Source organism: Pseudoalteromonas sp. CF6-2, from assembly GCF_021729425.1.
GTDB lineage: Bacteria > Pseudomonadota > Gammaproteobacteria > Enterobacterales > Alteromonadaceae > Pseudoalteromonas > Pseudoalteromonas arabiensis.
Genome location: NZ_CP091442.1, coordinates 363,185 through 420,855, shown reverse-complemented (window position 1 = coordinate 420,855; position 57,671 = coordinate 363,185). Strand labels below are relative to the sequence as shown.

Here is a 57,671-nt window from a genome sequence, read left to right as displayed (position 1 = left end):
ATAATTGTTCTTTGCAGAAAGAGGATCGGCTTCGTCGGATGTGATTGGATTGTCCGAAACATGTAAGCTGACTATGTTATCTTTAGCTATTGTTTTATAAATTTTCAAACGCTCTAAAGACACTGTCACTTTTAGACCTTCAGAAGTCATTGTGCTTGTAACATGCTTTATACCTGCTTGGTTTACGGCTACATCACGAACACCGTTATCAACGCCTACATCACTGAATAGCATCTCAATACGAGCTGGCGTGTTATACACCTGCACTTTTGGCTCAAAGGTAAGTGCTTCATCAAAGACGAGTTGTAATTGTGTCTCGCCCTTCATTAATGGGTTATAACGTATGTCATATAATAATGGAGCGGCTACAGCAGCTTGCGCCATAAAAAAAGCTAATGCAGCTAATATATATTTATGCATATCATTTAACCAAGTCGTTGCTTTATGCATTTTGTTTTTACTTTTCATACGATTAACTTGCACCATTTGTATTTGCCTCTAACATTTCTAGTTTTGTCAGACGCTCTTTCCAACAACCAGCCCCATCAGGGATTAATTCTAATAATTGTATATAATTGTCATGCACTTCTTTTATTTCGCCATGATACAAACCAAGATAATTACCAACGGTAACCCGATAAAGAGTTTCATCAGCCGCTTTGATCAGTGCCCATGTTTGACCACTTCGGCCAATTGTTCCTTTCATTGATAAATTATCCAACGGGTATTTTTCTAGTGGCTGGCGAACACGGTCAGGATCGGGATGTAAGCAGTTTTTTACCTGCACGAGATTATTTTGAATAATTTCAGGCTTAGGGGCGACAAATGGGCTGCGCATTTTACCCGCACTGTATTCAAAATACTCAAAATTCGCCATTTGTGGAATCGGCTCGACCTTCGGCGTTGTGCTTGCTTTAACCTGATCAATAAACTCTTTTTGCTCAGAGGTATCATCGTTACAGGCACTGAGCAATAAACTCATCATGATTACTAAGGGGAACTGTTTCACTTTTTAGTCCCTCCTTCATAACGGTATGTTTTAGCCACAACACTAAACGTTAACTCATCATTCCCTAAGGTTTGAATTGTGAAATCATGAAGGCTCACAATACGAGGAAGCTGTGCGACTTTACCAACAAAATCACCAAACTCATGATAAGTACCCACAACCTCTATTTTTATTGGTAACTCAGTATAAAATTCTTTTTCTATTTCAGGTAACCAACCAATTTTTAAGAATGTAAGGCCGCTGGTTGTTCCCACATAAGATAAATCATCGAGTAATCCAGGGGTTTCATTTGAGGTCGGTAAGCGCTTCAATAGCTGCGAGAACTTTTCTTCCATATCAATCATTTGTTGGCGATACAGTTCTAAATTACTGGCTATAGCGTACTTTTGCTTATAGGTGGTGCGCAGTTGGGTTTCTTTCTCAACAGCGGCTTGGTAACTCGCGATTTCATCAGACACCAATAAGCTGTAACTAAAGTAAAGTACAATAGCTGCAACAAAGCTACAACACAGAACTTTAACGGCGATAGGCCAATCGCCCATGTTTTCGAGCTCTATTTCATTCCAATCTATTTCTGTTAACGATTTGATATCAAGGTTCATTGCGCGCCTCGCCTATCTTATCAAATGGCTTAACATAAAATTCCATATTAAAGTCACTCAGTAGTCTTGATGTTTGTTCACCTGCAACAATACCTTGCATGATAGGTCGTTCAAGTAAATAAGAGCCTTGAACTTGGCGTAGCATGGTTGATAAACGGTTATTTGACTCGCTACGACCAACAACATGAATACTATTACCGCGGCGCTCTAATTTAGTTAAATACACTCCCGCAGGCACTATTTTCGCAACTTCGTCCATAATTTGCGTACCCAGGTTACGACTGCTTTGTAACTCTTCGATTAAGCGCATACGTTGTTGTAAGCTTTCTTTCTTTTTATCCAACTCGTTAATTTCACGAATACGTTGATTCAGTAATGCTATTTCTGTGTTCAAAAAATCATTTTTAATATTTTGCCCTTCGCGCAGACCGCTATAAAAAGAGCTCAGGATGTACATACTCAAGAAGCAAACCACCACAACTGCAAACAAAATAGTGACAAATTTATTTTGTGACTCTTTTCGTTGCTGTTCACGCCAAGGTAGCAGGTTTATATGTGGCATGATGAAAAGCTCCTTAATGCTAACCCTGTCGCTATTGCAAATTGCGTACGATGACGTTGTAAAACGTTACGATCTATCTTTGGGGCTATCTCAATATTAGCAAAAGGTTCTGCAACCACTGTATGGATCCCTAATTCTTCAATCAATAGACGGTCTAACCCATCTATCATGGCGGTTCCACCGGTTAAAACAATATAATCGACCTGATCTTTACCACTGGTTGTTAGGAACATTTGCACAGCACGCCTTACTTGCTGTAAAAGCGATGTTTGAAATGGTGCAAGCACCTCAAAGGTATAATTAGGGGGTAAATCACCGGTTGTTTTACCAATTTCAGCTTCATCAAAACTCTTGTTGTAATAACTGACAATACTATTAGTGTATTGGTCACCACCAAATACTTGGTCACGGGTATATATCGTTTCACCCGCTTGAACAACACTCACCAGCATCAATACAGCACCGATATCAACGACGGCTACACACTTGTTAAAAGCATCACTTGGTAGCTGCTGATAGTAGATGTCCATGGCACGGCTCAATGCGTAGCTTTCAACATCAACAACTTTCGCTTTCAGGTTGGCTGTTTCAAGTGCACTAACCCGTGCCTCTACACTTTCAGTTCGCGCAGCAGAGAGTAAAACATTCACTTTACTTGGATCAGCTTCATTGATTGAAAGTTTTTCGAAATCAATATTAACCTCATCAAGTGGATAAGGAATGAGGCTGTCGGCTTCAATGGCAATTTGCGACTCTAATTCAGCATCAGTTAATGATACATCCATAAAAATAACTTTCGTGATCACGGTTTGTCCAGACACGGCTACGGCCGCGGACTGAACTGATTTGGGTAGTTTCTTTTTTAATTTAGTAATCACATTGCCAATTGCTTCAATATCTTGGATTGATCGTTCAGATATTGCGCCTTTAGGCATAGGTTCTATCGCTAAAGCCTCAAGTCGCAAACCTGCGTCTGTTTTCTGCAACAACACCGCTTTGATACAATGCGATCCAATGTCGATCCCTACCATCATAGATGAAGGCTTTTTAAATAGTTGACTTAGCATGTTTGCAACTTGGCCTTTGTTTTAATAATAAACAAGTTATAATTTTTGTCTGAAAAAATATTATTCATTTTTTAATCAATATATACTAGCAGTCTCCGATTCTAATTGGGAGTCTATTTAGGGAAAATATAAGTGATTTTATTAAAGAGAACTTTACAATTTATTATCATCTGCTCGTTTTTAGGCCTTATTACTTTAGTCGGTCTATACTATTACGTTAAACCTGACATTCCTAGCGTTCAGGTACTAAAAGACGTTCAGTTACAGACACCTATGCAGGTTTTTTCTCGGGACGGCTTATTGATTAATCAATTTGGTGAAAAACGACGTATTCCCGTCACGATAGATCAAATACCACAGCCACTCATTGATGCAATTTTGGCAACTGAAGACAACCGCTTTTACGAACACATAGGGATTGACCCTATTGGTATTGTTCGCTCTGCCATTGTACTCATATCCACAGGTGAAAAGAAACAAGGCGCAAGCACTATAACTATGCAGTTAGCTCGTAACTTTTTCTTAACTCGAGAAAAAGCTTATATTCGTAAGGTCAAAGAAATTTTCATCGCACTGCATATTGAAAGTATTCTTAGTAAAGATGAAATTCTTGAGTTGTACTTAAATAAAATTGAGCTTGGAAATCGAGCTTTTGGTATTGGTGCCGCCGCCCAAGTTTACTACGGTAAAGAACTAAACGAACTAACCCTTGCGCAAATGGCGATGATTGCAGGCTTACCAAAAGCCCCCTCTGCTTTAAACCCTATCCGAAACCCTGTACGTGCCAAAGCACGTCGAAACGTAGTGCTTGGTCGTATGTATACAGAAAAATACATCACACAAGCGCAATATGATGAAGCAACTAGTGCCCCTATCACAGCTAAGTTTCACGGCGCTGAAATTGATGTATACGCGCCCTATATTTCAGAAATGGTACGTGCAGAAATGGTCGCCCGTTTTGGTCATGAACGCGCTTACAATACTGGCTTTAGAGTATTTACAAGTATCGATTCTGAAATACAACAAGCTGCACAAGATGCTTTAGTCAATAACCTCCATGCTTACGATATGCGTCATGGCTATCGAGGTGCAACAGCTCAGCTATGGGATAGCGAAACAGAAAATCCTCTTAACAAAGACGCGATTTTAGAAAAACTAAAAGACGTTAAAGAGTTTGGTCCATTATTAACAGGTGTCGTTACCCAAGTTGCAGAACAATCAATTCAAGTGTTGCTAAAAAATGGCGAACAGGTAACGGTTGAATGGGATGGCTTAAAGTGGGCGCGTAAATATATCACTCGCTACCGTCAAAGCTTCCCACCAAAAACAGCTGCTGAAATCCTCACAGCGGGTGCGCAAATATGGCTTCGTAAAAACACTGATGACAGCTACATTTTGAGCCAAATACCAGAGGCATCAAGTGCATTGGTATCCCTCGACCCACAAGATGGCCGTATTAAGGCTATCGTTGGGGGCTACAGCTTTGAGCAAAGCCAATACAACCGTGCTGTTCAAGCAAAACGTCAAGTAGGGTCAAATATAAAACCGTTTATCTACTCAGCGGCACTTGAAAACGGCTACACCTTGGCATCTATTTTAAATGATGCGCCAATAAATCAGTGGGATAAAAGCCAAGGTGTTGCATGGCGTCCAAAGAACAGCCCTGCAGTGTATAACGGCCCTATTCGTATCCGCCGTGCCCTTGCACAATCTAAAAACGTGATCTCTGTAAGGTTACTACGCGGTGTTGGCTTACAACGCACCGCAGACCACCTACTCAAATTCGGCTTTTTGAATAGCGATATTAACCGCAGTGAATCCCTTGCATTAGGCAGTGCTTCAATTACACCGCTTGAACTTGCCAGAGGGATGAGTAGCTTTGCTAATGGTGGACACCTCATCACCCCGTATTTTATTACTGAAATACAGGATTCTTCTGGCAATACGATATTTAAAACACAGCCAGAGCTTGCGTGTGACACGCCCGAGCCGACATCATTTACAAGTTATACAGCTGACAGTGACCAGTTAAATTCAGCACAACCGGATACTGCGCCGCGTTGTGCACCGCGTATTATTTCAAAGCAAAATGCTTTCTTAATTTCACAAGCGATGCATAGCGCAATTTGGGGTGGCGGTAGTTGGACCCACAAAACGGGCTGGAGTGGTACAGGCTGGCGAGCTCAAGCACTTGAGCGCCGTGATCTTTCTGGTAAAACCGGTACAACCAATGACTCTGTGGATACTTGGTTTAGTGGTTTTAATCGAAATGTAATGACCTCAGTGTGGGTTGGTTTCGATAACCCAGGTAACCCACTTGGCCGTTCAACCTACAATAATAATCTAGATAAATCACAAATATCTGGTGCAGAGTCTGGTGCTAAAACAGCTCAACCTGCTTGGGTTGATTTTATGCGAGTCGCACTCGATGGCATGCCTGAGGCACCTATTGAGTTACCTGAAGGACTGGTGTCTGTTCGTATTGACTTAGCCACGGGCTTGCTTAGTCATAAAAATGATTATACCAGCCGCTTTGAGTACTTTATTAAGGGCACAGCCCCTACGAAATATGTACTCGATCAGCCAACTGATGTATTTGAAGAAAATCTTTCAACAGAAGAAGAGCTATTTTAGCTAATTGAGTGTAATAAAAAGACCCCCAGTAATTGGCATGTCCAACTATTGGGGGTCACTTCATTTGGCGGTTTTTTATTACACGATAAACAAGATTTATTTTAGGTTGTTCACCAACCAGTACAAATCAGAATGAACCCCTGCCGCAGTGACTTCTTTTCCTGCACCTGGGCCTTGTATTACCAAAGCGTTCTCAGTGTACCACTGTGAGTTAATAACAAAGATATTGTCACCTGGCTTAAGGCTTGCCAGCACATCGTCTTTTGCTACATTAACTAGACCAACTTCAGCTTTCACGTTGCCATGAGTAATGGTAATCGCGCCGGTATAGCGAACAAGCTTATTTTCGACTTGTGCTTGCTCAGCTTTTATCGTCATAAATTCATCAAGTAAATGCTTATTTGCTAAGAAATCTTGCCAACTACCCGCGGCCAACTCTTCAGGCATTAATGGTGTTAAAGCAATATCATCAAGCTCTAAATCAAGACCAAGATCACGTGCTAAAATAAGCAGCTTACGTTGCATATCTCGACCCGACAAATCTTCACGAGGATCAGGCTCTGTGTAACCCATTTGCTGTGCTTTTAGTACTAAATCAGAAAACGGCACGCTGCCATCATAACTGCTGCATAACCACGACAGAGTACCGGAAAAAACCCCTTCAATACGGTTAATTTTATCGCCACTGTTTTGCAGATCAGCGAGTGCAAAGTTGATAGGCAAACCTGCACCAACACTGGTGTTATAACGCCATAATAAATTACGCTCAGCTAAATTACTGCGTAAGTTTTGATACCAACTATTAGCTGCCGTACCAGCATATTTATTAGCACTGATCAGGTGGCAGTTTAGCTCAACAAAATCAGGGTATAAAAGGCTAAACGCTTCACTAGCTGTGATATCTACGATCACTTTGTGCTCATAATCGAGTTCACTAATACGTGTTAATAGCTCTTCTTTTTCGTAGTTTTGTGCTTCATTTTGCCACTGTTCTTGCCACATCTCAGTGTTTAAACCACTAGCACTAAACAGCATTTGCTTGGAGCGAAGTAAAGCGACCACTTTCACTTCATAGTGTTCTGAAAGGCGTTTTAGCTGCGCTTGTAGTTGTGAAAGAAACACCTCCCCAACATTACCCAGCCCAGCAACAATCACAGCCAACTCTTGGCCTTTATTAATTAACTTGTCGTGTAGTAAGGTCAGCACGTCACTATCAATCGCTTGGTCTTTTAAAACTAATACGTAGTTTTCATCTTGCTGTACAAAGCGTGTGTTGATACTTTGCTCTTTTAATAACGCCGTTGTTTGCTCTGCGAGTGAGCTAATATCACTACTTGGCGCTACCACCGCGCAACCACTTAAATTAGACTCAACAATATTGGCACGCCCTGCAAGGTAACTTACAACTTGATGTGTACACGAGCCTGGCACTAACAGATAGGTATCGCCGGCTTTTACAAAGTGATGCAGGCTATGCTGAATCAACTGGCTCAATTCACCCACTTCGCCACTACTTAATTTATCAATACGAAGCAAGTCAATGTTATCAAGGGTCGTAATAAAACGTTTAGCTTTACTGTACCCCTCTTTTACAACCTCTGTTGGGCTTGCCTCACAGTCAAAGCTGCTTCTTACAACGAGTTTAATGTCGCTACCTTTTAGCGGCGACAATGTCTTAGCATGCAATACAGGGTTACCTAAACGGGCTAACAAATTCGCTTGTTCACGGCATACCTTGTTATACTTAACAGCATTTTTAACTTTGCGAGGATCTGTACTAAATACACCTTGTGTATCAGTCCAAATTGAAACTTGCTTTGCAAAGGTATAACTAGCCAGTAGTGTGGCACTATAGTCACTGCCATTGCGCCCTAGGGTTACGGTATTGCCTTGGCAATCAGCGGCAATAAACCCCGTCACAACATTGATCTGGTTATGGTTGATTAACTCACTGCAACTTTGCTGATTTTTTTGATGCAACAATTGGCCATCATGCAAAGTAAAGAGCTGTCTTGCATCAACATCTTTAGATTCTAAACCGAGTTGATTTAAATAGGCTGCAAGTAACCGAGCAGACCAAACCTCACCATGAGCAAGTAAAGGTGCTTCATGTAGTTGTTGCTGGGCAATTAACGCTGTCAGTGATGCTAATTCATCTTTTAGTTTAGCTAATGCATGTTGCTTACTCTGCGACACTAATAGCTGCTCGATTAGTGCACGCTGATTATTATCAATAAGCAATAAAATATCACTCACAGCTTGATTATCATTTTGTTGATAGCTCTGCCAGAGCTTTACAAGTGTGTCTGTCGTTTTCCCAGAGGCTGATACAACAACACAATCGCCTAGCTCAGTGTTTGCCAACACAATGTTCGCAACTGCTTGATACCGCTCGGCTGAGCTTAGGCTTGAGCCACCAAATTTATGAACAATATTAACCATTTCTTCTACCACAATGCCGTATGTGCAGGCGTTAACTTAAACGATGTATTTTGCTGATTAGTTGGCTGTACTTGAGCGGCTTTAGGTTGGCCCGCTTGTAAGCCTTCGCCTGGTTTAACTTGATTGAAAACACGTTCCAGATCAGCAATTAAGTCGTTAATATCTTCAATACCGACAGAAATACGAATGAGTGTATCGCCCACACCTGCCTCAAGGCGTGCTTTAGGATCCATGCCAGCATGAGTCATTGTCGCAGGATGGCAAATAAGGCTCTCAACCCCACCCAATGACTCTGCAAGGCTAAACTCTTTTAAGCTTGTTAAAAACGCAGCAGCGTCATTAATATCACCTTTAATATCAAAGCTAACCATACCACCAAAGCCACGTTGCTGCGCTTTAGCGAGCTCATGCTGAGGATGAGAAGCAAGACCAGGGTAATAAACCTGACTAACAAAAGGCGAATTTTCTAAATACTGAGCGATTGCAAACGCATTCTCTTGGTGTTGTTTTAGACGCACATTTAATGTTCGCAAACCACGAAGGGTTAAATAACTATCGAATGGTGCACCGGTAATACCAATGTTATTTGCCCACCAAGCTAGTTCATCACCAAGCTCTTGTGTTGCGGCAATCACTGCACCACCTACTACATCTGAGTGACCATTTATATACTTAGTCGTTGAATGTACGACGATATCTACACCAAACTGAATTGGATTTTGGAGTGCTGGTGATAAGAACGTATTATCGGCAGCAACTAAAGCTCCACATTGCTTAGCAATTGAGGTGATCGCTTTAATATCAGTTAAACGCAAAATTGGATTACTGGGTGTCTCTATCCAGATAAGCTTTGGTTTGATTGCTAAAATTTCTTGATGATTTTCACTGTTGGTTAAATCTAACACTTTTAGCTTCAATAACCCGCGCTTTTCTAATGATGTGAATAAACGGTAACTGCCACCATAGCAGTCATGCGGGATCACTAAAGTGTCGTCACTATTTAAAAGCTGTGTTGCTAAATGCACCGCAGACATACCCGTTGCTGTAATAATGCCTTTTGCACCGCCTTCAAGTTCAGCCAGTGTTTCAGCCAAAATATCACGATTCGGATTACCACTGCGTCCGTAGTCATACTGACGTTTAGTATCAAAATCAGCAAATGAATAGGTGGTTGATAAATAGATAGGTGGAACGACAGCACCATGATGTTTGTCAGCTTCGATACCATGACGAACAGCTATCGTCGCTTTATTTTTTTCACTCATTTCATCACCTACTCATTAATTGGATGTTTAGACGTCTAAAAGGTTAGATGATCAATTATGAGAAGTCAAAGCATTTGTGGCTGACATAAAGAAGTTTATACATTTACACGACTAGATGGCTAAATAACTAGTATTTGACTATCTTTTTTAAAGAGATAAAATTTCCGCATCTTTGCGCTGTGAAAAAGGCGTGAACTACTTATAACCGAGGCAACGAAATTACTTATGGCTAAATGGAACGGTGAATACATTCACCCATACGCAGAACACGGTAAAAAATCAGAACAAGTTAAAAAGATTACCGTATCAATTCCGCTAAATGTACTAAAAGTATTAACAGATGAACGCACTCGTCGTCAGATCAACAACCTACGACATGCGACAAATAGTGAGCTTCTATGCGAAGCTTTTCTACATGCTTTTACAGGTCAGCCATTACCAAATGATGACGACTTACGCAAAGACAACCCAGAAAAAGTCCCTGAAGAAGTGAAAAAGATCATGCTTGAAATGGGATTAGATATCCCTGTACTTGATTCTGAATGAGCCATCGGATAGACGCCGATTCACAGGTATAAAAAAACTCAGCTAAGGCTGAGTTTTTTATTAGCGTAAATAAATTTAACGCATGTAATCTTCTGGCATTTCGATTTGCGCAACGCCCGACTCAACCGCCGCTTCTGCAACAGCACGCGCGATACGTGGTAATAAACGCGGGTCCATTGGCTTCGGAATGATGTACTCGGCACCAAACTCAAGTGATTCAACGCCAGCCGCTGTTAATACTTCGCTTGGTACTGGCTCTTTGGCAATACCACGAATAGCATGCACAGCTGCAATTTTCATTTCATCATTAATTGCCGTTGCACGCACATCAAGCGCACCGCGGAAAATAAACGGGAAACAAAGCACGTTATTTACTTGGTTAGGAAAATCTGAACGACCCGTTGCCATAATTAAATCATTGCGCGCACTGTGTGCAACTTCTGGGGCAATCTCAGGATCTGGGTTTGAACACGCAAACACCACTGGCTTGTCTGCCATTAGCTTTAAGTCATCCGCCGTCAATAAATCTGGCCCAGATACACCTACAAATACATCCGCATCAGCAATAACGTCTTGTAATGTACGTTTATCAGTGTTGTTAGCAAACAACTGCTTATATTCGTTTAAATCATCGCGGCGAGTATGGATCACACCTTTACGGTCAAGCATATAGATATGCTCACGTAATGCACCACACTTAATTAACAGCTCCATACAAGCAACAGCTGCCGCACCAGCTCCTAAACATACGATAATGGCATCTTCGATATCCTTACCTTGTACTTCAAGGGCATTAAGCATACCGGCAGCAGTAACAATAGCTGTACCATGTTGGTCATCGTGGAAAACTGGAATATCGCAGCGCTCGATAAGCGCTTTTTCAATTTCAAAACATTCTGGTGCTTTAATATCTTCTAGGTTGATGCCGCCAAACGTATCAGCGATGTTTGCAACCGTATTGATGAAATCTTCTGTAGTGCGATGTTTTACTTCAATATCGATTGAATCAAGGCCAGCAAAACGTTTGAATAGTAATGCTTTACCTTCCATGACAGGTTTTGATGCAAGAGGGCCTAAGTTACCCAAACCTAAAATTGCGGTACCGTTTGAAATCACCGCAACCATGTTACCTTTACCAGTATATTTGTAGGCATTTGCTGGATCAGCAGCGATTTCACGAACTGGTTCAGCCACACCTGGGCTATAAGCTAAAGCGAGATCGTTAACCGTTTCGGCCGGCTTGGTTAGTTCAACACTAATTTTACCTGGAACGGGGTGAGCGTGGTAATGTAATGCTTGTTCACGGAAATCTGACATAACGCGATAGTATCCTGCAAAAAAGTTAAAAAGTGAGAGAGCTTGCATCAGTACGATACCTGTAATGTATAAAAATTCCAAGTATTATCAGGTCTATCCTGTTATATGCTATATCGCTTAATTTAAAAGGATTTACCCACAACTTCTGTGCATAGTTGCGATTAATCAGACATAAAAATTCACCTATTTATGACCTTTTAAGCACCTGTTTTTGTATTTTATATGCACGAACACTGCAAATAACCGAAATTAGTTCCAAATGACCATTTCGACGACATTGCCTGCATTTACTTACAAAGTTATTTAAATTTATTACTTTTTGTAACTTTTGGAATCATTTATACATCTCAGAATATAGCGAAGGGATTGCACTTTGTCTGCAAAATTAGCGACATAATGAGCATAACAAGCAAAAATAGTTATATGGGAAGTGAGTGAAAACAGCAGGTTCGGCATAGCGTCTAACATCATGCTTTGTTAATTTCAGGTATAAAAAAAGCACCCTAAGGTGCTTTTTTTAACTAAACAGCAGACATTACTTCTTGCTGCTAAGTGCACCGAAGCGCTTGTTGAAACGATCAACACGGCCGCCAGTGTCTAAAATCTTTTGCTTACCAGTGTAAAACGGGTGACACTCAGAACATACGTCTAAGTGGATGTCTTTACATAAAGTAGAGCTAGTTTCGAATTTGTTACCACATGAACAAGTTGCAGTGATAGCTTCGTACTTAGGGTGAATACCTTCTTTCATAGGGAACCTCTAGTTAAGGCCGCATCGCTCTCCAAACCCGTAGTCTGGCACCATACGTCGTTAATACAATTAATAGGCCGCGTATTTTATAGGCCAATACGCTCTGCGACAAGCTTTAAATGCATCTTTCGCTAAAAAAATAAACAGACGGCGCTTGACCTAGCATTTGTTGGTAGGTTTTTACGACTATTTTTAGTACATTATCTGTCTGTTCTTGTTTTCGTTGAGCCACCATGCACTTTGTAGAAGTTGCCATAAAAGTCCCTTTACCGCGTACCTTCGATTATAAAGTTGAACCGCTGTTGCATAACATTGAATTGCAGCCGGGCATGCGTGTTCTTGTGCCATTCGGCCCACAAAAAAAAGTAGCGGTCATACTTGCCACGAAAACAAGTACTGACATCCCTAAAGAGAAGATAAAAGCCATCATAGAGGTGATTGACGAAGCCCCGATTTTATCCAAACGTCATTTAGAGCTATTAAAGTTTACAGCTCGCTACTACTGCTATCCTTTAGGTGAGACCATACATACTGCACTGCCCGCTGCTTTAAGACAAGGTGAATGCCCTGACAAAACCAGCATTAATATGGTTGAGTTAACTGAAAAAGGGGCAAAGCTCCCCTCTTTACGGGCGAAAACGCAACTCAACTTATTAAAGCAACTTGCGCAGTCGGGTAAGTCATCGTTAACCGAATTAAAAGCGCTCGGTTTTAATAAAAAAACAATTGATAGCCTGCTAGAGAAAGCGCTAATCAAACAATTTATTGAGCATGACAATCAATGGCAGCAACACGCACCAACAGTGAGTAAAAAACCGGCTCTCAATAAAGAACAAGCTGTCGCTTGTACTACCATTAACCAAGCCCATGGGTTTGCAAGCTTTCTACTCGAAGGGGTGACTGGCAGCGGCAAAACGGAAGTTTACTTACAATGCCTTGAAGAAATATTAAAAAAAGGCCAACAAGCTTTGGTTTTGGTTCCTGAAATAGGTCTAACCCCACAAACCGTCAATCGTTTTCGTCGTCGCTTTCCTGATACGCCCATTATGCTATGGCATTCGGCACTCACTGATAACGAGCGCCTACAAACATGGCGCTTTTGTGAAAAAGGCAGTTGTGCGATAGTTATCGGCACACGTTCGAGTATATTTTTACCTTTTTCATCACTAGGCATGATCATTGTTGATGAAGAGCATGACAGCTCATTTAAACAGCAAGATACACTACGCTACCATGCGCGAGATCTTGCCGCTTACAGAGCCTTCCAACATAATATTCCATTGATACTCGGCAGCGCGACACCTGCATTAGAAACCTTGCATAAGGCGATTACTAATAAATATCAGCTACTTAGTTTAACACAGCGAGCACAAACCAGCACCGATAATCAGTTTCAACTATTGGACATGAAAGGACAACCTGAGCAAGCTGGCATCGCTCATGCCAGTCTTGCTTATATGCGCCAACATTTAGAGCGTGGCAAGCAAGTTATGGTATTTTTAAATCGCCGTGGTTTTTCACCTACGCTTATATGCCATGAATGCGGCTGGCTAAGTGAGTGCTCACGTTGTAGTACCAGCGCAACATTTCATAAAGCCATTGGCCAAATGATTTGTCACCACTGTGGTGAACAACATACCGTGCCTCATCAGTGCCCTGATTGTGGCAGTACGCAGATCTTTCCAAACGGTAAAGGCACTGAGCAAATCGAAGAGTTTTTAACGCAAACCTTTCCCGATATTCCTATTAGCCGTATCGACCGTGATTCAACACGCCGTAAAGGTAGCCTAGAAAAAGCCCTCGATGACATCAACCAAGGCGGCGCTCGTATTTTAGTTGGCACGCAAATGTTGGCAAAAGGCCACCATTTTGCCGATGTTAGTTTAGTACTGATTTTAGATGTCGATAGTGGCCTCTATTCATGTGATTTTCGTGCCACTGAGCATTTAGCGCAACTTGTAACACAAGTAGCAGGCCGTGCTGGACGTAGTGGTGAGCCTGGGCACGTGTTATTGCAGACGCACTTTCCTGAGCACCCGCTACTGCAAGACCTTGTTAATAATGGCTACCAAGACTTTGCGCGTTACGCCTTGACTGAGCGAGAAGATGCCCTGCTTCCCCCCATTACGAATATGGCGATTGTGCGTGCTGAAGGACATAACATAAATCAAGTTATGGATTTTTTAACTGATTTGGTTCCTGTACAGAGTGTATCTGGTATACAATTGCTCGGCCCGATCCCCGCGCCACTGGAACGTGTGGCGGGTAAGTATCGGTTCCAATTACATATTCAAGCGCAGGAGCGTTCCCACTTACACCAGTATTTAGCGCAAATGGTTGACTATATTAGTACCAGTAAACTTGCGCAAAAGGTGCGGTGGAGCTTAGACGTTGATCCTATAGATATGATTTAAAGGCCAATAGAGAATCATGGCACAACACGATTACATAAATAAAAAACCATCGAATCGAAATAATAAAAAGCAGGCACCCGCAAAAAAACCTTTTCCAGTTGCATTAGTGCTCCTTGCTATTATTCTTGTGGGCTGCTTTGGCTATGGTTTGTGGTACATAAAGCACAATGCTGATCCTGCACTTGTTGAGCAGCAAGCCAATCCGACTAAAGCGGAAGAAAAGGTGATTCCAAAACCTAAACCGCCTGAGTTTATAAAAGAAATAAAAGAGCATGAAGTTCAAGTTGAAGTAAAAGAGCTTGAACAAAAAGGCCCATACGTTATGCAATGTGGCTCGTTTAGAACACTAGAACAAGCACAAACCCTAAAAGCAAAAATAGCATTTGCAGGCCTTGTTGCAGAAGCTAAGCGCGTCGAAGGAAGTAATGGCGTATGGTACAAAGTGCGCTTGGGGCCCTATAAAACCAAACGCCAAGCAGAAAGTGACAAAAATAAACTGAAACGCATCAAAATAATGGGCTGCGGTATTTGGCTTTGGACTTGATTTTAGTTCATTCACCCATATAAACACCTCATCAATCGCTTTTTACGAGCGGCTCTGCCGCTCGAAGATGAGGAAAAACATGACCACTATTGTAAGTGTACGCCGCGACGACAAGGTCGTTATTGGTGGCGATGGCCAAGTTTCACTTGGTAATACCGTAATGAAGGGCAACGCCCGTAAAGTTCGACGCCTTTATAATGGCAAAGTAATCGCTGGATTTGCTGGCGGTACTGCTGATGCCTTCACTCTATTCGAACGTTTTGAAAGTAAATTAGAAATGCATCAAGGTAACCTCACTAAGGCTGCCGTTGAGATGGCTAAAGACTGGCGCAGTGATCGCGCCCTTAGAAAGCTTGAAGCTCTGCTTGCAGTCGCAGATAAAACCGCCTCATTAATTATCACGGGTAATGGCGATGTTGTGCAGCCTGAAAATGACCTTATTGCTATTGGTAGCGGTGGTAACTTCGCACAATCAGCAGCCACTGCACTACTGGAAAATACCGATTTAAGTGCTCGTGAAATTGTCGAAAAAAGCCTGACAATTGCTGGCAATATCTGCGTATTTACGAATAACTATCAAACCATTGAAGAATTGTAATAGGAACTGCTATGTCTGAGATGACGCCAAGAGAAATCGTTCACGAGCTTGATCAACATATTATTGGCCAAGCAAAAGCTAAAAAAGCAGTTTCAATCGCGCTACGTAACCGCTGGCGCCGTATGCAACTGAGCGATGATTTACGTACCGAAGTAACACCAAAAAACATTTTAATGATTGGTCCTACAGGTGTGGGTAAAACTGAAATTGCTCGCCGCCTTGCAAAACTTGCTAATGCCCCTTTCATTAAAGTGGAAGCAACTAAGTTCACCGAAGTGGGCTATGTTGGTAAAGAAGTTGAGACGATCATCCGTGATTTAGTTGATATTTCGATTAAAATGACACGTGAACAACAAACTAAGAAATTCAAATATCGCGCTGAAGAAGCGGCAGAAGAGCGTATTTTAGATGCTTTATTGCCACCAGCACGCGATACATTTGGTGAGTCAAAAACAGAAGAGAACTCTTCTACTCGTCAATCTTTCCGTAAAAAATTACGTGAAGGTCAGCTAGACGATAAAGAAATTGATATCGATGTTGCACAAGCACAGCCTAATGTTGAGATTATGGCACCGCCTGGTATGGAAGAAATGACCAACCAGCTACAGAGCATGTTCCAAAATATGGGTGGCGACAAGCGCAGCAAGCGTAAGCTAAAAATTAAAGAAGCATTTAAGCTACTAGTTGAAGAAGAAGCAGCAAAACTGGTTAACCCTGAAGAGTTAAAAGAGCAGGCTATTTTCGCAGTTGAACAAAACGGTATCGTGTTTATCGATGAGATTGATAAAATCTGTAAACGTGGTGAAGCATCTGGCCCTGATGTAAGTCGTGAAGGTGTACAACGCGACTTACTACCACTTATCGAAGGCTCAACAGTTAGCACTAAGCACGGCATGGTGAAAACCGACCACATGTTATTTATTGCCTCAGGCGCATTCCAGATGTCTAAACCATCAGATATGATCCCTGAACTTCAAGGCCGCTTACCTATTCGTGTTGAACTTGAAGCACTATCAGCAGATGACTTCAAACGCATTCTAACCGAACCTCATGCATCACTCACTGAGCAGCAACGTGAACTGTTAAAAACAGAACAAGTTGATGTTGAGTTTACTGATGACGCAATTGAGCGTATTGCTAAAGCTGCGTGGCAAGTTAACGAGAAAACCGAAAACATTGGTGCTCGTCGTCTGCACACTGTGATGGAAAAACTAATGGAAGAAATTTCATTTGATGCATCTGAAAAAGCAGGCTCAAAACTGACAATCGATGCAAGCTATGTTGAACAGCACTTAGGTGCACTTGTTGAAGATGAAGACTTAAGTCGCTTCATTCTTTAATCAACAAATTAGCGTTATAATCAAAAGCCTCCAACTGGAGGCTTTTTAGTTTATAAATCGTCTATCGAGGCTGACATGAAAGAAGTCACTAAAGTTCATTACCACACTGTAAGTAAAGTCTTAGATGTTCATTTTGACGATGACTCTATTGCGCGATTTAATGCTGAATTTTTGCGTGTTCACTCGCCTTCAGCAGAAGTACAAGGCAATGGCAACGAACCTATGAAACTGGTGCTTGATAAACAGCAAGTAGCGATTAGTAAGATTGAGCCGGTTGGCCATTATGCTCTGCGCTTAGTATTTAGTGATAATCATAACAGCGGTTTATACAGCTGGCATTACTTAGCAGACTTACAAGCCAATCATGATGAACTTTGGCAGCAATACCAAACGCGAGTCACAGAGCACGAAGCTAACAAAGACAGCGTGCCTATTAAGTTTGTGCCTTAGAGGCTATCAAAAATCAAAAAGCGCGATGACGACTAGTCAACGCGCTGTTCTTTTACCTACAAAAAATGTATTAAACTTTAAACTTATCAATTGCTTGATAAAGCACACGCGCTTGCTCAGACACTTCTTCGCTGGTTTGCGCATTGGTTGCCGCATGGCCTGACGCTTCTTGAGCTATATCACGAATGCGAACCACATTTTTGTTAACCTCAGAGGCTACTTGGCTTTGCTCATCAATAGCCGTTGCAATGTGTGTACTCATTTCCATGATGGTTTGCACATCTTCGGTAATCGAACGCAGTAACTCACCGGCTTTGCTGGCTTGATCTGCACTCTCACCACCTTGAGCTCGACATTCTTGCATAATACTCACCACTTCTTGAGTACGCCCTTGTAGAGTGGAGATAATACTCTCAATCTCTTGAGTTGAATCTTGCGTGCGCTGTGCCAGTGAACGTACTTCGTCAGCAACCACAGCAAAGCCACGCCCTTGCTCACCTGCGCGAGCAGCTTCAATTGCCGCATTCAGAGCAAGTAAGTTGGTTTGCTCTGCAATACCCCGAATTACATCAAGTACCGAGCCAATCGTTTCGGCATCTTTTTCAAGTTGAGACACAACATTAGACGCATTACCCAATGACTCAGACAGGTGGTTAATTTGCACCACGGTTGATTCAACTTCCGAGCGACCTTGCTGAGCACTTAAGTTAGTTGACTCTGCTTTTTTAGCGGCCGCTTCAGTGTTATGAGAAATATCTTGAATCGTTGCCTGCATTTCTGTTGCTGCTGTGGCAACCATATCTGCTTCGTGTAACTGCTCTTGCATGCCTGAACTCGTTGCAGCAGTTGTTTCTGATAAGTGCTCAGTAGCGACATTAAGCGTTCCAAGTGCAGTGTTCACCTCGTAAATTAGCTTTTTAAAATCACCAATCAAGCTATTAAAGTCCATAGACATAGTGGTAATTTCGTCTTTACCTGACTGAGCAATCGCCATACTTAAGTCATTGCTGCGGCGAATCTCATTAATCGTGTGGTAAACACGCTCAATTGGCTGAATAATAGAACGGCTGGTAAAATAAACCAACGCCATAACCACGATACTGGCAATAATGAATACCATAACGGCAATAAACTGCGCTTGCGCTGCGCTTGATTCCACAAACGCTTTGGTGTCATTAGTAAGTTCAGACACAATCGCATCACTTTTCTCAACACTGGCTTTCATTTCACCTAATGCGCCTGACTCTAAATCAAGGCCAAGTGCCACCTGTGCATCGACTAATGCTTTAAATTTCGTTTGATAGGTGGTTAGTAAGCTCAGTAACTGACTTTCATAACTGGCATCGAATCGTGAGTTTCTGATCTCTGTTTTGAATGTTTCAACTAGGTCATCAAACTTACTTAAATATTTTAAGTCAAAGCGCAACATAAAATCTTTTTCTGCACGGCGCAACTGTAACATGAGCGTTAACAAACGATAGTTCTCGCGCTCACTTAGTAAAGTCTCGACCTGATGAACAGCCCCTCTTAAGTCACCATAAAGCGCATCTTTGGGGTGTAGACCGATTTTCTTTTGCAGTACAACAACTGCTTGAAAATCTTCATAGTAGGCTTTCGCAAGCCCTCTGAATTCATTTAGCTTGCTTACATCCATTGATAAATCAACAAGTAATTCATCAAGGCGGGCCATTTTGTTTTTTAGGCCATCATATTCTTTTTCGAATAACTCAAGGCTATCTACATCTTTGTAAAATAGAAAGTTTTTCTCATGCTTACGCATTGAAAGCTCATGAATATCGAGCTCTTCAGCATTTTGAATCGTTTCATTGAGCTTGAGCATCATGCGCGACTCAAAGATAATTACACACAGCATCACAACCATTGCAAGACCAACAACTAGCGCGTTTAACTGTAAACGACGCTTTATAGTTAAGTTTTGTAATACATTCATTCAAAGTGCCCCATCGAAATATGCATTTTAGAGTATAGCTAAATTATTGAAAGCAGCTAAATTTTGCATGCATTTTCCGCTATAAGAAACGCTTAGACAATGATTTTTTGTCCCAGATCAACCTGTTGCCATAAATGATGATGCAACTTATCTAGCTGTTGCCATTGTTTTTTCTGCAACCAGTCGACTAATGGGGCCGGATCACTCGGAAAATTCAGTTTTTTATTTTGGGGGGATTGAAGCCAATCATCCATTGCATTTGGATTCAAATAGCTCATTACATGAGCAGCCCCCATCGCTAATAACGTTTGTGCATTAATCCCTTGCTCAAATTGTTTGCCAAGCGGCTTTAAGAGTAGCTTTTTGCCTAATTGTAACGCTTCACTGGCAAGCTCAAACCCTGCATTACCGATAACGCCCCCCGCATTGGCTAAATCATTTAAAAAGCCAACTCTTGATGGCGCACGCAAATGAATATTCCCCACCGAGCTATCCTTGGCATTGGGGTGATAGCAATAGAACTCACGTTCAGGGAAATCCTTCAAATAATCAACAACACTGTCTAGGTTTTCAAATGGTAAATATACAAGTACTTTGTTTTCGACCATTACAGGGTTGTCATGGTGATGATTTGCAATAAATGGTGGAATAATATTCTCAGCGTAAGGTTGCCAGTGCACACCTAGATAAACATTCGCTGGTGCATAATTACGTATAAGTGCACGCCGCAAGAAAGCCCGACCAAACATAGGCACTTTATCTGATAAAAATGCAGCTTGATGGCTCATACCCACTACAGGTACACCTTGCTGCCTTGCCGCCCACGCTGTAATAGGCTCAAAGTCATTGAACACTAAATCATAGTGGCGTAAGTCTAAGTTTTTAATATCTTTTAATAGCTGTAAAGGGCGTGCATTCTTTAGGGTTTTTATACTATCAACCTGCCCTGATTTACTATTAAACGATAAACCCCGAAATGTTCTGTAGTCGGCAAAATCGTCCATATCAAAGTAATCAAGCTCAGTTCGACCAGAAAACACATAGTCTACCTCAACATCCAATGCACTAAAGGTCGTTGCCATGACACGAGCACGTGTAATATGACCATTTCCCGTCCCTTGGATACCATATAAAATTCTCATAGATATTCCACCACCATTACAGCTAACATTGCACAACACGACCCCATCGCCGCCCCTATTAATACATCGGCAGGATAATGCACCCCAATTATCACTCTTGATATGGCGACACCTGATGCCCACATAAAACAGACAAATGAAAGCTCAGGAAAATAAATAGCCAATATTGTGGCCACGACAAATGCCCCTGCACTATGCCCTGACGGTAAACTAAACTGGTCACTCGGGATCAAATAAGCACCTTGAACTAAGCAATCACATGGACGCACCCTTGCAATCCGCTTTTTTGCTAAGAAATAGATAGGCCGTTCTATCGCGAAGCCCAGCAATAGGCACTGTGCAAGTTGCTGAAAGTGTAATTGCTCTGTAAACCACCAAAGACCAATGAGCAACACCACATATAACCCGCCATCTCCCGTCTTTGATAAACCGATTGCTGACTTTTTCACCCAGTTTGGAGAAGCGTCATTGAAGACACTCAAAAACAGCTGCTCATCAACCTTTGCTAACCTTGTAAGTATGTTGTTTGCCATGGTGAGCTCCTTGTCATACTTTGCGCCTAATTTTTATACTCATCTCAGCTTAGGCGTTAAAAATAACAATTAGGTGACGCTTTTGAGACACTAATGTTGCGGTGTACAAAATCCTTTGATTTAAACCAATAAACCCACATTAAGTCGTTGTTATTGAGTTGTATCAAGGTATACTGAATACTAAACAGACAGTCTCTTTAGAGGATGAAAAAATGGATTACAGCACTTCGGATTTATGCGACCACTTTGCAGATGTGGTTGATGTGCTCGAACCAATGTTTATTAATTTTGGTGGACGCCCAAGCTTTAGTGGTCGAGTAAAAACTGTTAAATGCTTTGAAAACAATGAGCTGATCCGCGAGATTTTATCAACAGATGGAACTGATAGCGTTCTACTCGTTGATGGTGGCGGTTCCACTCGCCGTGCATTAATCGATATTGAGCTGGCTGAAATTGCATTGGAAAATAATTGGCAAGGCATCATCGTTTACGGTGCAATACGTCATGTTGATGAGTTAGAAGAACTCGACTTAGGCGTTCAAGCGATTGCTTCGATTCCCGTTGCAGCTGACAGCGAAGGTGCCGGCGAAGATGGCATTGGTGTTAACTTTGCAGGAGTGTCGTTTTTTGATGACGACTTTATCTATGCAGATAGCACTGGCATTCTTTTATCTGCCGAAGAATTAGAGTTAGAAGTAATAGAAGAAGACTAAACTCGGTGACTGATTACCTTAAAATTTATGAACGAGCGGCTGTAGAACATTTATGTACACGCCGCTTAAATGAACAAAAAGCATGGCAAGCACTGTCTTTATTGGATACCCATGTTAATGCCCAACAAGCTTTAATTGATGCGAAACATTTCGGTATTCGCTATGTATTAGTTGGGGTATGTGAAGATATTGGCCCACGAGCAAATTTAGGTAATGGTGGCTCACACCAAGCATGGCCTGCCTTTTTAAAGCGATTTCTTAACCAGTCACATAACCAGTTTTTAAATCACGAGCGTGTATTATTGCTAGGCGAAGTGGCGCTTGATGATTTACACCAACAAGCCACACACCTTGATAATAAAAACGATGACGATTTGGCTAAGCTACGCCAGCTTTGTGCACAAATAGATACCCGCGTTGAGCACGTGCTTGCGATGATTTTCGCTGCTGGTTTAGAACCTATCGTTATTGGCGGTGGACACAACAATTGCTTAGGAATTTTGCGAGCCTTAAGTAAACAGTATAATAAACCAGTTCATGCTATAAACCTTGACCCTCATGCAGATTTTAGAGCATGCGAAGGTCGTCACAGCGGCAATGGCTTTAGGTATGCCTTTGAAGAAAATCATCTCGCTGATTATCACGTCATTGGCTTGCATGAGTTTAAAAATAATCAAGCGATTCTTGATGCACTTAAAAACGCTCACTTCACCTTTAATAGTTATCAAGATATTCAAGTACGCCGTACTATTGACCTATCAACTGCATGCAAACAAGCAACAGCGCGTTTAAGTAAAGCGCCATTAGGAGTTGAAGTCGATCTCGACAGTATTTCACTCATGCCTGTGAGTGCTTATACAAACTGCGGGTTTAGTGTCGCTGATGCAGAACACTTTGTACATGTAGCAGCAAGCAACAGCAATGCGCATTACTTGCACTTATGCGAAGGTGCGCCCTCACAACATCCGGTTGGTTTAGAAGCAGGAATGAACGATGCTGGCCAAATCATCACCGCCCTTGTGAACGCTTACTTACAAGCCAGGGAAGCAGGTTAGTTCGAGGTTAAGATTGTAGGCGCGATTTTATATCGCGCAATTTATATCACGTAATAAGCAACGTGGGGTAAACCCACAGCTATAATCATTGATGCTCTAAGCGCCACTGTTTTAACCAAGACATCATCCCTACACTACTCAATGGATAACTAAAATAATATCCTTGAGCCGCATAGGCATTAAGCGACTTAACAAACTTAAGATGCTCTTGAGTTTCTACTCCTTCACATATTACTTTTGCATTGTTTTGGTTGTGCATATCAACCATACCAGACACTAAGCTACGCACTTGGCTTTGATGAGCAAAGTCAGCGGTGAGCGACGGAGCTACTTTTATGTACTCGACATTTAAGTTTGGCAGTTTTGAAAGTAAAATAGGAGTATCACCAAACCCATCTACACATAATTTGATACCAATACTATTTAATCTGGCTATCATCGCTTTGCCTTGGTCATCAAGATTCATAAACAAATCAAGTGGGCATTCAATGATCAAGTCACCAATCTCTAAGCGGTGTTCACTGAAAATACGATCAACAAATTCAATAAACTCTTCATTGAGCATTTCGGGGCCAAACACATTAATACTTAAAGGAAGCTCAATCCCTTCCATTCTCAGCGCCATCGCAAGCTCTGCAGCTCGCTCTATTACATACGCAGCGACAGGATAACCAAGCCCTGCAACACGTATATCATCAATGAACTTATTAGCAGCCAAAATACCTTGCTTTGGGTGCTGCCATCGCAATAGTAACTCTAAAAACTCTATGCGCTCATCACTATTACGTATAATCGGTTGAAAATACAGCTCTAATTCACTGGCAAAATCAAGGTTAGACAGCTCGCGCAGTCGTGCTTGTTGTTCAAGCTGTTCAACCATCATATTTGCATGATAAGGCACAATTTCCTTATTTGGGTTGGCATCAAGCGCAAGGTTGGCAAACGAGAGCAAATTATCAAAACTATGTTCTGGATTATCACAACCAACATAGCTGGCTCTGACTTTCACTTCAATGGTGCAATTTGCCACATTAAATGGCTTTAAGGTTACTTGTCTAATTTTATTAATTAATTGCTCATGATGATGTTGTTGCTCTTCAAGTGAACAAATAAACGCAAAATTTAATCCACCTAAATGAGCAAGCTTCTCATGAAGTCCCGAAGGAGCCGCGACACTAAGCACAGAATCTGATTCTAACTGATGTTTTATACGGCTGGCTGATTGTGCAAGCAACAAGTCTCCAAAATCACGACCTATATGCTGATTTACACTTTCAAAGCCTTCTAAACGTATCACCACTAAAGCGCAATTATTCGGGTGTTGCTGTCGAAAGTGTAAAAAGCCATCTTGCAGCGCTTTGCGATCAGGCAAGTCACTTAAAGGCGTTTTATCTATTTCATTATGGTGAGTTAATAAAGAAGGAACTTCTTCCTCTTCGTTGGCTTCTTCGTAGTTGAAAAAGCCCGACACAGTCAGCATTATTACCGCAGATACGAGCCAATAAAAAGCAACATCCAATAATAAATGGGCAGAAAACAACACCGCAAAACACAATGCTGCTGTGACACTTATAATAATGGCTAGCCAATTAGTGGTTCTGAATGCTTGCCAAAGATGGAAGCAAAAACTGATCGCCAAAAGCAAAATCAGCCAAGGCTCACTTAAACTCAGGATAGCAAGGCCAAGCATACCATTGACTACTAGGCTGAGTCGTAAAATAGGATTTTGAGTCACACACAGCGCACATACCATAGCCATAAACAGTGCACCTGCCAAAAACACAGCAATGACATCTCCACTCACAAAGAGAAGACTTGTACTGGCACTTGTTAAACTAGCAATCAATGACATGTAATCCAAACTGTGTAAAAGTTCTATCTAATTTAGTCTACCCAAAATCCACAGATTTGACAGTTTATTTACACCAAACTGATAACTTAATTGTGCAGGATGAGATATTTGCCAATGGGCAATATCAGCACGAGCACCCACTTTTAAGACGCCACGATCATCAAGACCCAATGCACCTGCGGCGTTTCGTGTCACCCCAGCTAACGCTTGCTCTGGGGTCATACGAAAAATAGTACATGCCATATTCATCATCAAATGCAAAGAGCACAATGGCGAGGTACCTGGGTTAAAGTCAGTAGAAATAGCAATGGGCACTTGGTACTGCTGTAACAGCTCTATTGGCGGATATTTTGTTTCTCTTAAGAAGTAAAAAGCACCCGGTAATAATACTGCTGCAGTACCCGCTTTCGCCATAGCTTGAATGCCTGCCTCATCAAGATGTTCAATATGATCGGCTGATAAGCCATTAAATTCAGCGACAAGCTCTGCACCATGCTGATTTGATAACTGCTCAGCATGCAATTTAACCGGTAAGTTATATTTCTTCGCGGCTTCAAATACACGCCGTGTTTGCTCATTGCTAAACCCGACATTCTCACAAAATGCATCGACCGCATCAGCTAAGTTGGCCTGAACGACCCGTTCTAACATCTCACCACAGACAAGATCGATATACTCATCGCTACGACCTTTATACTCTAAAGGTAGTGCATGGGCGCCTAAGAAGGTCGTTTTCACATCAACCGGATGGTTTTCACCTAATAAGCGCGCAACTTCAAGAAGTTTAATTTCGTTCTCACAATCAAGGCCATAGCCTGATTTAATTTCAACCGTTGTCACCCCTTCTGAAAACAGCGCATTCAAACGCTCTTTTGCTGCAACAAATAATGTTTCATGATCAGCTTCACGCGTAGCACGAACTGTGCTTGCAATCCCCCCGCCATTTGCAGCTATCTGCTCATAACTGACACCTTGCAGTCGTTGTTCAAACTCTTCGGCACGGCTTCCAGCAAAAACAAGGTGAGTATGACAATCAATTAAACCGGGTGTAAGCCACTGCCCTTTCACTGACACAGTTGGGGTAGCTAATGCATCAAACTTTGGTAGCTCAGCTTGTTTCCCTAACCAAGCAATCTTGCCATCTTTAACAGCAATAGCGCCATTTTCGATAGCACCATAGGGTGCATCAATAGCAGGGTTCATGGTAGCAATATTGGCATCTGTAATTAGTAGATCCCAGTGTGACTCATCATTGTTCATTGTGTGCATTTTTCACCTATACTAAATTTTGCAGTGCCCTGACTTAGCTTTGCTCTCAAGCTGGTAGCTAAAATAGACGTAAAGTTTATCAAGTCACCTTGTATATACAAGATAATTATGCCACCTTGTAACATACTATTAACTTTATACACCCGCCTTCAATGAGCATCACTAAATTCGCACAGATAAAGCAATTTATAGTTGATAATATTCGTTCCGGCCAATGGCAAGAAAACGATCGAGTACCGTCAGAGAATGAGTTAACGAATCAATTCAAAGTAAGTAGAATGACTGCAAGACGAGCATTAAGTGAACTGACAGATGCTGGTATTTTAACTCGTAGCCAAGGACTTGGAACCTTTGTTGCCAGTTTAAAGTCACAGTCTTCTCTCCTTGAGATAAAAAATATTGCCGATGAAGTAAAAGCTCGAAATGGCCAATACAGCTGTACTGTTTTAGTAATGGAATCAATACAAGCCATTGCACCTATTGCCATAGCATTAAGTGTTGATGTTGATAGCCATGTGTATCGAAGTGTTATTGTCCACAATGAAAATGAGCAACCACTACAAGTTGAAGAGCGTTTCGTCAATCCAAAGCTGGCTAAAGATTATTTGCAACAGAACTTTCACACCCTGACTCCCCACGAATATCTCTCAAGTGCAGCCCCATTAACAGAAGCAAGACACACTGTTGAAGCAATTATGCCAAACAGTGAAATGTGTCAGTGGCTCAACCTTTACAATGAAGAGCCTTGCCTGCAGGTTATTCGTCGAACTTGGTGCTCTGAGGGGATCGTAAGCTTTGCACGTTTAGTCTCCCCCGGCAGTAAGTATAGGCTAGGAGGGCATTTAACCTTTAAAAAATAACCGCTTAAATTGACCACTGATATTGAAAACCTAAAGACTCAATAGCCGATCCATCAATGATTCGCATCTTGGCCTCATCGCTGGTGAAACTTGGCTCAGAGGTACCCTGCTCGGCACACTTTTGTTGGTAATAATCAACTTTCGTTGGATGAGCAGGGTTGACTACATTATAGATTGCAGATGCATTAGGCCAACCTTCGATCAACTTGAAAATAGCATGAATAACATCGTCTCGATGCACCATATTGACGAGCTGTTGACTTGAACTCTTAAGCTCCTTACCTGCGACAAACCGCCCAGGTTCGCGGTTTGGCCCAACTAACCCCGCCAGCCGCAATACTTTACCACCCGCTTGCAGCACGCATTGTTCAGCATCATACAACAGCTGTTGGCGAGGTGACGAACATTCAATAGTACTTTGCTCTGTGTATGTATTATCAGCGTTGTTATATACACCCGTTGAAGAACATAAAATAAAGCCTCGGCATTGCAGCGATTTAGCTAACTCTAGACTGGCGGAAAGCGTCGCTAGATAATCACTTTGAGTGTCGCGGCTTTTAGGTGGAATAGCACATACCCACCACGCGTCTTTTAAAGAGACAGTGTGCTTTAATCCACCTGATTGTAATATCAATTGGCGTTGAAAGTCGTGGTCATGCTTGACCTCTCTTCCAGTGCCTTGCACCTGCCAACCTAATTTATTTGCCTTAAGACAAAGTGCTTCACCTAGCCAGCCAGCACCTAGCACCACTAATTTATTATCATTAACAACCACTTGGTAACATCCCCTTGTATTATGTATTATTTTATTAACAAACTTTACTTTGTCTTGTAGCGATTTGGGTGCAAATATGATTAGATAGATTACTCTAGCTAATAATAAAAACACGTGCACCTATGTTAAACAACCTCTCTTTACGTAAAAAAATATTACTTCTTATCGGTGGGACGATCAGTGTACTACTTATCATCGCATCGAGCTTTTTTGTTAGTCACATCGCTGACTTATCACGACAAGCAATTCAGCGAGAAGCTGACAGTTACCTACAAAGTGAGCGACTTTCAATGCAAGGTTACTTTGCTCGCTATGGTAAAGTTGTTGAAACTTTTATTACTAACCCACATTTAGTGAATTGGTTTGAAAATTGGACTGAGCGTGATCAACCACTTGATAACCAACCTGGGTACAACAGCATCAATCAAGACTTTGTACGCATTAGTGGTAATGATGACAATATTCTATCTGCTTTTTTTGCCTCAGCAACCACCGGTGAGTACTTTAAAGAAAATGAACGTACTACACACTTTAACGGTGACCCTTATTACGCTTATAAACGTGGTTGGTGGCAAGATGCTCTAGCAATAAATAAGCTCTATGTCGGCCCTATTTCCGTTGACTTAACCACAGGCAATGCGTCAGCGGTTGTACAACAACCAGTGTATAACAAACAAAATAAACTCATTGGTTTTGGTGGTGTCGACTTACAGCTCAACAATATTAACGACATGGTCGAAAATATTCGTTTCAATGGTCAAGGATTTGGTTTTTTACTTGATGGCAACCAAAAAGTTGTGCACCTTTCGAAACGAACAGGTCACAAACTATCAATTACCGACGAAGGCCCAAATGGCAAAGAAGGCCTAGAAGCGCTAGAGAAACAGTTTAACGATACATCAGGCTTTAGCGAATTAAATCGCATTATGAAAAGTAAAAAAGACGGTAGTAGCTTCATCACTTTTAAAGGTGAGCAGTATTACGTTGTCTTCAATCGCCTTGAATTAGAAACCCCTTATCTTGATTGGTATGTAGGTATTTTAATTCCGACCAGCATGATTGATGAGCCTGTCAATGATGCGGTAATGACAACCACAACATCAGTGTTCATTATTCTTACGATTATCATTGCAATGATCTTTTGGGCTACGCAAATGATCACCAAACCGCTGACTAAACTAACTTACATTATGCGTGATATCGCCTCAGGAGATGGCGACCTGACACAAAAAATTGATATAAAAAGTCACGATGAAGTGGGCCAATTAGCCCTGCATATGAACACCTTTATTGATAAATTGCGTGCAATGATGCTCAATACTGCAGCACAAGCGGAGCAGTTAAGCCAAGCAGCTTCACAGCTAAAAACAGTATCTCAAAAGACCAATGATGAAATTCAACAAGAAAAGCGACAAGTAGACAGTGTTAGTGCAGCTGTCACTGAAATGGCCTCAACAGTACTCGAAATTTCGCGCAATGCACAAAATACCAATAATGCAGCTGAACAAGTACAAACCATTACTGTTGATGGCACAAACCGTTCTACACAGGCTCAATCAGTCATGACCGCATTGGCAAGCCACATTGGTGAAGCGTCTAAAGTCGTTGCTGGTCTTGAGCAAGAAAGCGGTAATATTGGTGCCGTCATCGATGTAATCAACTCTATTGCAGAACAAACTAATTTACTGGCCCTTAATGCTGCCATTGAAGCAGCGCGTGCAGGCGAGCAAGGTCGAGGTTTTGCAGTGGTTGCTGACGAAGTACGTTCATTAGCTAGCCGTACGCAAGAGTCAACAGATGATATTCGTAATATGATCAGCAGGTTACAGCAGAGTGCTCAACAAGCATCCACGATGATGCAACAAGGGCAAGAACGCGCTGAGGGCTCTGTTGAACAAACACAAATTGTACTGACAGCACTGCAAGACATCGCACAATCAGTGACAAACGTACAAGATCAAAGTCATCAAATTGCGACCTCTACGGAGCAACAAACAGTGGTGGCAGAAGATATCAATAACAGCCTTGCGGCTATTAATCATTTAGTGAATAGCACAGCAGATCATGCTCATGAATTGGCTGATGAAGCCCGTGATTTGAATGAATTAGCAGTGTCACTAAATAGAACTGTTAATCAGTTTAAATTATAAAGATAAATTGCTGATGTGATTAAAAACCCGATATCACCTGAAGATGATAATATCGGGTTTTTATCGTCAGCCTTCCCTGTTACCTGTGGTGCAACTGCTTTCGCATGATCCATAAAGTCTTGCCACTGCTGCTTATTCCATAAAGCAACTCCTTGCTGATCCGTTCCTTGTTTTGATTGCGTTTGTACTTGTTCCATATAGTCACCTCCTTACGCTAGCTTCATCCATTTTAGGTTCCTTACCATTTGCTGCTCCTTAGCAATTATCCTTTCACCTTTTCCATAAAGCGTTGCCATTGTGCGCTTGTCCATAACGCCTTGTTACTTCCTTGCTTTCCATTGTGCTTTGCTACGTTTTCCATTATGTAACTCCTTGCGGTTTATAATCCGTTACTCCTACAGCGTTTCCTTGCTGTGCTCCTAAATCATCCTTGTGTGCAATTATCGTTTAGCAATAATATACACAGCATGAATCAAGCCTGGAATGTACCCTAATAGAGTTAAAAGAATATTAATCCAGAATTGTGCACCTAAACCTACCTGTAAAAATACACCTAATGGGGGAATTAAAACTGACAATATAATGCGAATTAAATCCATGATTCACTCCTTGAAAATAAAATAAAAACCCAGCCAAAGCTGGGCTTTCATTAATTACTTATTATTCAGCAACAATCGTTAATTCATCGATTACTTTGCGAACATCTTCAGCATTTTCTGCAATGCTTACTGCAAGTTGTTTTTCAGCTTCAGATTCAACGGTACCTTTAAGGGTTACAACACCATTATCAGTATCTACATCGATATCAGTACCACCTACTTCTGAGTTAAATAGGAAGCGTGTAGTAATTACAGTGCTGATTTTTGCATCTGTTAAGTCACTTTCAGCTGAGTCGCCCATATCTTTTTTGGCGTGCTTAGTCTTCATGTCTTTTACAACTGTAAGCTTGTTTTCAACATCAGTTACGCCGTCTAAGCTCAGTACTAGCTCTTCCGCTAATTCTTTATCAAGCTCACTTTTCACTTTACCAGTTAGTACAACCTTGCCATTTTTTACATCTGTGTTGATATCAAAGTTGTTTAGATTTGTGTTCATTAAAAGAACAGTTTCTGCCTTACCATCAATCCAAGCATCTTTACTTTCATTTTCCCAGCTGCTTGCCTGAGCTGACATGCTAGTAGCACCAATAACTAACGCGGCAATCATAGACTTGTTGAATGTATTCATAATCTTTCTCCTTTTGATTAAAGACGAATTAACTAATGCGACTTTAATGCCAACTATTTAACCCTTATATATCAACACCTTATGGATTTAGTCATATAATGGTTATATTCTTCTCGGTAACAATTTACAGGCTGCTCGGTAATAAGTTCACAATGTTGCAAAAATGACCAATTAGTTGCAGATAATATTAATCTATGGTTAATTTAACGAAGTTACTAACAAGCCAAAAAACACAATACATTGATTTTTATATAAATAAACTTTGGCCTGAGCTTTGCTACATATCCAATAACAGAACAATCACTTTATAATTACAACAGGGAACTACCATGGCCGTTAAACTTGAAGATCGCCCAATCGATCAAGTAAGAGAAGAAGTCATCGATCAACTCATTTATAACTACAGTCATGCCGTTATTTCAGCTGAGGCATTTGAACGCCGACTAGATCAAGCAATGTCAGCCACCAGCAACGAAGTACTTGTTGAGCTTGTTGCTGACTTAGCGCTAAAAGCTGATACTGATTACAAATCACATAAACATGCTCAATTTAAACCTCACTACAGTCATAGCAATGATAATGAAAACTTACAGTTACGTAGTATTCTTGGTTCAAATGAACGCAGCGGCCAGTGGCTTGTGCCAAAAGAAATTCACCTCACAAACTGCCTAGGTTCAATTGAGCTCGACTTTAGTGAAGCGATTTTCCAGCATCAGCATGTCACTATTTACGTAAACTGTATTTTAGGTAACGACGAGATCTACGTGCCTGAACACGTTAATGTGGTATCTAAACTGTTTAGCGTTATTGGCAGCGTAGAAAACAAGTCAGTTGCTCTAAATAAAGGTCAGGGCCCAACCATTACCATTGAAGGTAACGTATGGCTAGGCTCAGTGGAGATCAAAGTAAAGCGTACCATGAAAGAAAAGTTCATCAGCTTTGCCAATAGCCTAAAAGCCAGTTGGAAAGAAATGAATAGGGTGCAGTAAAAGTTGCGAGGTATTGTAGGCGCGATTTTACATCGCGCAATAGGTAACCAATGACGCGGGGTCAACCCGCAGCTACAACTACCGCGCGACATAAATTTCCCGGCAACATCAAAGATCATTATTCCTTTCACTTGGAATATCACTGAAATACTCTACAAACTCAACTTCAAAACCTGCGGGGTCGATAAAGTAAACATTTTTTCGGTATGGATTTTCTGGACCCCGTTTATCAATTTCATAACCGGCTGAAACAAGACGTTCAATGACGGCGTTAATGTCGTTTGTCACATAAGCAAAATGGGCAAGGCCAACTTGATGACCCGCTAAATCACGATTTTCATCTTCACCGTTATCACTCAGTGCAAGGTATTGGTAATCATCACCAAAGTGCAGCCATTTGCGTGGTTTGCCAGACCATGTGCTGTCACCTTGACTACGCACACGCCAGTGCGGGAATGCGACTTTATAAAAGTGCAGCATGGCATCAACATTACTAACAACAAGGTTTACGTGTTCTAAATACATGGTAGTTTTCCTTTTTATTTTTAAACTGCCACCAAGATAAAACCTCAAGTTAAGTTTAGGTAAAGCGTTTTTTCAAATAAAAAAGCCCCACTAAAGTGAGGCTTTTAAAAAATGATTAATTATTGATGAATTAACTACCCGCAACCTGCATTTGTTCAATTAATACAGAGCCTGTTTGAATACCGCCACGACGCTCAATGTCACCACCTAAGCCAACGACCGCTTTAAACATATCTTTTAAGTTACCAGCAATTGTGATTTCACTTACAGGATATTGGATTTCACCATTCTCAACCCAGAAACCCGCTGCGCCACGTGAGTAATCACCAGTCACCGTGTTCACACCTTGACCCATAAGTTCAGTTACCAATAAGCCTGTGCCCATGGTTTTTAATAGCGCTTTCAAATCGGCATGGGTTTGTTCAACTAGCCAGTTATGAATACCACCAGCATGACCCGTTGGTGCCATCGATAGTTTACGCGCTGCATAGCTTGCTAACAGGTAAGTTTGCAGCTCACCACCTTGAATAATTTCACGATCGACGGTTTTTAAACCTTCAGCATCAAACGGTGAAGACGCTAAACCTTTTAATAAATGCGGGCGCTCAGAGATATTCACACAATCGCTAAATACTTTAGTCCCTAGGCTATCAAGCAAGAAACTCGATTTACGATAAAGCGCACCACCGCCAATCGCCGACACTAAATGACCGAATAATGAATTGGCAATATCTGCTCTAAAGATAACAGGCACTTTCATAGTACCGAGCTTTTGGCTATTAAGTTTAGCCAAGGTTTCTGTTGCCGCTTCGAGGCCCACTTTTGCAGCGTCGTTTAAATCATCTTTATGGCGCGCTACGGTATACGCAGAATCGCGCTGCATTTGCTCGCCTTCTTTACCAATCACCATAGTGCTAATGCTATGACGCGTGCGCGGGTAACCTGCAACCATGCCATGGCTGTTACCATAAACACGTAAACCTTGGTGAGAAGAAAAACTCGCCCCATCTGAATTGACAATACGCTTATCGGCGTTTAATGCCGCCTGCTCTGCTTGATGACAAAGTTCAATACCTTGCTCTGGGCTTACTTCCCACGGGTGGTATAAATCTAAATCGAGTGGCGCAAACTCAAGTAGCTCTTTATCAGCGATTCCATTGTATGGATCATCAGAAGTGAATTTTGCGATATCAATGGCTTTTTCGACCACTGTACGTAATGTTTTAGGGTTTAAGTCGGCCGTTGAAGCAGAGCCTTTGTTATTACCCACATAAACACTGATACCTAAGCCACCGTCTTGGTTAAACTCTATTGTTTCAACTTCGCCCATGCGCGTGCTGACAGACAAACCTGAGGTGCTCGACATCGCCGCTTCTGCTGCAGTTGCACCGAGCTTTTTTGCATGCTCTAGCACTTCGCTGACCGCGTCTTTAACTTCAGAAATGTGTTGATAAATAGGATCTTTCATCTTGTGTGTCCTAGGTTCTGCTATTTTTTATAGTGTAACGAATGCTAACACACTGCGAGACGTGCATCAGCTAATATTAATCATTAACTAAATGACGTATAATAGCCAATAGTTAAGTTTACTGAATGAGCATCCTTATGGCGAAGAAGAAAAAGCCACTTATCGAAGAAGAAATTATTTACGTATCAAAAAGCGAATTAAAACGTGAAGCCATGCAATATCATGGTCTGGGTGCTGAAATCGCAAAAATGCCGAAAAAGCAACGTGATCGTTTACCGCTCAATCACGATTTAAAAGAAGCGTTAGTTGTTTCTGATAAAGTCAGTGATAAGAGTGATGCTTACCGCCGTAACTTAAACTACATCGCCAAAGTATTACGTACCACAGAAAACGTGGACGAAATTCAGGCCATGATTGACATCATGCTGAACAAAAATAACCAAGCTGATGTATTAATGAATAAAATCGAAAAGCTTCGAGATGATTTAATCAAGCAAGGTGATGACTTAATTAATCCAACGATTGAGCAATATCCAGCACTTGAGCGCCAAAAAATGCGCCAGTTAGTGCGTGGCGCTGCCAAAGAAGTCAAAGCAGAAAAACCAGCTAAGAGTTACAAAGAATTATTCCAGTATCTGAAAGATGCAATTATGGTTTAAATCCCTTCGCGCGAAATAAATTTCACGCCTACATCAATCGTAGCCGTCATGCTTGCAGGGCGCGTTTGAAACACCACACAACCTGAAACCTTTGCGCGAAATAAATTTCACGCCTACAGCAATCGTAGGCGTCATGCTTGCAGAGCGCATTTGAAACGCCACACAACCTGAAAACTTTGCGCGAAATAAATTTCACGCCTACATCAATCGTAGGCGTCATGATCGCAGGACGCGTCTGAAACGCCACACAACCTGAAACCTTTGCGCGAAATAAATTTCACGCCTACAGCCAAATACTATTCCAAAATGGATAATCGCCGACGCTTTTAACTAAATTGGCACGTAGAGGATTGGCAACTATATAACGAGCTTGGTTTAATAAATCACTTTCATCTCTAATCAAGTGATCATAAAAATTACCTTGCCAGATAACTACTTTCCTGCCCATTTTCTTGCGAATAGAGAGAGTTACTAGGCTTTTATAATGCTTTACAACTTGAGATAAATTGTGCTTTGGATACAACCGAAATATCCAATGTAAATGATCCGGCATTAACACAAAACAGATTGTTTCTACTTTATCTTCTAAATAATAAAGGGTCTTAGCTGCAATAGCGCCATGACAGAAGTCTTTGAAAATAGACTGCCGCCCGTAACAACACAAAGTTACCGAATAGTAGCTATTTGCTTTTGAAATACGCCCTTTAAGTCTCTTCTTTGATGATACCATCTCGTACCCATTTCAGTTAAACTAAAAAATGAGCATAAGCAGTAATACAAAAATGTAAAACAAAAAAGGCTCTGAGCGTTCACTCAGAGCCTTTTTTAAATCAATAATCCATTACCAGATTTTTACGCGATCTTCTGGTTTGATATACATCTTGTCGCCTTCTTTCACATCAAATGCCTGATAGAACTCTGGCATGTTTGAAAGAATACCGATTACACGGTAATGGCTTGGTGAATGAGGGTCTGTCATTAGGCGGTTACGTAACTCTTCGTCACGGTACTTACGACGCCAAATTTGTGACCACCCCATGAAGAAACGCTGATCACCTGTGTAACCATCAATGATAGGCGCTTTTTCATCACCCAGTGATAATTGATAAGCAGTATAAGCGACGGTTAAGCCGCCTAAGTCACCAATGTTTTCACCAAGTGTAAGCTCACCATTTACGCTAGCATCTTCAAATGGCTTGTATTCATTGTATTGAGCAACTAACTGGCCGGTGCGCTCTTCAAACTGTTTAAGGTCTGATTCGCTCCACCAGTTACGTAAGTTACCGTCACCATCATACTTAGCACCTTGGTCATCAAAACCATGACCTAGCTCGTGACCAATGACCGCACCAATTGCACCATAGTTAACAGCATCATCTGCTTCTAGGTTAAAGAATGGTGGTTGTAAGATAGCCGCTGGGAATACAATTTCGTTGTTCACTGGGTTATAGTAAGCATTTACTGTTTGTGGTGTCATATGCCACTCAGAACGATCAACAGGCTTACCTAGTTTTGCCGTCATATCTGCAAATTCCCACTCACTATGGCGAATGTAATTACCCACTAGGTCATCACCTTTCATTTCAAGTGCTGAGTAGTCTTTCCACTTATCTGGGTAGCCAATTTTAGGTGTGAACTTATCAAGTTTTGCTTTCGCAGCAATTTTTGTTTCTGGGCTCATCCACTCAAGGTTTTCAATTGCTACTGCGTAACCTTTGATCACGTTATCAACTAACTCTTCCATGCGCGCTTTCGCTTCAGGCGGGAAGTTGTCTTTAACGTACACTTTACCCAACATTTCACCTAATACACCGTTTGATGCATCAACGGCTTTTTTCCAAAGTGGTGACTGCTCTGTCACACCGCGCAGTGTTGTGCTGTAGAAATCAAAGTTAAGATCAACAAGCTCTTTATCTAATAGCGCTGAGTAGTTACTTACAAAGTGGAACTTAAGGTAGTTCTGCCAAGTTGCTAAGTCTGTATCACTGTAGATACCTGCAAATTTTTCTAGGTAGCTAGGTTGGCGAACAATGACATCTTCAGTCTTGATGCCTGACGCATCAAGGTAAGCAGCAAAATCAAAGTCACCAGTAAGTTTGTTGGCATCTGCAACGCTCATCTTGTTGTAAGATTTAGTTGCATCACGGCTTTCTACTCGGCTCCACTGTGCATCAGCAATACGTGTTTCAAGATCAATAATAGCTTTAGCCGCAGATTCTGCATCAGCGACACCCGCTTTGCTTAAGATAGCGGTTACGTATGCTTGATAAGCTTCACGAATTTTTGTGAATTTTTCATCATCTTTTAGGTAGTAGTCGCGATCGGGTAAACCTAAGCCAGACTGATAAACATACATCGCGTTTTCGCTAGAGTTTTTCGCGTCGTTATTTACGTACCAACCAAACGGCAAGTTACCGCCTTTAATGCGAAGTTCAGCCATTAAAGCAACAAGATCAGACTTGCTCTTTACAGCATCAACGCTTTCAAGTACTGGCGATAATGGTTTGATGCCTGCCGCTTCACGAGCGGCTTCATCCATGTAGCTGTTATAGAATGCAGCGAGTTTTGCTTCATCAGAACCTGGCTTAACATTGGTATTTGCGGCCGCTTTTTCGAGTACTTCTTTCATCGCTTTTTGCGAATCATCATAAAGCTGAGTAAATGAACCGTAGTTTGATTTATCACCAGGAATGTCTGTTTTTTCTAACCATTCGCCGTTTACGTGATAGTAAAAGTCATCTTGTGCGCGAACAGACTTGTCCATGTTCGCCAGTTCAATACCTGAATTTAAAGGCGCTTTTGCTTCAGTGACGGCAGCAGTTGCTGGTGCTTTAGTTTCTTGTTCTTTTTCACCACAACCAACAAGACCGAGCGCAAGTGCGATACTTGCCGCGGTAAGTGTTACTTTTTTCATGAGGTTCCCGTACTTATCGTATAGTTAGAGGTATTTTCGAAATACTACGAATAGGCAGTCTTTCGCTTTGTCCATCATAAACCTCTCAAGCAAAACAATAAAATCGAATATGTAACAATTCTTATCAAAAGCGATGAGTCGCATATTTAAGCGATAGTGTGAAACAAATAGGCGCTTATTTTGTAAGGTCGTTATTACTTAAATAAAGATAATAGTTACCTTACAAACATCCGCAGGTCGAAGCTCAATCATCTATTGTATTTGGGCTTTATAATTTAGCCATAAAATGATTTATACCAAGTAACCAACTTTGTTACACCCTCTTCTAAACCAATAGCAGGTTTGTAACCTGTTGCAGCAAATAAGTCTTGGGTATCTGCAAATGTTTTATAAACATCACCGGCCTGCATTTCTCGAAAGTTTTTCTTTGCCTCAATACCCAGCTCAGACTCGATTGCTTCAATAAACTTCATTAGATTTATAGGGCTACCATGGCCAATGTTATAAACACGGTACGGAGCAGAACTTGTCGAAGGTGAACCAGTCTCTACTCGCCAATGATCATTACGCTCTGGAATAACATCTGCCGCCCTAATAACGCCCTCAACGATATCATCAATATAAGTAAAATCGCGCCACATATCGCCATTGTTATTGATATCTATTGTTTCATCAGCAAGCATCTTTTTAGTAAAAATAAAAGGCGCCATATCTGGGCGACCCCATGGGCCGTATACAGTGAAAAAGCGTAACCCTGTGGTGGGTAAATCATATAAATGCGAGTAACTATGCGCCATTAACTCATTCGCTTTTTTAGTTGCTGCATAAAATGATACAGGATGATCAACGCTATCTTTTGTTTCAAATGGTGTTTTTTCATTTAAACCATACACAGAACTAGAAGACGCATACACTAGATGTGCTACCTTGTTATGGCGACATCCCTCTAAAATATTTAAGTGCCCAACTAAGTTTGAATCGGCGTATGAATCAGGATTTTCAATCGAATAACGCACACCAGCTTGAGCCGCCAAGTGAATAACGCGTTCAAACTTTTCTACTTCGAATAACTCAGCCATTTCAACGCGATTCGCTATATCAAGCTTTTTAAAAGAAAAGCGCTCATGAGATTCAAATTGAGCCAATCGAGCCAGTTTTAAATTAACATCGTAATAATCATTTAAATTATCGATACCTATAACATCATGCCCTGCGTTCAATAGCTTTTGGCACGTCGCAGCACCAATAAAACCCGCGGCTCCGGTGACTAAATATTTCATTGTTAACCTTAAAAAAGAGGTTCAGCACTAAACGCTGACAAAAAACAAAAGTGTAGGTCAATAACCACTGAATAGAGAAGCTATGATACCGTAAACAAGTAAGGCATATACTATTAGAATATATTTATCATACGCTATTTAGTGTCGTTTTATTTTATATCAGCACTTTTGATAGAGAAAGAGGGAATTACACACCACCAAGCGGACAATGGCTTGCAGGGCGCTTTTAAATTTCACACTTTCACCAAAGCTTATTGCTCGTATTTTTGCTTTATCTTTTCAACTATTTCTACATTGGCTGCAGGAAAGGCGTAACTATCAAGTTCATTAATTGCTACCCACTTCCCTTGTTGCCCCTCTGCGCCATGAGCAGTGCCTTTGAAGTTATCAACAATATGCACATCTAAACGAACGCATTTATCGCCATAGTCATGTTCGATCACCATTAGCGCTTCACTGCCGTTAACAGTTAGATTTACTTCTTCTAACAGCTCACGCTGTAGCGCTGCAAATACGCTTTCGCCCTGCTCGACCTTACCACCAGGGAACTCCCATAAGCCGCCTTGGTGTTTGTCATCTGGACGTTTACAGATAAATAGCTGCTGATCTTTATAAATAACGCCGACTGCAACATGCACTATTTTTTTAGTCATTTTATATTTCCTCAATCATAAAAAAAGCGACGCAAGCGTCGCTTTTTTCCCAGAGTTTAGGTTACTTTAATTTACCACAACACTGTTTGAATTTTTGGCCTGAACCACAAGGACACGGTTCATTACGACCGACTTTTGGTTCTGCACGATGGCTAACCACTGCATCTTGTGGTGTTTCGCCACCAAGGTGCTCTGCCTCTTCGTGCTGGTATTCACGCGGTGCATTTTCGCTCTTACGATGTTGCTCTTCAACTTTTTCAACATCTTCTTCAGCGCGAACTTGTACTTTACTCAAAATACCGACAACGTCGACTTTTAAGTTCTCAAGCATTTCAGAGAATAACTCGAACGACTCACGCTTATATTCTTGCTTCGGATTCTTCTGCGCATAGCCACGCAAGTGAATACCTTGACGAAGGTGATCCATCGCTGCCAAGTGATCTTTCCAATGTTGATCAAGACTTTGTAGCATAATTGCTTTTTCGAATTGACGTAGTACAGACTCACCTACCATCTCTTCTTTTTGCTTATATGCTTGCTCAACCGCTTCTTCAATACGCTCTCGAAGTTTTTCTTCGTACAGTTTATTATCATCAGCTAACCATTGTGCAATAGGTAGCTCGATTAAGAAATCCTGCTTTAAACGTTCTTCAAGGCCTGGAATATCCCACATTTCAGCTAGGCTTTGCGGCGCAATGTATTGGTCAATCGTACCGTTTAGCACATCGCTGCGAATAGCTGTGATAGTTTCTGAAATATCGCCTTCTTCAAGTAGCTCATTACGTTGTGAGTAAACAACACGACGTTGATCGTTTGCTACATCATCGTACTCAAGTAATTGTTTACGAACGTCGAAGTTACGCGCTTCAACTTTACGTTGTGCGTTTTCGATTGCACGGTTAACCCAAGGATGCTCAATCGCTTCACCGCGTTGCATACCTAGCTTACGCATCATGTTCGTCATACGCTCACCAGCAAAGATACGCATTAATGCGTCATCCATTGATAAGTAGAAACGGCTTGAACCGGCATCACCTTGACGACCCGAGCGACCACGTAACTGGTTATCGATACGACGAGATTCATGACGCTCAGTACCAATGATATGTAAGCCACCCGCTTCGATTACCGCGTCGTGACGTTTTTGCCACGCTTCTTTAATCGCTTTGATTTGCTCATCAGTTGGCTCTTCAAGCTTTTCAACCTCACTTTGCCAGTTACCACCTAACACGATATCGGTACCACGACCGGCCATGTTAGTTGCAATGGTTACTGTGCCAGGTAAGCCCGCGTCAGCAACAATGTCTGCTTCTTGGGCATGGAATTTCGCATTAAGTACATTGTGCTTAATTTTTTCTTTACGCAAGAACTGCGATAAGTACTCAGAACTTTCGATAGAAATAGTACCCACAAGTACCGGTTGACCACGCTCTTGACAATCTTTGATATCAGCAAGGATTGCTTCGTACTTTTCTTCTTGTGTAAGGTAGACAAGGTCAGCACGATCGTCACGGATCATCGGTTTGTTCGTTGGCATTACGACTGTGTCGAGACCGTAGATAGACTGGAACTCAAACGCTTCTGTGTCTGCTGTACCTGTCATACCCGCTAATGTGTCGTATAAACGGAAGTAGTTTTGGAATGTGATTGATGCCAATGTTTGGTTTTCGTTTTGAATGCGTACACCTTCTTTTGCTTCAACAGCTTGGTGTAAACCCTCTGACCAACGGCGACCTTCCATTGTACGGCCTGTATGCTCATCAACAATGATAACTTCGTTTTCTTTAACAACGTAATCAACGTCTTTTTGATACAGCTTATGAGCACGAAGCGCCGCATACACATGGCTTAATAATGTGATGCTGGAGGCTGAATAAAGTGAATCGCCTTCTTCAATTAAGCCGCGCTCGATCAGTAGTTCTTCAACTTTAACTTGACCACGTTCAGTTAAGTGAACTTGCTTAGACTTTTCGTCGATAGTGTAGTCGCCGTCGCCTTCAACGCCTTCTTCATCTTCTTTTTCTTGTAGCTCAAGTTCTGGCACAATTTTGTTGATTTCGATGTAAAGCTCAGAGCTATCTTCAGCAGGGCCTGAGATAATAAGCGGCGTACGCGCTTCATCGATTAGGATTGAATCCACCTCATCCACTACTGCGTAGTAAAGTGGGCGTTGCACACGCTCTTCAATGCTAAATGCCATGTTATCGCGCAGGTAATCAAAGCCAAATTCATTATTCGTACCATAAGTAATGTCAGCAGCGTAAGCGATTTTCTTTTGCTGTGGCATCATACCCGGTACGTTACAGCCTACTGTTAGGCCTAAGAATTCAAATAATGGACGGTTAGTTTCCGCATCACGTTTTGCAAGGTAGTCGTTCACGGTAATTACGTGAACACCTTTGCCTGTTAAACCACGTAGGTAGGCAGGCAATGTTGCCGTTAATGTTTTACCTTCACCGGTACGCATCTCTGCGATACGACCTTGATGTAAAACCATACCACCTAGTAACTGTACATCGAAGTGACGCATGCCATTTACACGCTTAGATGCTTCACGTACCACAGCAAATGCTTCTGGTAAGATATCATCTAGGCTTTGTCCGTTATCGTAACGCTCTCTAAATTCCGCTGTTTTTGCTTTTAGATCTTCATCAGAAAGCGCCTCTAATTGCGTTTCAAGCGCATTGATCAGTGCGACCGTCTTTCTTAGGTTTTTAATAGTGCGGTCATTGCGACTACCAAAAATCTTGGTAAATAAATTAGATATCATGATAAAACCGTTACAATATATTCTTTGTTAGCTAGTCGTTAGCTAACCCACTTTCTTTAATTGATAATTAATATGCGCTTATGCTCATGATGTAGGGCATATTAATTAACAATTTATCAGTACGCTGTTTAAAACACAGCTTATTTCGTGCGCTATCATACCAGAGTCTGCGCAACATCAAACCTTCTGTGTGTGAAGATATGGATTTTCAGCAAGAAAATTTAAAAATTAGCCGTAATCTTTGATCTAATGCGTAAAAATTAAATCACTGGGTAGATATGGCGACAATCGAAATAAAATCAAGATCAGGGATGAAAAAAGGCGAATCTGAAGGCCTCTTATGCTCGCAAGACGCCCTTTGAACTGCGAGCAGACCGCAACCCCCGCACAAAATAAATTTCACACCTACACGTTACTTCTTACGGCCATGTTGCGCTAAGCGTTCTAATTTAGCTTTTAACGACGGCGGTGCATCCGCAGCAATGGCGCTGAGGTAATCGGCTGTTTGCTCACTCATGTGACGTTTTGTAACTGGTTTTTTGTCTTGCTCAGATTTTGCTGATAAACGCTGTGTAGCTTGTGGATTAGCAGTAATTTTAATTTGCCCAAGTTCAGCCATGCCCGCCTTACGAAAGTGCGACAGCATGTCCATTTTTAAATAATTTAAGCGCAGTGCTATAGGGGCAGAGACCGCCTCAATCATTAAAGTACCATCACGATAATTACTCACTCGGCATTTTTTTGATAATGTTTCGCCTAAGAAGTCGTCCAGTATAACTTGCTGACTCGATAGCCCTTGCGCCTTGCCTGCATAGGACGCAAGTCGGCTATTGAGCCCTGCCATAATATCGCCCAGTGCTTTAGGCGCGTATCTATCTTTTGCCATCGCCCACTCTATTTAAACGATTCAATACCTCAAACGACAATATACCACTGGGGTAAGGGGGATGCGAGTAAACATTACTCGTTAAAATAAAGCCGACAAAATAACTTCAACGATAAATAAAAAAGATTCAATATTAAAACGCCTCCTACGTTTTGATTGTTTCTGATAGACTCAGATTTTGTTTTTTATTTAATAGATACAATGGCACAGCATTCTCTCACTTTAATTATATTAGCTGGTGGCTTAGGTAGTCGCTTTGGCGGAAATAAACAAATCGCTGAAATTCCAAGTCTTGGTCGCACAATCATGGAGCTAAGTATCGCCGATGCAGTCAAAGTGGGTGTTAGCCAAGTTGTGATCATTATTAATCAAAAAATTCGTGCTGAACTTGAGGCCACAATCTTACCTCGACTTCCTAATGGCCTCGATGTTGTATTAGTTGAGCAAAGTATTGATGCGTTACCAGACAAGTTCGGCCACCTAGCTGCAGAGCGCATCAAGCCATGGGGAACTGGGCATGCACTGCTTTGTGCAAAGCCTTATGTAGATAATCCTGCGATTGTGATCACCGCTGATGACTATTATGGCGATACTTCGTTTGAAATAGTTGCTGAACACTTTAAGCACAGCATGCAATGGGCCATGGTTGGTTACCCAATTAGCCAAACACTGTCAGATGAAGGGGGAGTTAATCGCGGGCTGTGTGAGGTCAATGAACAACAGCAGCTCACTAATGTGATTGAATACTTAAATATTAAACACGAAAATACTGCTCTTTACGGCGATACTCCACAAGGTGAAAGAGTGGTAATTGCAGATGATTCATTGGGCTCAATGAGCTTTTGGGGAATAACTCCCGATGTGTTCAATTACTTAGAAAGCGGCTTTTTTGAGTTCCTAGAAAGTAATGACAACGGTGTCACAAAAGAGTATTATTTGCCCGACCAAATCCAAGCCGCCATTCAAGGTAAACACCAATCTGTCACAGTCTATACAGCCCTGTCGCCTTGGTATGGTGTGACTTACAAATCAGAGCTAGAAAAGGTTTCGAATAAGCTTTATGAACTATATCACGGAAGAAGTAACAGTCACCGCCCCAGTGCAATCAAAAATGAAGAGTGAACTCTCAATGAAGTCAAACCCTGTAGCTGAGCATTTATCTCAGTGCTATGGCCTAAACGACGCCAATATTAGCCTAAAGCCTATTGGAAATGGTCATATAAACACAACCATGCTTCTTAAAGCAGATGATCAGGCCTTGGTGGTACAAAAGTTAAATACGGATGTATTTCCAGCCCCAGAGAAGCTCGTTGAGAATGCCCGTTTAATAGAACAGCACTTAACAAAGAAAAATAATAATGGTGAGTATGATTTAGATATTATTCGTCACGTACCCACTATTGAAAATGACTTTTTGGTTGAATATGACCAAGGAGTATGGCGCGCACTCGAATTTATTGGCGGCAGTTATAGTGAAGATGTTGTAGCCAGCATCTCGCAAGCACAAACTGCGGCCAATGCATTTGGTCAATTCGCCCTTGCTCTGCAAGATTTTCAGGCTGAACAGTTACATCATGTCATTCCTAACTTTCATAACCTAGAAATGCGATTTGCTGCCTTCAAAAAAGTGCTAGAGCAAAACCCACTGAACAGAACTGCACTATGCCAAGACGATGTTGATTTTTGCTTAGCACAGCAAAGCCTCGTTGCAGAATTAAAAGCGCTTGACGGTACTATTCCTTTAAGGCCTTGTCATAATGATACCAAAATCAACAATATGCTGTTTTGCACAAAGTCAGACAATGCGAAAGCGGTGATCGATCTTGATACCTGTATGCCTGGCTATTGGCTGTTTGATTTTGGCGATATGGTACGTACATTTTGTTCACCTGAGCAAGAAGACTCAACTAACTTAAATAATGTTCGCGTGCGTGAAGAAATTTTCGCAGCAATTGTAAAAGGCTATGTTGAACCGCTGCAAAATGTGATCACCGATGCCGAAAAACAAAGCTTTTGGCTAGGCACCAAAGTCATGACGTTTATGATTGGCTTACGCTTTTTGACTGACTTTATTGATGGTGATAATTACTTTGCCACTAAACATGCGAACCACAATTTAGAGCGGGCTCGTAATCAGTTTGCACTTTATCGTGATATTCTAGATAAAGAGCATACCCTTAAAGCGATTTTAGAAATCAATAATTAAGGTTGTTGCGCGACATAAAGTCGCGACTACGATTAGGCTGGTTGCATTTGATTTGCGCGACGTACAGTCGCAACTACGATTAGGCTGGTTGCATTTGATTTGCGCGACATACAGTCGCAACTACGATTAGGCTGGTTGCATTTGATTTGCGCGACGTAAAGTCGCGACTACCTGTTTGACTAGGGCAATAACGGTTAGAAACAAAAACGCCTGCATTAATGCAGGCGTTCTGTGTACTCTAAACCAGAAAACAGCATTAAACTGCTTTTAAATGGGTCGGCTTAGGTGCAACTGCTTGTGCAACAAACTCTGAAAACTCAGCACCTAGCTTTTCATCACGCATACCGTATTCGATGATTGCTTTTAAATAGCCTAGCTTGTCACCACAGTCGTGTGAACGGCCACTCATGTGGAACGCTTCGACTATTTCAGCTTCCATCAATGCATCAATTGCATCTGTTAACTGAATTTCGCCACCAGCCCCTGCCGAGGTTTTTGCTAGGATAGGCCAAATAGCTTTAGACAATACATAACGACCAACAACCGCAAGATTCGATGGCGCTTCTTCAGTTTTTGGCTTTTCTACCATGGTTTTGATCGGTGCGCTTTCGCCAGCTTTAATCGTCACTCCACCAATATCAGCAATACCATATTTACTAACATCTTCGGCTGCAACAGGCTCAAGCATGATTTGGCTTGCTCTGACTTCTTTGAAACGTTTGATCATGGCTGCAATATTTTCTGTTTTTTGATCCGCTGTATAGCTATCAAGAATGACGTCTGGTAGCACAACAACAAAGTCATCATCACCTACAATAGGTTTCGCACATAATACCGCATGACCTAGCCCTTTTGCTTCGCCTTGACGTACATGCATAATCGTCACATCATCAGGGCAAATAGAGCGTACTTCTTCTAATAAAGTACGTTTAACACGCTTTTCAAGCGTCGCTTCAAGCTCAAAGCTGGTATCAAAGTGGTTTTCAATGGCATTTTTAGAGCTGTGTGTTACAAGCACTATCTCTTTGATTCCTGCCGCCACACATTCATCAACAATGTATTGAATTAGAGGCTTATCGACAAGCGGCAACATTTCCTTTGGAATGGCTTTCGTCATTGGAAGCATACGAGTTCCAAGACCCGCAACAGGGATAACAGCTTTCATATTAAGTCCTTTTTTAAATATTAACTCAAATTTACAACTAAGTTAGCAGTGTAAAGCTTGCTCGAATATGAACAAATTATCACTTTAACTACTCATACAAGCGAGGCAAAACGTCACTCACTTCATCAAATATGGTAACCCTTTGAGGTTCATGTCCTTTTAGGCTAAGTCGCTAAGCTAATTTAATACCTACTATTTTTATTTTATTACTTGCTGAATAAAATAAAGCGTACGACATAATCAATCATTTATTGTTACGCACTCAGCTAAATAAAGTGCTAAATCGTGACTAAAATAGCGCTTTAACGTAAGACGCTCATTGGCTTAACGGAGTATAATGATACCACTCAAAAGGGGAACATTATATCAAACCCAAGGTAATTTATTATTAATATTCTTCATGTTAACAATAAATAATGACACTTTTTGTGTTGAATAAAACAGGGGGAAACACTGCACCAAATAAAGTAATACTATTGAATTAACCAAGCCCCTCATCAAAAGATAAAAGGCTTAGCTATCATTTAATCATAGTAATAAATAGTTAATCACTACCGAACAAATCGCGTGTGTACACTTTTTCAGCAACATCAGCCAACTCATCGGTATTGCGATTAGAAATAATAATATCAGCGCGTGACTTTAGTTCATCAATTGTTGTTACGACTTCTGAATTAAAGAACTCATTCTCTTGTAGGCTAGGCTCATAAATAATGACCTCAATGCCTTTTGCCTTAATGCGCTTCATAATGCCTTGTACAGCTGAAGCCCTAAAGTTGTCAGATCCTGATTTCATGACCAGCCTATAAATACCTACTACTTTAGGGTTTTGTTTAATAATTGATTCGGCAATAAAGTCCTTTCTTGTCGAGTTTGCATCAACAATCGCTCGAATCATATTATTTGGTACATCTTTATAGTTTGCTAGTAATTGCTTGGTATCTTTTGGTAAGCAATATCCGCCATACCCAAACGAAGGGTTATTATAATGAGAGCCAATGCGCGGGTCTAAACCAACTCCTTGAATTATTTGTTTAGCATCAAGGTCATGGCTTTGGGCATAGCTATCAAGCTCATTAAAATAGGCTACGCGCATCGCTAAATAGGTATTTGAAAACAGCTTAATCGCTTCGGCTTCTGTTGAGTCGGTAAATAAGATATCAATATGTTCTTTTTCTGCACCTTGTTTTAATAACTCAGCAAATACCTTTGCACGCTCACTTTTCTCACCCACGATAATACGTGATGGATACAGGTTATCGTACAATGCTTTACCTTCGCGCAGAAACTCTGGAGAAAAAATGATATTGTCGCTATTCACCTGCTCTTTTATTGCTTTAGTAAAGCCAACCGGAACCGTAGACTTAATCACCATCGTTGCATCAGGATTGATAGCTAAAACATCATTAATAACCGCTTCAACTGAACCCGTATTAAAATAGTTAGTATCAGGGTCGTAATCAGTGGGTGTTGCAATAATCACAAATTCAGCATCTTTCAATGCTAAGTGCTTGTCTGTGGTTGCCGAAAACTGTAAATCTTTATTCGTCAAGAATGCTTCGATTTCTGTATCGATAATTGGCGACTTACCTGCATTAAGCAACTCAACTTTTTCTTCAACAATATCCAGTGCAATAACTTGGTTATGCTGAGCAAGTAGCATTGCATTTGATAAGCCTACATAACCAGTTCCGACAATAGTGATTTTCATTAAACTTTCCTAGGGTAATAATCGCTTTTTGAGTTCATTTTCTAAATGCTGCGCGACTTCAGTTGAACGATAGTTACATACCGATTGACGAGCAAATGAGCTCAGTAATTCATAGTCTTGAGGTGCCATTTCTAGTAATTCGACGATTGTATCGGCAATAGAGTTTTTATCTTTTACATCAAACAGTAAACCGTTTTTACCAGGTAGGACTATATCATTCACTGGGCTTATGTTAGATGCTAAAACGGGAGTTCCACATGCAAGAGCTTCTACGGCCACTAAACCAAAACTTTCTCTGTGAGTTGGAAAAATAAAAGCATCCATTTCACTATACTTATCAACTAATTGATTTGGTTCTAATGCACCATAGTATGTAACTAATGAAGATAAGTCACTGTTGGCTATTGTGTTTACTAGTTCGTCAACCTCTGCGCCGGTGCCATAGATATTCAATCTTAGTTTACTGATCAAATGAGGATGAGACTGCCTAATTAACACTAAGGCTTCTAGCAATTCTTGCCACCCTTTCCCTTCATCTATTCGAGAGACATACCCTAAAGTGAAAAAGGATGGTGAAGGGCTTATGGTTGGTTTAAATATATCAAAATCCACACCACCAGACGGAGATACAATAATTTTCTCCTTATCATACCAAGGATGTAGCTCAAGAAGTTTATCTTCGAAATAGGAGGATGGAACAACGACTGCTGTGCTTTTTTTTAATATTAATTTAGACGCGAACCCCATCACCTTATGGATAGTTGTATTACCAACAAGATCATCGCCATGAATATTTACTACATACTTCGGCCTTCCAACCAATAGAAAAGGGATAAGGCAAAGGGTCGAATATGTTAAATAATGAAAGTAAATGAAGTCATAATTCCGCTTACTTATTGCATACATCCCGCTTGCAATAAATTTTATATAGCAAATAAGCTTTGCAAAACCTGAAGCACGATAATCAATAACGACCTTACTTACAATATGATTCCCTTGTGTTTGAAGCTGTTGATAATTTTTACCTACAAAACTTCCAAATGAGGGATCTTTTTTTGATGGGAAAAGGTTTGCAATAAAACAAATCTTACTCATTTTTGAACCTTTCTAAAGCGCTCTAATCTCTTTTTAGCAAGTCCAGGAAATAACGAAGCTAACCATGCTCTCAGTAATTTCCCAGCAATAGGGGGCGTAAAATATTTAAATACAGTTAGCAGGCTTACCTTTTGACCGCTACTGTAATAAACCAAAAAATCAAAACACTTTTTGTTTCTTTTTGACATTAAATGACTGTACCGATCGTAAAATTGTTGAAACCCTACAGAGCGATTCTTTTGATTATCCGTAATTCTGGGTTTGTCATGAGCAGTATGCACTATATATGAAGGAGTACTTATTCGTTTCGCAGCACCAAATGTCAAAATCATTCGAGTCCACAGTTCCCAATCCTGAGATGATACAACAGACTCATCAAATAACCCTGCCTCTATCAAGCGTGCTCTCTTAGTAAGAACTTGATTAGACGCTTGGTTGAAGTTTAGCTGAGCGTCTATATCAATGATCATATCTGAATTTAAGATAGGTCGTTGAGTTTGACCGTAATCCCAAATATAGCCACTGCAAACAAAGGCATATTTGTCTTCAAATGCCTCAACTAAGTCTGCAATTCTGGTTGGTAAAAACTCATCATCATCATCAAGGCCAGTCGCATACTCACCTTGAGAATGTTGAATTGCATAGTTGCGAGCACGACATGCGCCCTCATTTTTAGCAAAGCTATGAAAGCGGATATTTTCATTTTCGCCAGCTAGCTGCTTTAAATACTCAACGGTCCCGTCTGTAGAGCCATTATCAACGATAAATATTTCTATGTTTTTATAAGTTTGCTTTTTTACCGACTCAACAGCTCTTTTGAGAAGTGGAAGTCGGTTGTAGGTTGGTATCCAAACACTCACGAGAGGTTGACATATTGTCATGAGCTACTCCTACTTTCCGTGTCTACCCACAATAACGATACAAAACAACCGAGTGAAATGCCTAACGTGCCAGAAATCCAAACATGACCACTCAACTGCGATAAAAATAGCAGGATAAGAGTACCAGCTAACACCGCAGGACTATAAATAGATTCAGGCCTAACACATTGCTTTAAGGCTTTAATAAAGGTAAAAAAGTAGAAGGAAAAACATACAAATAAACCAGTGAATCCAAAGTAAACTAATACATCAATCGCATCAATTTCAGCAGAGTACTTTATAGGGATAAACTCAGCGATTCCCGCAGTTCCGACACCTACAAGTTGCTGCCAGAATTCTAGGTAATTGACGTAAACAACTAATAGCTCTTTTGCAAATTCATCTCTGCCAGATAGAATTATTCCTAAAACTCCTTTTTGGCTCAGTACCCACATAAGTCTGTCGTACAAGCCTAAAGCCATGAGTAAATCGTTAATTACATATACAATGACCGCTATAGCACAGAACATAGGTACAAGAATATATAATTTCAGCTTCGTCATTTTAAATAGCCTCTCTCTTTCATTGAGAATAGGTACTATAAACACAAGACTTACAGCAGCGAGCATGGCAGTTTTAGTGGCGACAAGTAAGCCACAAAGCACAGTAAATAAAGAAAACAGGATGTACCACTTACGCTTATAGTTCCAACACATATGAAGCATGAAAGAGAAAAGCACGACCATGGTCGCACCTAATTCATTTGCCGCATATATAAAACCATTAGAACCTGCCGTTTCACCATCTCTTAATTGATAACTTGAGCGACCAAAACCTAGCGCCCCTAAAAATAAGTTAAAACACAGGATAGCAAAATTACTAATTAATATTCTTTCAAGCCATTTTCTAGTAAACAAATCCCAACGCGCAGCCAACAAGCCAAAATAAATAAAAATAGACATTGGCATGAGGATTTTATACACGTTTGAGAAGTCACTGATAAAAAAGAAAGTATCAGCTTCTGAGAGAAGTTGAAGTACCGGCCCCATGAGCAGTATCGCTAATAAAAGGCATAAGAAAATAAAATACCTTGGATCAAGCTTCAGTACGAGTAGCAGTACCAATCCAGTTAATGGTAATTTGTATAACAGTGACAGCTTTAAATCCATCCCTAACTGAAGAACAGTGAATCCAGAAGCAACATCAGCAAGTAGATAAAGACTCATCATAAATACGCATAGCTTGTCCGCATATGAAGGCCCGTCATCGTTAGAAAAAAAGAGCTTTAACATCAGAAATTACCGGGCTCTTTTTTAAGGGTTTCTCTATAAGCTGTAACGTAGTCGTCTGTAGACTTGACAACTTTAGCAGGGTTTCCAGCCGCAACCACTCCATCAGGAATATCTTTTGTGACAACACTTCCTGCACCAATGATAGTGTTACTTCCAATAGTGACCCCAGGTAAAATAATGCTCCCCCAGCCGATGAAAACATTATCGCCGATGGTAATTGCTTTTCGATAAGAGCGCCGGGATCCTTTCCTATAGCTATCTTTGTGAACCACCAGTTCCTTTAAAAACAATGTAGGAGAAGCATCGTGACCTAAAAGCGTAGCTCCAGTAATAGTGCAATCTTTACCGATATAAAAACGGTCTCCTTTAGATGAAGACGAGAGTTTAGTATCAATAATAAGTGTATTTTCTCCAATCTGAGCACCTTGTCTGGTGTACTTTTGGATACTCAATGCATAGCCTAAGCTGTCAATTTTAGTCTGTAATTTATCAGAACTAATGACTCGACTAATAACTTTTAATAAATAATAGAATAATTTAGAAATCACCTGCTAACTCCTTAGCAAGCACACGCCAGCTAAATTTTTGCTCTGCAAGTTCTCTATTTTCATATTGTAACTGAGTATACTGCGTCTCAGGTAAAGCCATTAAGCTCGTCATTCCTCTGGCAAAAGCAGAGGCAGAATACTCATCGACCAATATATTGTTTGAAGGCTCCAAAATCTCACTCGTCGCAGTGACTACCTTGTCGCTCGATTTTGCACCTATAATAGGCAAACCTGACGATAACGCTTCTAAAATGGTTTGTCCTAAGGGCTCATATGTTGAAGACATAATGAAAAAGTCAGCTGCTTTATAATAGTGTTCAGGGCAGCTTTGACGACCTAAAAAGATCACTCTACCACTAACATTTAACCGTTCAGAAAGTGCGCGTAATTCAGCCTCTTCAGCACCTTCACCTAGTAGCCAGAGCGAGGCATTGTTGTCGTTTAAAAGCTTTAAAGCTTCGATCGCAGTATCAAACCCCTTTGCTTTCACAAAGCGTCCTATACATAAAAAAGCCTTGCTTTGCTCTGGTAAACCTAGTTCTTTTTTTAGCTGAGATTTTTCAGTTTGTGTCGCCAAACTAAAGCGAGACAAACTAACGCCAGGCTTACAAATACTCATTGCTTTAGAGCGGTTAATATTTCGGATTTGCTGCTGCATGTTTTCGCTGAAAACAAATAATTTATCAGCGCTATTAAATGCCATACGTTGCACAGTTTTATGCAAAAAAAATGATAAGTGCCCTTTTAGCTTTAGTAGCTTATTATCATTAGCCCTGTAGCTGGCTTTTGTTTCGTTAGCGACAACCCCTGGCACTAAATAAACAATATTTTTATATTTTAAGGCTTTTAAATACAGAACATTAAAGTGAAAACGACAAATAGTTAATACCGGAGAGTGACGCTGCAAAACTTTTTTATAAAGCTTAACTGCATTATAAGTCTGCTTTAGCACTCGCCCTAAACCTCTACTGCGTCCGAAACGGTAGCGATAAATAGTCACACCCTCTTCTATCTCGACTTCGGGTAATTCTTTATTCTCAGGGTTGAGGTCACTGGCTACAATAACAACTTCATAGCCCAGCAGAAGGTATTCTTGTGCTAAGTGATAAAGCGAGTTCTCAATGCCACCAATATTAGGCTTATATTGATTACTCGTGAGCAACACACAAGGCTTAACATGTTCTGTAGTCATTGCTTTTAAGCCTTTTTTCTTAACGCAAGAATAAATGCAACAATTAGAGAAACAAGGCCTCCAAAAAATGTTATTCCTAAGCAGATAAGAGCGCGAGAAGGGCCTGATTTTTGTTCAGGATAAATAACCGGAGATAAAGGTTTTACTAGATGAAAGTCACCGACGGTAGACAATAACTTTGAGCGAGTTTGGTCCGCAATAAGTTCGTAGAATAGAGAGCGCAACTCAGCGACATTAGTTTCCGCAGCTTTCTCTTGTAGGTAATTAATAGCCTCTTCAGCTTCATTGCGGTCTTTGTCACGCCAAAAGGCATTAATATCTTCAATTAACCAATTGGTAATATTAACCGATAACTCTGGTGAAAGCGCTGTCACCTCTAGCTGAACGACGCCCTTTTTTTTCATATAAAGTATATCGAAGCTGCCTAATAGAGGAATATAACCATCCCACGGCGAAGGCTCAACATCTTTACCAGGAGGCGGAGTTCTTACCCATTTTTTTTGCTCAGCATCGTAAACTTCAGGATTATAAATATAGGTATCAGTACTTTGGTCCCACCCCTTTAGAGCAAGTAACTCTGGTAATAAGTTCCTTTTTTCTATAAACGGTTGAATAAAGCCTCTGCTTCGCATAAATTCAATTGCGGTTTCAACTTCGTCAGCCTCAGAACCACCAAGCGATATCCCTGCCATACTTGCAAGACCACCAAATTGACCAGCTAATTTATTAAGGCCGCCCCCTTCCTTGGCATTAGATGGAACCAAGTAGACTTTTGCTGTGTATTTATTTGGTTGCTGCATAGCAATATATACAGACAATGCTGCCGAAAGTAGAGTACCGATTACAACTACCCATTTATACTTCATTAACCTAGAAAATGTTAAGTTTATACCTTTACTTTCCATGGAGTTTCTCAACCAACTGACTACTAAAAGTCAGGCATTATAGCAAATGAAGGTATGATTAAAATAGATTTAAAAACTTTAGTTACGCCCGCGAATATTTCACTTAAAAATGCTCATAAAACTAGCGTTAAGTAATTGCTGCTAGGAAATGTTTTTTGAATTCGTTATCATAAAGCATATGTGTTTCTTATCTTTTGTCCCCGACTTTATAGCCATAAGAACCGATTACAAAAATGAACCTAAGATCAAATAGAAATCAATAAGCATGTCAAAACAACCAGTCGTTATTCTCGCATATGGGGAAGGTGGGCACAAAAAAGAGATGAGTTTACTATATAAACATATTAAAGAATCAGAACTTAAGTTTATATCTTTAGGGCCATCTCCACTATGTTCACAAGTAACACATTTCAAACTAGGTGATGTTCGTCACAAAGAGAACCGTTTAAAATCATTGTTAATGGCAATGCTTGGGCTATTTCGGTCAACCGTTATTACGCTAAAGATTTGTCATAAGTACCAAGTGACGGGGATCGTTTCAACCGGACCTGGCATGGCTATTATTCCTTCTATCATTCTCAGAGCCATGGGTAAAAACGTCATTTTCATCGAGACGTTTTGTCGCTTTTATACACGCTCTTTCACTGGTAAATGGATGTCGAAAATATGCAGTGAATTTTGGGTGCAAAATAAAGAGCAGCTTACCCTCTATAAAAATGCAAAATATTGTGGACGCTTATGAAAATCCTTGTCACTGTAGGCTCATCATCTTTTGATTCTTTAATTCGTGCGGTAGACCAAGCCGCTACAAAATTGAAGGCGTTCTCATTTACTTTTCAGATAGGCACAGGAGAATACAAGCCTCAAAATGGCAACTCTTTCGCTCGTTCAAATGAGTTTTCAAGCGTGCTTGCCGATGCAGATATTGTTATTACACACGCGGGGGCTGGCACTGTTTTTGAACTATTGGAGCTCAACAAAAAAATGATTGTCGTGCCAAATTTTGACAGAGTCGATAAACACCAATCAGATTTAGCCTTATATATCGAAAGAAACAACTATGCTTTGGTTTGCCATGATGTAAATCATATAGAGAGTCATATAGAAGGCATCATCGCGTATGAGCCTGTTCCCTACAGCAAAGAGTCTTTTTTCCTCGCGGATGAGTTAACAAGTAAGCTCCTAAAAAAGTAACTCCGTACTTTTTTGAAAAGTACGGCTTAACGTTCTGAACTACTGAGTTAACTCGCTGTAAAGTCTTTTAATACTTGCTGTATTCATGTCTATTGAAAATAGCTCAGCTAATTTATGTCTTTGCGCAAGGGTTAAACTCGCTTCATTTTTATATAACTCAGCTATTGCCCCTGCCAATGACTCAGGGTCTCTTTGAGGCACCACTTTCACTGCGGATGTATCAACTAATGATGCCAGCTCAGTCAAACCACCGCATTCAGAAACTACCGTTGCTAAACCCGAAGCCATTGCCTCTAGTGCAGCGACACCAAAAGATTCTTCTTGAAATGTAACATCATCTCGAATCGATGGCTGCGCATAAATATTATACGATGAAAGCAGCTCTGGTAATGCTTGATGACTCACCATATCGATAAAGTTCACATGTTTAGTTAAAGCTAACTGGTCAGTTAAGCCCTGTAAATGCTCTTTAAGCTCACCGCCACCAATCAGGGTGAGGGTCGCATTAGGGTAGTCTTTATGTAAAACAGCCAATGCACGAATCAAAAACTCATGACCTTTACAATTAATTAAGCGTCCAACCGAGACAATATTCAAAGTATCAAAACTCTTTTCCTGCTTTGTTGACAGAAACATAGAATTAAAAGAGTTATGCACAACTGTAATTTTTTCACTCGGAACATCCAGATTTTCGACTGTTTTACGTTTTAAAAATTCAGAAGGAACAGTCCACTTTATAAAATCTTTGCTACCTGCTTTTTTAAGTACAGCCCTGTATTTAGCCCTAATTAAAGGTTCACTATTTACATCAGAGCCATGCAATGATGCCAATGTGGGTATTTTGAGGTTGAGTTTTTCGCTTACGTGCATCCATGTCTTCACCCCATTACCAGTGTGGCAATGAACAACATCTGGCTTAAACTCATCAATCACCTTTTGCCAATATTTGTAGTCAATCATATATGGCAGCAACTGTAGCCTTAGGGCAAATGCCTGTGTAAAGCGCTCATTAATAACCATTTTAATTGGGCACAAGTAGACAAGTTCAAAAGGACGGCTTTGTTCATTGACTCTTTTAGCGGTCACTACCGCAGATTCTATCCCTTCTTTTTCCAACGCTGTAACTTGATCATAAATAAATGTTTCCGTGCTCATTGAAAAGTTAGGTATGTAATGTAGAACCCTCATTCTTTTCCTTTCTTAATCTACTTAAAATTACAGGGAGCTTGCATGCTATAGTCAAAAAATATTGAGCAAAGATTGCTATAAGCACTCCCCAAAGTTCAATTTTCGCCCCTAGAACTAGGATCCCTAAACATAAAACCAGATTAGAAAAAAGCGTAATCAGTAATAAACTCTTAACATAACCTAAAGCCAGAAAAACAGGATGTATCGGAGTCAATGCAGCGGATACTGCATGAACAATCATAAATACCACAATATGCCACTTGTAAACCAACAACTCTGCTGAAAAAAGAGCCACAACCCAGTAATCAAATGTCATACTTGCAACAGCAACAAATGCAAGGGAAAGTAACAATAGTAACAGCACTATTTTTGACATTATCTTTTCGACTTTGTCATACGCTTTTTCGGCTAAATAGACATTAATCTCTGGGTATAAAACCTGATTTAAAGGACTGGTTAACCTTGTTGAGATAGTAGCTATTTGCTTAATAACACGATAAGCACCAGCGGCACCGACGGAGACCACAGCACCCACTAAAATATTGTCTAATTGCTTGACTGGGATATCGGCCAGCGAGGTCATGTGTACAGTCAAATTAAAACGGCTAAATTCTTTTTTCTTATCATTAGACAGCAAGTTGCAATCACTCTGGCTTTTTATCAATGAAGCAACATACCGACTGCTGTGGCATTGTATATAAATAACCCCCACACCTAAAGTCAGAAGGTACGCCGTTACAAAAAAACCGACACCAAAGTTTTTCCAGTACCCTAATAATGCGCACAGAAAAAACAACACGGCGCTAACGATTGCCTGCATCGCCAAAACGTTGTAGCGTTCCTGATAACGCAAAACACCTATAGCAACACTAGTTTGATTAAGTAGGATATATACTGAGCACCACTGTAATAATTCAGTGTGATGCTGCAAATTGAAGCTCTCTGCGTAGGTTTGTGCAAAGCATATCGCAATTAGAGTCCCGATGAGGGCACATATCAGATCATACTTGAGGGTTAACACAATAAGAGATGCTTTATCTTTTTCAAGATAAAAGTAGCGAATCACACCTTGCCATGCTTGCGGATTAAAACACAAACTTAAA

General features: G+C 40.9%; 53 protein-coding genes (2 of these 53 running past the window's edge). 17 read left to right on the top strand and 36 right to left on the bottom strand.

Annotation, left to right across the window (positions count from 1 at the left end; translation table 11 throughout):
- The 5 genes in view from L3Q70_RS02015 to L3Q70_RS01995 are tightly spaced (each overlapping or abutting the next) and all read right to left on the bottom strand, a layout consistent with a single transcriptional unit that may run on beyond the window.
- A protein-coding gene (locus tag L3Q70_RS02015; RefSeq protein ID WP_062567303.1) for a type IV pilus secretin PilQ family protein crosses the window boundary here: on the bottom strand, positions 1-486 show its start. 1,593 nt of this gene lie to the left of the window's left edge; 486 of the gene's 2,079 nt are visible here — the first part of the coding sequence; it begins with the start codon at positions 484-486; the stop codon falls past the left edge of the window.
- The gene (locus L3Q70_RS02010; RefSeq protein WP_193988243.1) at positions 473-1,009 is read right to left on the bottom strand and encodes a pilus assembly protein PilP; all 537 of its coding nucleotides are present in this window, start codon (positions 1,007-1,009) and stop codon (positions 473-475) included. Before L3Q70_RS02010 ends, L3Q70_RS02015 begins: the two co-directional genes overlap by 14 nt.
- Positions 1,006-1,611: a type 4a pilus biogenesis protein PilO gene (locus tag L3Q70_RS02005; RefSeq protein ID WP_062567301.1), complete on the bottom strand. Its 606-nt coding sequence runs from the start codon at positions 1,609-1,611 to the stop codon at positions 1,006-1,008. The genes L3Q70_RS02010 and L3Q70_RS02005 overlap by 4 nt, the downstream gene beginning before the upstream one ends.
- Positions 1,601-2,173 carry a PilN domain-containing protein gene (locus tag L3Q70_RS02000; RefSeq protein WP_062567300.1) on the bottom strand — a complete coding sequence of 191 codons (573 nt, stop codon included), beginning with the start codon at positions 2,171-2,173 and terminating at the stop codon, positions 1,601-1,603. The genes L3Q70_RS02005 and L3Q70_RS02000 overlap by 11 nt, the downstream gene beginning before the upstream one ends.
- A complete protein-coding gene (locus L3Q70_RS01995; protein ID WP_193988242.1) occupies positions 2,161-3,240 on the bottom strand; it encodes a pilus assembly protein PilM in 1,080 nt (359 codons plus the stop codon). The genes L3Q70_RS02000 and L3Q70_RS01995 overlap by 13 nt, the downstream gene beginning before the upstream one ends.
- 132 nt (positions 3,241-3,372) lie before the next feature.
- Here L3Q70_RS01995 and L3Q70_RS01990 point away from each other — a divergent pair, with 132 nt between their 5' ends.
- Positions 3,373-5,874: a PBP1A family penicillin-binding protein gene (locus L3Q70_RS01990; protein ID WP_062567298.1), complete on the top strand. Its 2,502-nt coding sequence runs from the start codon at positions 3,373-3,375 to the stop codon at positions 5,872-5,874.
- Positions 5,875-5,970: 96 nt separating this feature from the next.
- Here the strand turns inward: L3Q70_RS01990 and metL are convergent, their stop codons facing one another.
- Positions 5,971-8,316: a bifunctional aspartate kinase/homoserine dehydrogenase II gene (gene metL / locus L3Q70_RS01985; RefSeq protein WP_237114770.1), complete on the bottom strand. Its 2,346-nt coding sequence runs from the start codon at positions 8,314-8,316 to the stop codon at positions 5,971-5,973.
- Between the two features lie 5 nt (positions 8,317-8,321).
- Complete coding sequence (metB, locus tag L3Q70_RS01980; RefSeq protein WP_062567296.1) at positions 8,322-9,581, bottom strand: cystathionine gamma-synthase; 1,260 nt, start codon at positions 9,579-9,581, stop codon at positions 8,322-8,324.
- A 225-nt stretch (positions 9,582-9,806) separates the two neighbouring features.
- Between metB and metJ the strand changes: the two genes are divergently transcribed.
- Complete coding sequence (metJ, locus tag L3Q70_RS01975) at positions 9,807-10,127, top strand: met regulon transcriptional regulator MetJ (RefSeq protein ID WP_062567295.1); 321 nt, start codon at positions 9,807-9,809, stop codon at positions 10,125-10,127.
- A 75-nt stretch (positions 10,128-10,202) separates the two neighbouring features.
- Here the strand turns inward: metJ and L3Q70_RS01970 are convergent, their stop codons facing one another.
- A complete protein-coding gene (locus L3Q70_RS01970; protein WP_062567436.1) occupies positions 10,203-11,444 on the bottom strand; it encodes a malic enzyme-like NAD(P)-binding protein in 1,242 nt (413 codons plus the stop codon).
- A gap of 535 nt (positions 11,445-11,979) precedes the next feature.
- Positions 11,980-12,195, bottom strand: coding sequence for a 50S ribosomal protein L31 (gene rpmE, locus L3Q70_RS01965; protein WP_036973208.1), 216 nt, complete (start codon positions 12,193-12,195; stop codon positions 11,980-11,982).
- A gap of 233 nt (positions 12,196-12,428) precedes the next feature.
- On the opposite strand from rpmE, the gene priA reads away from it, so the two are divergent.
- The 5 genes from priA (at position 12,429) to L3Q70_RS01940 (ending at position 17,541) form a co-directional block, all read left to right on the top strand.
- Positions 12,429-14,609, top strand: coding sequence for a primosomal protein N' (gene priA, locus L3Q70_RS01960; RefSeq protein WP_237114769.1), 2,181 nt, complete (start codon positions 12,429-12,431; stop codon positions 14,607-14,609).
- Between the two features lie 16 nt (positions 14,610-14,625).
- Positions 14,626-15,153 (top strand): SPOR domain-containing protein, encoded by a 528-nt coding sequence (locus L3Q70_RS01955; RefSeq protein WP_062567293.1) that lies wholly within the window; start codon positions 14,626-14,628, stop codon positions 15,151-15,153.
- A 79-nt stretch (positions 15,154-15,232) separates the two neighbouring features.
- Complete coding sequence (gene hslV, locus L3Q70_RS01950; protein WP_062567292.1) at positions 15,233-15,751, top strand: ATP-dependent protease subunit HslV; 519 nt, start codon at positions 15,233-15,235, stop codon at positions 15,749-15,751.
- Positions 15,752-15,762: 11 nt separating this feature from the next.
- Positions 15,763-17,091: an HslU--HslV peptidase ATPase subunit gene (hslU, locus tag L3Q70_RS01945; RefSeq protein ID WP_193988239.1), complete on the top strand. Its 1,329-nt coding sequence runs from the start codon at positions 15,763-15,765 to the stop codon at positions 17,089-17,091.
- Between the two features lie 75 nt (positions 17,092-17,166).
- A complete protein-coding gene (locus L3Q70_RS01940; RefSeq protein WP_237114768.1) occupies positions 17,167-17,541 on the top strand; it encodes a gamma-butyrobetaine hydroxylase-like domain-containing protein in 375 nt (124 codons plus the stop codon).
- A gap of 70 nt (positions 17,542-17,611) precedes the next feature.
- On the opposite strand, the gene L3Q70_RS01935 is transcribed toward L3Q70_RS01940, so the two are convergent.
- The 3 genes from L3Q70_RS01935 to L3Q70_RS01925 form a co-directional block, all read right to left on the bottom strand.
- Positions 17,612-19,492: a HAMP domain-containing methyl-accepting chemotaxis protein gene (locus tag L3Q70_RS01935; protein ID WP_062567289.1), complete on the bottom strand. Its 1,881-nt coding sequence runs from the start codon at positions 19,490-19,492 to the stop codon at positions 17,612-17,614.
- A 92-nt stretch (positions 19,493-19,584) separates the two neighbouring features.
- Entirely contained in the window at positions 19,585-20,634 is a 1,050-nt protein-coding gene (locus L3Q70_RS01930) for an MJ1255/VC2487 family glycosyltransferase (RefSeq protein WP_062567288.1), read from the bottom strand.
- A complete protein-coding gene (locus L3Q70_RS01925) occupies positions 20,631-21,167 on the bottom strand; it encodes a phosphatase PAP2 family protein (protein WP_062567287.1) in 537 nt (178 codons plus the stop codon). The genes L3Q70_RS01930 and L3Q70_RS01925 overlap by 4 nt, the downstream gene beginning before the upstream one ends.
- Before the next feature lie 212 nt (positions 21,168-21,379).
- Here L3Q70_RS01925 and rraA point away from each other — a divergent pair, with 212 nt between their 5' ends.
- A complete protein-coding gene (gene rraA, locus L3Q70_RS01920) occupies positions 21,380-21,880 on the top strand; it encodes a ribonuclease E activity regulator RraA (RefSeq protein ID WP_062567286.1) in 501 nt (166 codons plus the stop codon).
- A 5-nt stretch (positions 21,881-21,885) separates the two neighbouring features.
- Complete coding sequence (locus L3Q70_RS01915) at positions 21,886-22,935, top strand: formimidoylglutamase (RefSeq protein WP_237114767.1); 1,050 nt, start codon at positions 21,886-21,888, stop codon at positions 22,933-22,935.
- An 85-nt stretch (positions 22,936-23,020) separates the two neighbouring features.
- Here L3Q70_RS01915 and L3Q70_RS01910 read toward each other — a convergent pair whose 3' ends face one another.
- Together L3Q70_RS01910 and hutI are read right to left on the bottom strand one after the other, a co-directional pair.
- Positions 23,021-24,694, bottom strand: a complete 1,674-nt coding sequence (locus tag L3Q70_RS01910; RefSeq protein WP_193988914.1) for a GGDEF domain-containing phosphodiesterase — start codon at positions 24,692-24,694, stop codon at positions 23,021-23,023.
- 120 nt (positions 24,695-24,814) lie between these two features.
- Positions 24,815-26,056: an imidazolonepropionase gene (gene hutI, locus L3Q70_RS01905; RefSeq protein ID WP_062567283.1), complete on the bottom strand. Its 1,242-nt coding sequence runs from the start codon at positions 26,054-26,056 to the stop codon at positions 24,815-24,817.
- Between the two features lie 152 nt (positions 26,057-26,208).
- Between hutI and hutC the strand changes: the two genes are divergently transcribed.
- Positions 26,209-26,916 carry a histidine utilization repressor gene (hutC, locus tag L3Q70_RS01900; RefSeq protein ID WP_062567282.1) on the top strand — a complete coding sequence of 236 codons (708 nt, stop codon included), beginning with the start codon at positions 26,209-26,211 and terminating at the stop codon, positions 26,914-26,916.
- A 4-nt stretch (positions 26,917-26,920) separates the two neighbouring features.
- Here hutC and L3Q70_RS01895 read toward each other — a convergent pair whose 3' ends face one another.
- Positions 26,921-27,691, bottom strand: coding sequence for an NADP-binding protein (locus L3Q70_RS01895; RefSeq protein ID WP_062567281.1), 771 nt, complete (start codon positions 27,689-27,691; stop codon positions 26,921-26,923).
- A 122-nt stretch (positions 27,692-27,813) separates the two neighbouring features.
- Here L3Q70_RS01895 and L3Q70_RS01890 point away from each other — a divergent pair, with 122 nt between their 5' ends.
- Positions 27,814-29,841 (top strand): methyl-accepting chemotaxis protein, encoded by a 2,028-nt coding sequence (locus tag L3Q70_RS01890; protein WP_062567280.1) that lies wholly within the window; start codon positions 27,814-27,816, stop codon positions 29,839-29,841.
- On the opposite strand, the gene L3Q70_RS01885 is transcribed toward L3Q70_RS01890, so the two are convergent.
- The 3 genes from L3Q70_RS01885 to L3Q70_RS01875 all read right to left on the bottom strand — a co-directional run bounded on the left by L3Q70_RS01885 (position 29,826) and on the right by L3Q70_RS01875 (position 31,068).
- A complete protein-coding gene (locus L3Q70_RS01885; protein WP_062567279.1) occupies positions 29,826-30,038 on the bottom strand; it encodes a hypothetical protein in 213 nt (70 codons plus the stop codon). The two genes, L3Q70_RS01890 and L3Q70_RS01885, sit on opposite strands and share 16 nt — an antisense overlap.
- Before the next feature lie 243 nt (positions 30,039-30,281).
- Positions 30,282-30,440 carry a YqaE/Pmp3 family membrane protein gene (locus L3Q70_RS01880; RefSeq protein ID WP_064971745.1) on the bottom strand — a complete coding sequence of 53 codons (159 nt, stop codon included), beginning with the start codon at positions 30,438-30,440 and terminating at the stop codon, positions 30,282-30,284.
- A 61-nt stretch (positions 30,441-30,501) separates the two neighbouring features.
- Positions 30,502-31,068: a BON domain-containing protein gene (locus L3Q70_RS01875; protein WP_062567278.1), complete on the bottom strand. Its 567-nt coding sequence runs from the start codon at positions 31,066-31,068 to the stop codon at positions 30,502-30,504.
- A gap of 329 nt (positions 31,069-31,397) precedes the next feature.
- Between L3Q70_RS01875 and L3Q70_RS01870 the strand changes: the two genes are divergently transcribed.
- Complete coding sequence (locus L3Q70_RS01870; protein ID WP_237114766.1) at positions 31,398-32,057, top strand: LiaF domain-containing protein; 660 nt, start codon at positions 31,398-31,400, stop codon at positions 32,055-32,057.
- A 108-nt stretch (positions 32,058-32,165) separates the two neighbouring features.
- Here L3Q70_RS01870 and L3Q70_RS01865 read toward each other — a convergent pair whose 3' ends face one another.
- Both L3Q70_RS01865 and pmbA read right to left on the bottom strand, forming a co-directional pair.
- Positions 32,166-32,582 carry a VOC family protein gene (locus tag L3Q70_RS01865; RefSeq protein WP_062567276.1) on the bottom strand — a complete coding sequence of 139 codons (417 nt, stop codon included), beginning with the start codon at positions 32,580-32,582 and terminating at the stop codon, positions 32,166-32,168.
- Between the two features lie 130 nt (positions 32,583-32,712).
- Positions 32,713-34,050: a metalloprotease PmbA gene (gene pmbA, locus L3Q70_RS01860; protein WP_237114765.1), complete on the bottom strand. Its 1,338-nt coding sequence runs from the start codon at positions 34,048-34,050 to the stop codon at positions 32,713-32,715.
- Positions 34,051-34,187: 137 nt separating this feature from the next.
- Between pmbA and yjgA the strand changes: the two genes are divergently transcribed.
- On the top strand, positions 34,188-34,709 hold the full coding sequence (gene yjgA / locus L3Q70_RS01855; RefSeq protein WP_062567435.1) for a ribosome biogenesis factor YjgA: 522 nt from the start codon (positions 34,188-34,190) through the stop codon (positions 34,707-34,709).
- A 283-nt stretch (positions 34,710-34,992) separates the two neighbouring features.
- Here the strand turns inward: yjgA and L3Q70_RS01850 are convergent, their stop codons facing one another.
- The 6 genes from L3Q70_RS01850 to L3Q70_RS01825 form a co-directional block, all read right to left on the bottom strand.
- The gene (locus tag L3Q70_RS01850) at positions 34,993-35,439 is read right to left on the bottom strand and encodes a transposase (RefSeq protein WP_237114764.1); all 447 of its coding nucleotides are present in this window, start codon (positions 35,437-35,439) and stop codon (positions 34,993-34,995) included.
- A gap of 111 nt (positions 35,440-35,550) precedes the next feature.
- Entirely contained in the window at positions 35,551-37,623 is a 2,073-nt protein-coding gene (locus L3Q70_RS01845) for a M13-type metalloendopeptidase (protein ID WP_062567274.1), read from the bottom strand.
- Positions 37,624-37,898: 275 nt separating this feature from the next.
- Positions 37,899-38,903 carry an NAD-dependent epimerase gene (locus L3Q70_RS01840; RefSeq protein WP_237114763.1) on the bottom strand — a complete coding sequence of 335 codons (1,005 nt, stop codon included), beginning with the start codon at positions 38,901-38,903 and terminating at the stop codon, positions 37,899-37,901.
- 251 nt (positions 38,904-39,154) lie between these two features.
- Positions 39,155-39,556, bottom strand: a complete 402-nt coding sequence (gene mutT / locus L3Q70_RS01835) for an 8-oxo-dGTP diphosphatase MutT (protein WP_237114762.1) — start codon at positions 39,554-39,556, stop codon at positions 39,155-39,157.
- 61 nt (positions 39,557-39,617) lie between these two features.
- Positions 39,618-42,326 carry a preprotein translocase subunit SecA gene (secA, locus tag L3Q70_RS01830; RefSeq protein WP_237114761.1) on the bottom strand — a complete coding sequence of 903 codons (2,709 nt, stop codon included), beginning with the start codon at positions 42,324-42,326 and terminating at the stop codon, positions 39,618-39,620.
- A 412-nt stretch (positions 42,327-42,738) separates the two neighbouring features.
- On the bottom strand, positions 42,739-43,212 hold the full coding sequence (locus L3Q70_RS01825; protein WP_237114760.1) for a DciA family protein: 474 nt from the start codon (positions 43,210-43,212) through the stop codon (positions 42,739-42,741).
- Positions 43,213-43,413: 201 nt separating this feature from the next.
- Between L3Q70_RS01825 and L3Q70_RS01820 the strand changes: the two genes are divergently transcribed.
- Complete coding sequence (locus L3Q70_RS01820) at positions 43,414-44,334, top strand: NTP transferase domain-containing protein (RefSeq protein ID WP_237114759.1); 921 nt, start codon at positions 43,414-43,416, stop codon at positions 44,332-44,334.
- A gap of 7 nt (positions 44,335-44,341) precedes the next feature.
- A complete protein-coding gene (locus tag L3Q70_RS01815) occupies positions 44,342-45,418 on the top strand; it encodes an aminoglycoside phosphotransferase family protein (protein ID WP_193988913.1) in 1,077 nt (358 codons plus the stop codon).
- 256 nt (positions 45,419-45,674) lie between these two features.
- Here the strand turns inward: L3Q70_RS01815 and galU are convergent, their stop codons facing one another.
- The 8 genes from galU to L3Q70_RS01775 form a co-directional block, all read right to left on the bottom strand.
- Entirely contained in the window at positions 45,675-46,583 is a 909-nt protein-coding gene (gene galU, locus L3Q70_RS01810; protein ID WP_062567267.1) for a UTP--glucose-1-phosphate uridylyltransferase GalU, read from the bottom strand.
- A 544-nt stretch (positions 46,584-47,127) separates the two neighbouring features.
- Positions 47,128-48,294 carry a nucleotide sugar dehydrogenase gene (locus tag L3Q70_RS01805; RefSeq protein WP_237114758.1) on the bottom strand — a complete coding sequence of 389 codons (1,167 nt, stop codon included), beginning with the start codon at positions 48,292-48,294 and terminating at the stop codon, positions 47,128-47,130.
- A 9-nt stretch (positions 48,295-48,303) separates the two neighbouring features.
- Positions 48,304-49,389 (bottom strand): glycosyltransferase family 4 protein, encoded by a 1,086-nt coding sequence (locus L3Q70_RS01800; protein ID WP_193988229.1) that lies wholly within the window; start codon positions 49,387-49,389, stop codon positions 48,304-48,306.
- Positions 49,386-50,270 (bottom strand): glycosyltransferase family 2 protein, encoded by an 885-nt coding sequence (locus L3Q70_RS01795; protein WP_193988228.1) that lies wholly within the window; start codon positions 50,268-50,270, stop codon positions 49,386-49,388. Before L3Q70_RS01795 ends, L3Q70_RS01800 begins: the two co-directional genes overlap by 4 nt.
- Positions 50,267-51,541: an O-antigen ligase family protein gene (locus L3Q70_RS01790; protein WP_193988227.1), complete on the bottom strand. Its 1,275-nt coding sequence runs from the start codon at positions 51,539-51,541 to the stop codon at positions 50,267-50,269. The genes L3Q70_RS01795 and L3Q70_RS01790 overlap by 4 nt, the downstream gene beginning before the upstream one ends.
- Positions 51,541-52,089, bottom strand: coding sequence for a DapH/DapD/GlmU-related protein (locus tag L3Q70_RS20375; protein WP_193988226.1), 549 nt, complete (start codon positions 52,087-52,089; stop codon positions 51,541-51,543). The genes L3Q70_RS01790 and L3Q70_RS20375 overlap by 1 nt, the downstream gene beginning before the upstream one ends.
- A complete protein-coding gene (locus L3Q70_RS01780; protein WP_237114757.1) occupies positions 52,079-53,281 on the bottom strand; it encodes a glycosyltransferase family 4 protein in 1,203 nt (400 codons plus the stop codon). Before L3Q70_RS01780 ends, L3Q70_RS20375 begins: the two co-directional genes overlap by 11 nt.
- 5 nt (positions 53,282-53,286) lie before the next feature.
- Entirely contained in the window at positions 53,287-54,147 is an 861-nt protein-coding gene (locus tag L3Q70_RS01775; protein ID WP_237114756.1) for an LPS O-antigen length regulator, read from the bottom strand.
- Between the two features lie 304 nt (positions 54,148-54,451).
- Here L3Q70_RS01775 and pssD point away from each other — a divergent pair, with 304 nt between their 5' ends.
- Both pssD and pssE read left to right on the top strand, forming a co-directional pair.
- Positions 54,452-54,928, top strand: coding sequence for a PssD/Cps14F family polysaccharide biosynthesis glycosyltransferase (gene pssD, locus L3Q70_RS01770; protein ID WP_193988223.1), 477 nt, complete (start codon positions 54,452-54,454; stop codon positions 54,926-54,928).
- Entirely contained in the window at positions 54,925-55,380 is a 456-nt protein-coding gene (gene pssE / locus L3Q70_RS01765) for a PssE/Cps14G family polysaccharide biosynthesis glycosyltransferase (protein WP_237114755.1), read from the top strand. Before pssD ends, pssE begins: the two co-directional genes overlap by 4 nt.
- A gap of 39 nt (positions 55,381-55,419) precedes the next feature.
- Here the strand turns inward: pssE and L3Q70_RS01760 are convergent, their stop codons facing one another.
- Together L3Q70_RS01760 and L3Q70_RS01755 are read right to left on the bottom strand one after the other, a co-directional pair.
- Positions 55,420-56,568: a glycosyltransferase family 4 protein gene (locus L3Q70_RS01760; RefSeq protein WP_237114754.1), complete on the bottom strand. Its 1,149-nt coding sequence runs from the start codon at positions 56,566-56,568 to the stop codon at positions 55,420-55,422.
- Positions 56,543-57,671, bottom strand: partial view of a lipopolysaccharide biosynthesis protein gene (locus tag L3Q70_RS01755; RefSeq protein ID WP_237114753.1) — the 3' portion only. 152 nt of this gene lie beyond the right edge of the window; only the last 1,129 of its 1,281 coding nucleotides appear in the window; its start codon lies beyond the right edge, outside the window; its stop codon occupies positions 56,543-56,545. Before L3Q70_RS01755 ends, L3Q70_RS01760 begins: the two co-directional genes overlap by 26 nt.

Excerpts from the sequence above, each read along its gene's own strand:
- mutT (WP_237114762.1), bottom strand. The coding sequence starts at position 39,556 with ATGACTAAAAAAATAGTGCATGTTGCAGTCGGCGTTATTTATAAAGAT.
- rraA (WP_062567286.1), top strand. The coding sequence starts at position 21,380 with ATGGATTACAGCACTTCGGATTTATGCGACCACTTTGCAGATGTGGTT.
- pssE (WP_237114755.1), top strand. The coding sequence starts at position 54,925 with ATGAAAATCCTTGTCACTGTAGGCTCATCATCTTTTGATTCTTTAATT.
- L3Q70_RS01940 (WP_237114768.1), top strand. The coding sequence starts at position 17,167 with ATGAAAGAAGTCACTAAAGTTCATTACCACACTGTAAGTAAAGTCTTA.
- L3Q70_RS01805 (WP_237114758.1), bottom strand. The coding sequence starts at position 48,294 with ATGAAAATCACTATTGTCGGAACTGGTTATGTAGGCTTATCAAATGCA.
- L3Q70_RS01775 (WP_237114756.1), bottom strand. The coding sequence starts at position 54,147 with ATGAAGTATAAATGGGTAGTTGTAATCGGTACTCTACTTTCGGCAGCA.
- L3Q70_RS01840 (WP_237114763.1), bottom strand. The coding sequence starts at position 38,903 with ATGAAATATTTAGTCACCGGAGCCGCGGGTTTTATTGGTGCTGCGACG.
- L3Q70_RS01910 (WP_193988914.1), bottom strand. The coding sequence starts at position 24,694 with ATGGCTATGGTATGTGCGCTGTGTGTGACTCAAAATCCTATTTTACGA.
- pmbA (WP_237114765.1), bottom strand. The coding sequence starts at position 34,050 with ATGAAAGATCCTATTTATCAACACATTTCTGAAGTTAAAGACGCGGTC.
- galU (WP_062567267.1), bottom strand. The coding sequence starts at position 46,583 with ATGAAAGCTGTTATCCCTGTTGCGGGTCTTGGAACTCGTATGCTTCCA.
- L3Q70_RS01825 (WP_237114760.1), bottom strand. The coding sequence starts at position 43,212 with ATGGCAAAAGATAGATACGCGCCTAAAGCACTGGGCGATATTATGGCA.
- L3Q70_RS02000 (WP_062567300.1), bottom strand. The coding sequence starts at position 2,173 with ATGCCACATATAAACCTGCTACCTTGGCGTGAACAGCAACGAAAAGAG.
- L3Q70_RS01880 (WP_064971745.1), bottom strand. The coding sequence starts at position 30,440 with ATGGATTTAATTCGCATTATATTGTCAGTTTTAATTCCCCCATTAGGT.
- L3Q70_RS01760 (WP_237114754.1), bottom strand. The coding sequence starts at position 56,568 with ATGAGGGTTCTACATTACATACCTAACTTTTCAATGAGCACGGAAACA.
- L3Q70_RS01890 (WP_062567280.1), top strand. The coding sequence starts at position 27,814 with ATGTTAAACAACCTCTCTTTACGTAAAAAAATATTACTTCTTATCGGT.
- priA (WP_237114769.1), top strand. The coding sequence starts at position 12,429 with ATGCACTTTGTAGAAGTTGCCATAAAAGTCCCTTTACCGCGTACCTTC.
- secA (WP_237114761.1), bottom strand. The coding sequence starts at position 42,326 with ATGATATCTAATTTATTTACCAAGATTTTTGGTAGTCGCAATGACCGC.
- hslV (WP_062567292.1), top strand. The coding sequence starts at position 15,233 with ATGACCACTATTGTAAGTGTACGCCGCGACGACAAGGTCGTTATTGGT.
- L3Q70_RS01970 (WP_062567436.1), bottom strand. The coding sequence starts at position 11,444 with ATGTCAGATTTCCGTGAACAAGCATTACATTACCACGCTCACCCCGTT.
- hutI (WP_062567283.1), bottom strand. The coding sequence starts at position 26,056 with ATGCACACAATGAACAATGATGAGTCACACTGGGATCTACTAATTACA.
- L3Q70_RS01790 (WP_193988227.1), bottom strand. The coding sequence starts at position 51,541 with ATGTTAAAGCTCTTTTTTTCTAACGATGACGGGCCTTCATATGCGGAC.
- L3Q70_RS01845 (WP_062567274.1), bottom strand. The coding sequence starts at position 37,623 with ATGAAAAAAGTAACACTTACCGCGGCAAGTATCGCACTTGCGCTCGGT.
- yjgA (WP_062567435.1), top strand. The coding sequence starts at position 34,188 with ATGGCGAAGAAGAAAAAGCCACTTATCGAAGAAGAAATTATTTACGTA.
- L3Q70_RS01870 (WP_237114766.1), top strand. The coding sequence starts at position 31,398 with ATGGCCGTTAAACTTGAAGATCGCCCAATCGATCAAGTAAGAGAAGAA.
- L3Q70_RS01995 (WP_193988242.1), bottom strand. The coding sequence starts at position 3,240 with ATGCTAAGTCAACTATTTAAAAAGCCTTCATCTATGATGGTAGGGATC.
- L3Q70_RS01795 (WP_193988228.1), bottom strand. The coding sequence starts at position 50,270 with ATGACAATATGTCAACCTCTCGTGAGTGTTTGGATACCAACCTACAAC.
- L3Q70_RS01780 (WP_237114757.1), bottom strand. The coding sequence starts at position 53,281 with ATGACTACAGAACATGTTAAGCCTTGTGTGTTGCTCACGAGTAATCAA.
- L3Q70_RS02005 (WP_062567301.1), bottom strand. The coding sequence starts at position 1,611 with ATGAACCTTGATATCAAATCGTTAACAGAAATAGATTGGAATGAAATA.
- L3Q70_RS01850 (WP_237114764.1), bottom strand. The coding sequence starts at position 35,439 with ATGGTATCATCAAAGAAGAGACTTAAAGGGCGTATTTCAAAAGCAAAT.
- L3Q70_RS01815 (WP_193988913.1), top strand. The coding sequence starts at position 44,342 with ATGAAGTCAAACCCTGTAGCTGAGCATTTATCTCAGTGCTATGGCCTA.
- L3Q70_RS01935 (WP_062567289.1), bottom strand. The coding sequence starts at position 19,492 with ATGAATGTATTACAAAACTTAACTATAAAGCGTCGTTTACAGTTAAAC.
- hslU (WP_193988239.1), top strand. The coding sequence starts at position 15,763 with ATGTCTGAGATGACGCCAAGAGAAATCGTTCACGAGCTTGATCAACAT.
- L3Q70_RS01955 (WP_062567293.1), top strand. The coding sequence starts at position 14,626 with ATGGCACAACACGATTACATAAATAAAAAACCATCGAATCGAAATAAT.
- L3Q70_RS01930 (WP_062567288.1), bottom strand. The coding sequence starts at position 20,634 with ATGAGAATTTTATATGGTATCCAAGGGACGGGAAATGGTCATATTACA.
- L3Q70_RS01925 (WP_062567287.1), bottom strand. The coding sequence starts at position 21,167 with ATGGCAAACAACATACTTACAAGGTTAGCAAAGGTTGATGAGCAGCTG.
- L3Q70_RS01865 (WP_062567276.1), bottom strand. The coding sequence starts at position 32,582 with ATGTATTTAGAACACGTAAACCTTGTTGTTAGTAATGTTGATGCCATG.
- metL (WP_237114770.1), bottom strand. The coding sequence starts at position 8,316 with ATGGTTAATATTGTTCATAAATTTGGTGGCTCAAGCCTAAGCTCAGCC.
- metJ (WP_062567295.1), top strand. The coding sequence starts at position 9,807 with ATGGCTAAATGGAACGGTGAATACATTCACCCATACGCAGAACACGGT.
- L3Q70_RS01820 (WP_237114759.1), top strand. The coding sequence starts at position 43,414 with ATGGCACAGCATTCTCTCACTTTAATTATATTAGCTGGTGGCTTAGGT.
- metB (WP_062567296.1), bottom strand. The coding sequence starts at position 9,581 with ATGAGTGAAAAAAATAAAGCGACGATAGCTGTTCGTCATGGTATCGAA.
- L3Q70_RS01875 (WP_062567278.1), bottom strand. The coding sequence starts at position 31,068 with ATGAATACATTCAACAAGTCTATGATTGCCGCGTTAGTTATTGGTGCT.
- rpmE (WP_036973208.1), bottom strand. The coding sequence starts at position 12,195 with ATGAAAGAAGGTATTCACCCTAAGTACGAAGCTATCACTGCAACTTGT.
- hutC (WP_062567282.1), top strand. The coding sequence starts at position 26,209 with ATGAGCATCACTAAATTCGCACAGATAAAGCAATTTATAGTTGATAAT.
- L3Q70_RS01885 (WP_062567279.1), bottom strand. The coding sequence starts at position 30,038 with ATGGAACAAGTACAAACGCAATCAAAACAAGGAACGGATCAGCAAGGA.
- L3Q70_RS01800 (WP_193988229.1), bottom strand. The coding sequence starts at position 49,389 with ATGAGTAAGATTTGTTTTATTGCAAACCTTTTCCCATCAAAAAAAGAT.
- pssD (WP_193988223.1), top strand. The coding sequence starts at position 54,452 with ATGTCAAAACAACCAGTCGTTATTCTCGCATATGGGGAAGGTGGGCAC.